General features: G+C 62.5%; 49 protein-coding genes (1 of these 49 cut by a window edge). 30 read left to right on the forward strand and 19 right to left on the reverse strand.

Annotation, left to right across the window (positions count from 1 at the left end; all coding sequences use genetic code 11):
- Nucleotides 1–221 precede the first annotated feature (221 nt).
- Nucleotides 222–1,058, forward strand: a complete 837-nt coding sequence (gene tcdA, locus OKC29_RS12395) for a tRNA cyclic N6-threonylcarbamoyladenosine(37) synthase TcdA (RefSeq protein WP_073352207.1) — start codon at nt 222–224, stop codon at nt 1,056–1,058.
- A 21-nt stretch (nt 1,059–1,079) separates the two neighbouring features.
- Here tcdA and OKC29_RS12400 read toward each other — a convergent pair whose 3' ends face one another.
- Nucleotides 1,080–1,514 (reverse strand): SufE family protein, encoded by a 435-nt coding sequence (locus OKC29_RS12400; protein ID WP_043126117.1) that lies wholly within the window; start codon nt 1,512–1,514, stop codon nt 1,080–1,082.
- Nucleotides 1,515–1,527: 13 nt separating this feature from the next.
- Nucleotides 1,528–2,748 carry an aminotransferase class V-fold PLP-dependent enzyme gene (locus OKC29_RS12405; protein WP_073352204.1) on the reverse strand — a complete coding sequence of 407 codons (1,221 nt, stop codon included), beginning with the start codon at nt 2,746–2,748 and terminating at the stop codon, nt 1,528–1,530.
- A gap of 152 nt (nt 2,749–2,900) precedes the next feature.
- Here OKC29_RS12405 and rep point away from each other — a divergent pair, with 152 nt between their 5' ends.
- The gene (gene rep, locus OKC29_RS12410; protein WP_016352380.1) at nt 2,901–4,913 is read left to right on the forward strand and encodes a DNA helicase Rep; all 2,013 of its coding nucleotides are present in this window, start codon (nt 2,901–2,903) and stop codon (nt 4,911–4,913) included.
- Between the two features lie 7 nt (nt 4,914–4,920).
- Here rep and OKC29_RS12415 read toward each other — a convergent pair whose 3' ends face one another.
- From OKC29_RS12415 to OKC29_RS12435, 5 genes are all read right to left on the reverse strand, one after another.
- Nucleotides 4,921–7,206, reverse strand: a complete 2,286-nt coding sequence (locus OKC29_RS12415; protein WP_041216899.1) for a putative bifunctional diguanylate cyclase/phosphodiesterase — start codon at nt 7,204–7,206, stop codon at nt 4,921–4,923.
- Between the two features lie 85 nt (nt 7,207–7,291).
- A complete protein-coding gene (locus OKC29_RS12420) occupies nt 7,292–7,747 on the reverse strand; it encodes a c-type cytochrome (RefSeq protein ID WP_162275798.1) in 456 nt (151 codons plus the stop codon).
- Nucleotides 7,748–7,946: 199 nt separating this feature from the next.
- Nucleotides 7,947–8,975: an L-threonine 3-dehydrogenase gene (gene tdh / locus OKC29_RS12425; RefSeq protein ID WP_016352377.1), complete on the reverse strand. Its 1,029-nt coding sequence runs from the start codon at nt 8,973–8,975 to the stop codon at nt 7,947–7,949.
- Between the two features lie 56 nt (nt 8,976–9,031).
- Complete coding sequence (locus OKC29_RS12430; RefSeq protein WP_042067218.1) at nt 9,032–10,222, reverse strand: glycine C-acetyltransferase; 1,191 nt, start codon at nt 10,220–10,222, stop codon at nt 9,032–9,034.
- 115 nt (nt 10,223–10,337) lie between these two features.
- Nucleotides 10,338–10,982, reverse strand: a complete 645-nt coding sequence (locus tag OKC29_RS12435; protein ID WP_073352202.1) for a TetR/AcrR family transcriptional regulator — start codon at nt 10,980–10,982, stop codon at nt 10,338–10,340.
- Between the two features lie 156 nt (nt 10,983–11,138).
- Here OKC29_RS12435 and rfaD point away from each other — a divergent pair, with 156 nt between their 5' ends.
- The 6 genes from rfaD (at nt 11,139) to OKC29_RS12465 (ending at nt 18,124) form a co-directional block, all read left to right on the forward strand.
- Nucleotides 11,139–12,095, forward strand: coding sequence for an ADP-glyceromanno-heptose 6-epimerase (gene rfaD, locus OKC29_RS12440; RefSeq protein ID WP_024945510.1), 957 nt, complete (start codon nt 11,139–11,141; stop codon nt 12,093–12,095).
- A gap of 109 nt (nt 12,096–12,204) precedes the next feature.
- Nucleotides 12,205–13,968, forward strand: coding sequence for a polysaccharide deacetylase family protein (locus OKC29_RS12445; RefSeq protein WP_162275797.1), 1,764 nt, complete (start codon nt 12,205–12,207; stop codon nt 13,966–13,968).
- A complete protein-coding gene (locus OKC29_RS12450) occupies nt 13,969–15,183 on the forward strand; it encodes an O-antigen ligase family protein (RefSeq protein WP_123785056.1) in 1,215 nt (404 codons plus the stop codon).
- Nucleotides 15,180–15,845 carry a glycosyltransferase family 25 protein gene (locus OKC29_RS12455; protein ID WP_073352198.1) on the forward strand — a complete coding sequence of 222 codons (666 nt, stop codon included), beginning with the start codon at nt 15,180–15,182 and terminating at the stop codon, nt 15,843–15,845. Before OKC29_RS12450 ends, OKC29_RS12455 begins: the two co-directional genes overlap by 4 nt.
- A gap of 82 nt (nt 15,846–15,927) precedes the next feature.
- Complete coding sequence (locus OKC29_RS12460) at nt 15,928–16,956, forward strand: glycosyltransferase family 9 protein (RefSeq protein ID WP_162275796.1); 1,029 nt, start codon at nt 15,928–15,930, stop codon at nt 16,954–16,956.
- A 55-nt stretch (nt 16,957–17,011) separates the two neighbouring features.
- On the forward strand, nt 17,012–18,124 hold the full coding sequence (locus OKC29_RS12465) for a glycosyltransferase family 9 protein (RefSeq protein WP_073352196.1): 1,113 nt from the start codon (nt 17,012–17,014) through the stop codon (nt 18,122–18,124).
- On the opposite strand, the gene OKC29_RS12470 is transcribed toward OKC29_RS12465, so the two are convergent.
- Together OKC29_RS12470 and OKC29_RS12475 are read right to left on the reverse strand one after the other, a co-directional pair.
- Nucleotides 18,060–19,127 carry a glycosyltransferase family 9 protein gene (locus OKC29_RS12470; protein ID WP_060390998.1) on the reverse strand — a complete coding sequence of 356 codons (1,068 nt, stop codon included), beginning with the start codon at nt 19,125–19,127 and terminating at the stop codon, nt 18,060–18,062. The genes OKC29_RS12465 and OKC29_RS12470 overlap by 65 nt on opposite strands.
- A 166-nt stretch (nt 19,128–19,293) precedes the next feature.
- Nucleotides 19,294–20,157 (reverse strand): YicC/YloC family endoribonuclease, encoded by an 864-nt coding sequence (locus tag OKC29_RS12475; RefSeq protein WP_011707879.1) that lies wholly within the window; start codon nt 20,155–20,157, stop codon nt 19,294–19,296.
- A 416-nt stretch (nt 20,158–20,573) separates the two neighbouring features.
- On the opposite strand from OKC29_RS12475, the gene rph reads away from it, so the two are divergent.
- The 9 genes from rph (at nt 20,574) to OKC29_RS12520 (ending at nt 30,067) form a co-directional block, all read left to right on the forward strand.
- Nucleotides 20,574–21,290, forward strand: a complete 717-nt coding sequence (gene rph, locus OKC29_RS12480) for a ribonuclease PH (RefSeq protein ID WP_039213069.1) — start codon at nt 20,574–20,576, stop codon at nt 21,288–21,290.
- Nucleotides 21,291–21,364: 74 nt separating this feature from the next.
- Nucleotides 21,365–22,018, forward strand: coding sequence for an orotate phosphoribosyltransferase (pyrE, locus tag OKC29_RS12485; protein WP_073352194.1), 654 nt, complete (start codon nt 21,365–21,367; stop codon nt 22,016–22,018).
- Between the two features lie 181 nt (nt 22,019–22,199).
- On the forward strand, nt 22,200–24,620 hold the full coding sequence (locus tag OKC29_RS12490) for a heavy metal translocating P-type ATPase (RefSeq protein ID WP_073352192.1): 2,421 nt from the start codon (nt 22,200–22,202) through the stop codon (nt 24,618–24,620).
- A 10-nt stretch (nt 24,621–24,630) separates the two neighbouring features.
- Nucleotides 24,631–25,020 (forward strand): Cu(I)-responsive transcriptional regulator, encoded by a 390-nt coding sequence (gene cueR / locus OKC29_RS12495; protein ID WP_010635698.1) that lies wholly within the window; start codon nt 24,631–24,633, stop codon nt 25,018–25,020.
- 126 nt (nt 25,021–25,146) lie between these two features.
- On the forward strand, nt 25,147–26,301 hold the full coding sequence (locus OKC29_RS12500) for a GGDEF domain-containing protein (protein ID WP_017409683.1): 1,155 nt from the start codon (nt 25,147–25,149) through the stop codon (nt 26,299–26,301).
- 30 nt (nt 26,302–26,331) lie between these two features.
- Nucleotides 26,332–26,595, forward strand: a complete 264-nt coding sequence (locus OKC29_RS12505) for a YihD family protein (RefSeq protein WP_005306857.1) — start codon at nt 26,332–26,334, stop codon at nt 26,593–26,595.
- 199 nt (nt 26,596–26,794) lie between these two features.
- Entirely contained in the window at nt 26,795–28,243 is a 1,449-nt protein-coding gene (ccoG, locus tag OKC29_RS12510) for a cytochrome c oxidase accessory protein CcoG (RefSeq protein WP_073352191.1), read from the forward strand.
- 88 nt (nt 28,244–28,331) lie between these two features.
- Nucleotides 28,332–29,321, forward strand: a complete 990-nt coding sequence (locus tag OKC29_RS12515) for a serine/threonine protein kinase (protein WP_073352190.1) — start codon at nt 28,332–28,334, stop codon at nt 29,319–29,321.
- A 137-nt stretch (nt 29,322–29,458) separates the two neighbouring features.
- Nucleotides 29,459–30,067: a thiol:disulfide interchange protein DsbA/DsbL gene (locus OKC29_RS12520; RefSeq protein ID WP_011707872.1), complete on the forward strand. Its 609-nt coding sequence runs from the start codon at nt 29,459–29,461 to the stop codon at nt 30,065–30,067.
- Nucleotides 30,068–30,142: 75 nt separating this feature from the next.
- Here OKC29_RS12520 and pncB read toward each other — a convergent pair whose 3' ends face one another.
- Together pncB and OKC29_RS12530 are read right to left on the reverse strand one after the other, a co-directional pair.
- Nucleotides 30,143–31,321 (reverse strand): nicotinate phosphoribosyltransferase, encoded by a 1,179-nt coding sequence (gene pncB / locus OKC29_RS12525; RefSeq protein WP_029302345.1) that lies wholly within the window; start codon nt 31,319–31,321, stop codon nt 30,143–30,145.
- 101 nt (nt 31,322–31,422) lie between these two features.
- Nucleotides 31,423–32,058, reverse strand: coding sequence for a nicotinamidase (locus OKC29_RS12530; RefSeq protein ID WP_073352188.1), 636 nt, complete (start codon nt 32,056–32,058; stop codon nt 31,423–31,425).
- A gap of 75 nt (nt 32,059–32,133) precedes the next feature.
- Here OKC29_RS12530 and OKC29_RS12535 point away from each other — a divergent pair, with 75 nt between their 5' ends.
- Both OKC29_RS12535 and OKC29_RS12540 read left to right on the forward strand, forming a co-directional pair.
- Nucleotides 32,134–32,784: an NUDIX hydrolase gene (locus OKC29_RS12535; protein WP_011707866.1), complete on the forward strand. Its 651-nt coding sequence runs from the start codon at nt 32,134–32,136 to the stop codon at nt 32,782–32,784.
- Nucleotides 32,785–32,817: 33 nt separating this feature from the next.
- Nucleotides 32,818–33,303, forward strand: coding sequence for a DUF523 domain-containing protein (locus tag OKC29_RS12540; RefSeq protein ID WP_073352186.1), 486 nt, complete (start codon nt 32,818–32,820; stop codon nt 33,301–33,303).
- Here OKC29_RS12540 and OKC29_RS12545 read toward each other — a convergent pair.
- The 3 genes from OKC29_RS12545 to OKC29_RS12555 all read right to left on the reverse strand — a co-directional run bounded on the left by OKC29_RS12545 (nt 33,249) and on the right by OKC29_RS12555 (nt 36,748).
- Nucleotides 33,249–34,205: an acyltransferase gene (locus tag OKC29_RS12545; protein ID WP_024945523.1), complete on the reverse strand. Its 957-nt coding sequence runs from the start codon at nt 34,203–34,205 to the stop codon at nt 33,249–33,251. The genes OKC29_RS12540 and OKC29_RS12545 overlap by 55 nt on opposite strands.
- Nucleotides 34,199–35,113 (reverse strand): acyltransferase, encoded by a 915-nt coding sequence (locus tag OKC29_RS12550; protein ID WP_029302342.1) that lies wholly within the window; start codon nt 35,111–35,113, stop codon nt 34,199–34,201. The genes OKC29_RS12545 and OKC29_RS12550 overlap by 7 nt, the downstream gene beginning before the upstream one ends.
- Nucleotides 35,114–35,233: 120 nt before the next feature.
- Nucleotides 35,234–36,748, reverse strand: a complete 1,515-nt coding sequence (locus tag OKC29_RS12555; RefSeq protein ID WP_073352180.1) for a YifB family Mg chelatase-like AAA ATPase — start codon at nt 36,746–36,748, stop codon at nt 35,234–35,236.
- A 383-nt stretch (nt 36,749–37,131) separates the two neighbouring features.
- Here OKC29_RS12555 and ilvG point away from each other — a divergent pair, with 383 nt between their 5' ends.
- From ilvG to OKC29_RS12590, 7 genes are all read left to right on the forward strand, one after another.
- Nucleotides 37,132–38,778, forward strand: coding sequence for an acetolactate synthase 2 catalytic subunit (ilvG, locus tag OKC29_RS12560; protein ID WP_073352178.1), 1,647 nt, complete (start codon nt 37,132–37,134; stop codon nt 38,776–38,778).
- Complete coding sequence (gene ilvM / locus OKC29_RS12565) at nt 38,775–39,026, forward strand: acetolactate synthase 2 small subunit (protein ID WP_005306810.1); 252 nt, start codon at nt 38,775–38,777, stop codon at nt 39,024–39,026. Before ilvG ends, ilvM begins: the two co-directional genes overlap by 4 nt.
- Nucleotides 39,027–39,038: 12 nt before the next feature.
- Complete coding sequence (locus OKC29_RS12570) at nt 39,039–39,983, forward strand: branched-chain amino acid transaminase (protein ID WP_024945526.1); 945 nt, start codon at nt 39,039–39,041, stop codon at nt 39,981–39,983.
- A 145-nt stretch (nt 39,984–40,128) separates the two neighbouring features.
- Nucleotides 40,129–41,970, forward strand: coding sequence for a dihydroxy-acid dehydratase (ilvD, locus tag OKC29_RS12575; RefSeq protein WP_024945527.1), 1,842 nt, complete (start codon nt 40,129–40,131; stop codon nt 41,968–41,970).
- A 3-nt stretch (nt 41,971–41,973) separates the two neighbouring features.
- On the forward strand, nt 41,974–43,494 hold the full coding sequence (gene ilvA / locus OKC29_RS12580; protein WP_011707857.1) for a threonine ammonia-lyase, biosynthetic: 1,521 nt from the start codon (nt 41,974–41,976) through the stop codon (nt 43,492–43,494).
- A gap of 247 nt (nt 43,495–43,741) precedes the next feature.
- A complete protein-coding gene (gene ompA, locus OKC29_RS12585) occupies nt 43,742–44,848 on the forward strand; it encodes a porin OmpA (RefSeq protein WP_024945528.1) in 1,107 nt (368 codons plus the stop codon).
- Nucleotides 44,849–45,000: 152 nt separating this feature from the next.
- Nucleotides 45,001–46,125 (forward strand): hypothetical protein, encoded by a 1,125-nt coding sequence (locus OKC29_RS12590; RefSeq protein WP_162275795.1) that lies wholly within the window; start codon nt 45,001–45,003, stop codon nt 46,123–46,125.
- A 79-nt stretch (nt 46,126–46,204) separates the two neighbouring features.
- On the opposite strand, the gene priA is transcribed toward OKC29_RS12590, so the two are convergent.
- Nucleotides 46,205–48,412: a primosomal protein N' gene (gene priA / locus OKC29_RS12595; protein ID WP_073352177.1), complete on the reverse strand. Its 2,208-nt coding sequence runs from the start codon at nt 48,410–48,412 to the stop codon at nt 46,205–46,207.
- A 147-nt stretch (nt 48,413–48,559) separates the two neighbouring features.
- Here priA and rpmE point away from each other — a divergent pair, with 147 nt between their 5' ends.
- From rpmE to OKC29_RS12610, 3 genes are all read left to right on the forward strand, one after another.
- On the forward strand, nt 48,560–48,775 hold the full coding sequence (rpmE, locus tag OKC29_RS12600) for a 50S ribosomal protein L31 (RefSeq protein ID WP_016352348.1): 216 nt from the start codon (nt 48,560–48,562) through the stop codon (nt 48,773–48,775).
- 167 nt (nt 48,776–48,942) lie between these two features.
- A complete protein-coding gene (locus OKC29_RS12605) occupies nt 48,943–50,376 on the forward strand; it encodes a DUF2867 domain-containing protein (protein WP_162275794.1) in 1,434 nt (477 codons plus the stop codon).
- Nucleotides 50,377–50,557: 181 nt separating this feature from the next.
- A complete protein-coding gene (locus OKC29_RS12610; protein ID WP_073352176.1) occupies nt 50,558–51,814 on the forward strand; it encodes a malic enzyme-like NAD(P)-binding protein in 1,257 nt (418 codons plus the stop codon).
- 76 nt (nt 51,815–51,890) lie between these two features.
- Here the strand turns inward: OKC29_RS12610 and OKC29_RS12615 are convergent, their stop codons facing one another.
- The 4 genes from OKC29_RS12615 to trmA form a co-directional block, all read right to left on the reverse strand.
- Nucleotides 51,891–52,073: a hypothetical protein gene (locus OKC29_RS12615; RefSeq protein ID WP_010635722.1), complete on the reverse strand. Its 183-nt coding sequence runs from the start codon at nt 52,071–52,073 to the stop codon at nt 51,891–51,893.
- A 54-nt stretch (nt 52,074–52,127) separates the two neighbouring features.
- Nucleotides 52,128–53,453 (reverse strand): two-component system sensor histidine kinase RstB, encoded by a 1,326-nt coding sequence (gene rstB, locus OKC29_RS12620; RefSeq protein ID WP_073352175.1) that lies wholly within the window; start codon nt 53,451–53,453, stop codon nt 52,128–52,130.
- Nucleotides 53,454–53,569: 116 nt separating this feature from the next.
- Nucleotides 53,570–54,280, reverse strand: a complete 711-nt coding sequence (gene rstA / locus OKC29_RS12625) for a two-component system response regulator RstA (protein WP_162275793.1) — start codon at nt 54,278–54,280, stop codon at nt 53,570–53,572.
- Nucleotides 54,281–54,429: 149 nt separating this feature from the next.
- The gene (trmA, locus tag OKC29_RS12630; protein WP_073352171.1) at nt 54,430–55,563 is read right to left on the reverse strand and encodes a tRNA (uridine(54)-C5)-methyltransferase TrmA; all 1,134 of its coding nucleotides are present in this window, start codon (nt 55,561–55,563) and stop codon (nt 54,430–54,432) included.
- A gap of 170 nt (nt 55,564–55,733) precedes the next feature.
- On the opposite strand from trmA, the gene OKC29_RS12635 reads away from it, so the two are divergent.
- A protein-coding gene (locus OKC29_RS12635) for a DUF5610 domain-containing protein (protein WP_045525903.1) crosses the window boundary here: on the forward strand, nt 55,734–56,824 show its 5' portion. 52 nt of this gene lie beyond the right edge of the window; the window shows 1,091 of its 1,143 coding nt (coding positions 1–1,091); its start codon is at nt 55,734–55,736; its stop codon lies off the right edge, out of view.

Consider the following 56,824-nt stretch of genomic DNA (forward strand, 5'->3'; position numbering starts at 1 on the left):
GCGGTAGTTCAGTCGGTTAGAATACCGGCCTGTCACGCCGGGGGTCGCGGGTTCGAGTCCCGTCCGCTCCGCCACTACTTAAGAAGCCCAGTCTAACGACTGGGCTTTTTTTCATTTCCGACACCGCACTCCTTTTCCCTCACCTCAACACCGCCATCATCCGATCATCGCCCCTGAGAGAGGTTGCCGCTATAATGGCCGCCCTCAAGCAAGGTGGTGGTATGAAAGCAGAGTATCTACAGCGATTCGGGGGCATTGCCCGTCTTTATGGTCAGAGTGCGCTGCGCTCCTTCAGCCAGGCGAAAGTCTGTGTGGTCGGGATCGGTGGCGTCGGTTCCTGGGCGGCCGAGGCGCTGGCCCGGGCCGGCATCAACCAGATCACCCTGATCGACATGGACGACATCTGCATCACCAACACCAATCGCCAGATCCACGCCATGGAGGGGACAGTCGGTCGTCTCAAGACGGAGGTGATGGCCGATCGCATCCGTGCCATCAATCCGGATTGCGAGGTGATCGAGGTGGATGACTTCGTCACCGCTGACAACCTGGCCGAGCATATCAAGCGGGAGTTTGACTATGTGGTGGATGCCATCGACTCGGTCAAGGCCAAGGTAGCGCTGATTGCCTTTTGCAAGCGTAACAAGATCCCGGTGATCGTGGCCGGCGGTGCTGGCGGGCAGATGGACCCGACCCAGATCACCGTGGCCGATCTGGCCAAGACCATTCAGGATCCGCTGGCCGCCAAGGTGCGCTCCGACCTGCGCCGGCTGCACAACTTCAGCAAGAATCCGGCGCGCAAATTCGGGGTGGAATGCGTTTTCTCAACCGAGCAGCTGAGTTATCCGGATGGCAATGGCGGCACCTGCCAGGCGAAGGCGGCCAGCGACGGCAATATGAAGATGGATTGTGCCTCTGGCTTCGGTGCCGTGACGCCGGTGACGGCCACCTTTGGGCTGGTCGCCGCGTCCCGGGTATTGAAGAAGATTGCCGAGCGGGGAGCCCGTGCCGAGAAAGAGGCCGGGAATGAAGGCGCAGGGTCGATTGGCGAAGCCTGATCGACCACTGAACAAGGCGGGTTAGACAGCCTGCTCCCGGATTGCCAAAACGATAGCCCTGAGCCCGTTTCCCCGCGACGGGCTCAAGTGTTTCTCAAGCCCCAGTTCGGTGAAATAGCCCTCCATGTCGAAGGACTGTATCGCCGCTGCAGATTGGTGGTTGAGCGCCGCCAACACGATGACGATAAGGCCCCGCACGATGCGGGCATCTGAATCACAGGCAAAGTGCCAGTTACCATCCGTACCCCGTTCCCCCTTCAGCCAGGCCTGGCTTTCACAACCCTTGAGGCGAAATTCCTCCTGCTGCCATTCTCCGGGCAGTGCAGGTAGCTGTTTGCCGAGCTGGATAATGAGCCGGTACTGGTTTTCCCAGCCGCTTGCTGCCGTAAACTGCTGACGGATGCTGTTTGCGTCGGGCTCAACGCCAATCCGGGTATAGGTTGTGAGGCTGTTCATTGGATTGTCTGCCTTAGAAGAAGTCACTGAGTTTGTGCAGGGCGGCCAGCAGGGCGTCGACATCGTCCCGATTGTTGTAGCAGGCCAGGGAGGCGCGCAGGGTACCGCCGATACCGAGCGATTCCATCAGCGGCATGGCGCAGTGATGGCCGACCCGCAGCGCAATCCCCTGCATGTCGAGCAGGGTGGCGGCATCTTGCGGGTGGATATCCTCCAGCAGGAAGGAGACGGCGCCGGCGCGCTGGCCGGGTTCGCCGACCAGACGCAGCCCCGGCACCTGTTGCAGTCCGGCAACCAGATAGTTGGTCAGCGCCGCTTCATGGCTGGCCAATGAATCCTTGTCCTGCTCCATCACAAAGTCGATGGCAGCGGCGAGGCCGATGGCGCCGGCAATATGAGGGGTGCCGGCTTCAAACTTGAAAGGCAGGGTGTTGAAGGTGGTGCCGGCGAAGCTGACTCTGTCGATCATCTCGCCCCCCGCTTGCCAGGGTGGCATCCGCTCCAGCAGTTCGGTGCGGCCCCACAGCACGCCGATCCCGGTCGGGCCATAGAGCTTGTGGCCGGAGAATGCGTAGAAGTCGCAGCCGATGGCCTGTACATCCACCTCGAGATGAGCCACCGCTTGGGCCCCGTCGATCAGGGTCAGGGCCCCGACCGCCTTGGCCGCCGCCACCATCTCTTTGACTGGATTGACGGTACCCAGAGCATTGGAGACGTGAGCCACGCTCACCAGTCGGGTGCGTGGCCCCAACATGGCGTGATAGGCCGCGAGATCGAGATCGCCCCGCTCATCGAGGGGGATGACCCGGATCACGGCGCCGGTACGCAGGGCAATCAGCTGCCAGGGGACTATGTTGGCGTGGTGCTCCAGGGTGCTGAGCACGATCTCGTCCCCCGCCTTTAGTTCGCTCATGCCCCAGCTCTGGGTCACCAGATTGATTGCCTCAGTAGTGCCACGGGTCCAGATTACCTCGCGACTGTGAGGCGCATTGATAAAGCGGGTAACCGTCTCGCGGGCGGCCTCAAAGGCTCGGGTGGCGCGGCCGCTCAGGGCATGGGCGGCACGGTGCACGTTGGCGTTGTCGGCCCGATAGTAGTGCGCGATGGCGTCCAGTACCACCTGGGGTTTCTGGGTAGTGGCGGCGTTATCCAGATAGACCAGAGGGTGGCCGTTAACCTCTTGTGCCAAGGCCGGAAACTGGCTGCGCAGCCGGGCGTGCTGTTGCTGGTTCATGCTCCCCTCATATCATCTGGAAAAGTCGGCCATGATCCGGAAAATGGCGGTCAAACACAAGGCGCAGTGGCGGGATATTGCCTGCGGTTTCGGCTGCCTGCGGGATCTCTGTTACAATGCCGCCCCTCATCATAAGCCAAGAGATCCGGCCCATGAAGCTCAACCCCAATCAGAACGAAGCGGTCAAGTTTGTCTCCGGCCCTTGCCTGGTGCTGGCGGGTGCCGGATCGGGCAAGACCCGCGTCATCACCAACAAGATTGCCTATCTGGTACAGCAGTGCGGCTACAACGCGCGCAACATCGCCGCCGTGACCTTCACCAACAAGGCGGCACGAGAGATGAAGGAGCGGGTCGGCCAGACCCTGGGTCGCAAGGAGGCGCGGGGGCTGATGGTCTCCACCTTCCACACCCTAGGGCTCGAGATCATCCGCCGCGAGCACAAGAGCCTGAACCTCAAGGCCAATTTTTCCCTGTTTGACGATACCGACCAGCTGGCGCTGTTGAAAGAGCTGACCGAGGCGGAGCTCGACAACGACAAGGACAAGCTCTCGGCCCTCATCAGCCAGATATCCAACTGGAAGAACGACCTCATCCTGCCGGCTCGCGCCATGCGCATCGCCCGCGGCCCGGAAGAAGTGTTGCTGGCCCAGCTCTATGAACGCTATCACCGCCAGATGGTGGCCTACAACGCGCTGGATTTTGACGATCTCATCGTGATGCCGACCCTGCTGCTCAAGAGCAACGAGGAGGTACGCACCCGCTGGCAGAACAAGATCCGTTATCTGCTGGTCGACGAATATCAGGACACCAACACCAGCCAGTACGAGCTGGTGAAGCAGATTGTCGGCGAGCGGGCCCGTTTTACCGTGGTGGGGGACGATGACCAGTCCATCTACTCCTGGCGTGGGGCCAAGCCGCAGAACCTGGTGTTGCTGAACGAGGATTTTCCCAGCCTCAAGCTCATCAAGCTGGAGCAGAACTACCGTTCCAAGAAGCGGATCCTCAAGTGCGCCAATATCCTGATCGCCAACAACCCCCACGTCTATGACAAGGCGCTCTTCTCCGAGCTCGATGAAGGGGTGAAGCTCAAGGTGCTGTTTGCCAAGAATGAGGAGCATGAGGCGGAGCGTATCGCTGCCGAGCTGATGGGCCACAAGTTCATGAACCGCACCCGGTTCAAAGACTACGCCATCCTCTATCGGGGCAACCATCAGTCGCGCATCTTCGAGAAGGCGCTGATGACCAACCGCATTCCCTACCGTATCTCCGGCGGCACCTCGTTTTTCTCCCGCACCGAGATCAAGGACATCATGGCCTACCTCAAGCTGCTGGTGAACCCGGACGAGGACACGGCCTTCCTGCGGGTGGTCAACCTGCCGCGCCGGGAGATAGGCCCCACCACCCTCGAAAAACTGGGCCAGTATGCCAACCAGCGTGGCAAGAGCCTGTTTGCCGCCAGCTTCGAGCTGGGGCTGGAGCAACACCTCTCCGGGCGTGGTCTATCCGCCCTGCAGGCCTTCACCAACTGGCTGGTGCGGCTCGGCGATCAGGCGCTGCGCGGCAATCCGGTGGAGGCGGTGCGGGACATGATCAAGGAGATCCACTACGAGGAGTGGCTCTACGAGACCTCTCCCAGCCCGAAGGCGGCAGAGATGCGGATGCAGAACGTCTCCACCCTTTACCGCTGGATCACCGAGATGCTGGAGGGGGATGAGCTGGAGGAAGCAATGACTCTGGCTCAGGTGGTTACCCGGCTCACCCTGCGTGACATGATGGAGCGCAACGAGGGAGAGGATGAGGCTGATCAGGTGCAGCTGATGACCCTGCACGCCTCCAAGGGGCTGGAGTTTCCCTATGTCTACATGGTGGGCATGGAGGAGGGCTTGCTGCCCCATCAGACCAGCATCGATGAAGACAACGTGGAGGAGGAGCGGCGCCTCGCCTATGTGGGCATCACCCGGGCCCAGACCGAGCTCACTTTTACCCTCTGCAAGGAGCGGCGCCAGTACGGCGAGTCGGTGCGGCCGGAGCCGAGCCGCTTCCTGCTGGAGCTCCCGCAGGACGATCTGGAGTGGGAAAACCAGAAGAAGGTGACGGCCGAGGAGCGTCAGCAGAAGGGGCAGGTCGGGGTCGCCAACCTGAGAGCGCTGTTCAAGAAGGATTGAGTGGCGGTTAGCCGCGCTCGTTCTTGGTCTGGGTGAGCAGGGGGGTGATATCGGCTCCGGGCATGGGAGGCGAGATATAGCGCCCCTGGCCCATCAAGCAGCCCAGGTCGATCAGTTTCTGCAGCTGTTGCTGGTTTTCGATGCCTTCCACCACCAGAGTGAAGTCCAGATCCTGGCAGATATCGCGCATGGCACGAATGAGGGCGAGATCCTTGGGTGATTGCAGCATGCGATGGGTGAAGCTGTCATCCACCTTGATGTAGTCCACCGGAAAGTGGAACAGGGCATTGAGGGAAGAAAACCCGGTCCCAAAGTCATCCAGACTGATCTGGATACCCTTGGCTCTCAATTCGTGCAACGAGGTGAGGGCATCGGAGTCCTGCCGTGACAGCTCCCGCTCGTTGAATTCGAAGATCAGATAGCCGGGGGCTATCCCCTCGGATTCGATGATTTCAACCAACTTCATGATCTGCTCATGGCTGACCAGATGCTTGCCGGACAAGTTGATGGCCACCTTGAACTTGCTCTGGCCTGACAGCGGCAGCCACTCCTTCAATTGTTGGCAGGTGTGGCTCAGGATCTGGTAGTCCAGCTCCTGAATCAGACCGCACTGCTCCGCCAGCGGGATAAAGTCGAACGCATCCTTGAGTACCCCCTCTTCGGTGATCCAGCGGGCCATCACCTCCAGCCCGGTCAGCCGGCTGTCCTTGAGCCGGATCACCGGCTGAAAATAGGGGACGATGCGCCCTTCGCGCAGCGCTCTTGCCAGCATCTCTTCCGGCGAGGCCCAGGTCTGGACCGAGCACTCTTCCGAATAGCTGACGATGCGGCTGCGGCCGTTGCGTTTGGCCTGATACATGGCCAAGTCGGCCTGATGGAGCAGCTGGCTGATGTCGGAGGTCTGTTCCGATACGCTGGCCACCCCCAGACTGACCGTGATGCCCAGCTCGTTGCCCATCAGCCGAAAAGGGTAGGAGAGGCGGCTGATGATGCGGTTGAGTACCGGGCTGATATCCTCCTCGGTCTTGCTGTTATCCAGATAGATGACGAATTCATCCCCGCCCAGCCTGGCTACCATGTCGTTTTGCCGAATGCAGGTCTGCAGGCGGCGGCTCATCTCCTTGAGCAGCTGGTCACCGGCGCTGTGGCCCAGGGTGTCGTTGACCTGCTTGAAGTGATCCACATCGATGAAGATCAGCGAGAACCCGGGCGACTTGTAGCGGTGAAAGTGGGTCATGGCGTGGTTCAAGTGGTTCATCAATAGTGCCCGGTTGGGCAGCTGGGTCAGCGGATCGTGCAGGGCGTCGAACTGCAGCCGGCGTTCCAGCTCCTGATGCTGCTTGAGCTGCTTTTGCAGCCGGAGGTTGGTCTGACGCAACTGCTGCAGGCGCTGGTTGATGGAATCTTCCGAGTTGATGTCGTGCAGCTGCTGGCGGATCCGCCTCAGCTCCAGCAGCAGGGTGAGCTGGCTGCGCAGGAAGTCGAGAAACAGTCGGTCATCGGTTTCCAGCGGATGCTGCAGGCTGATGAGAAAGTGGGCGAAGTACTGCTGCTGCAGGCGCAGCGGTTGGCTGTACCAGTAGAGCTGCTCCTTGTGCTGCTCCATGTTGTTGGTGCTGTGGCACAACCCGGTGATGAACTCGTCGCTGTGGGGAGGCTGCTCCGGATAGATCTTCTCGAGCCGGTGGCTGTCGATGCGCACCAGCAGCATGTCCTGAATGGCCAGCATCTGGCGCAGTACTGCCTCGAGCTGGGAGAACAGCGCCTGACTGGGCAGGGTGTTGGCCAGCCGGATGATGCGGTTGATGCTCTCGATCTTCTTCTGCCAGTCAGGGTCTTTGCGGATCAGCGGCGAGGCCAGCTCCGACAGCTGGGAGCCTGCCTGGGTCTCGTTCAATCGCTTGGCCAGGCACTCCAGCAACAGGCGCAGGGTTGGCAGCTCCTTGGGCTGGCAGCAGGCCAGCAGCCACTGGACCTGACCATGCTCGACCGGCAGCGAACACCAGCCATCGGCTTCATCGAGCTGGGTCAGTTGATCTGTGATGCGTGACTCTTCCAGCCCCAGCTGCAACTTGAAACTGTCGGATATCTGGTATTCGCATACCCACTGCAGGCCGGCTTCCGACAAGCCGAGCATGCCGAAATGCTGCAGCGGACAGAGCTGGTTCAACTGCTGGATCAGGGTGTCGTAATCTTTGGAAGTGGCGGCGGAAGGGGCGGGGAAATCCATAATAGCGGAGACCAACGCCAGCAAGGGAGTCGAGTAATGGGGTGCTATTGGTTGCGCTGACATGAGTAACTCCCGGTTTACCTACCCTACAAAGAGTAGCCGGAAGTCATCAGATTGAAAGGGCCGCAAATGCGGCCCTTTCAAACACTTAGAGCTTGTCGATCATGTAGTGAATGGCGTTTTCGATCTCTTCATCGCTACAGGTGGCGCAAGTTCCTCGTGGCGGCATCACACCGGTCTTGCCTGCGAAGCCGGCAATGGCGTGTTTCTTAAGCGTTTCAATGCCTTGGGCGATACGTGGTTCCCAGGCGACCTTGTCGCCCCGCTTGGGAGCTCCGGCGATGCCGGCATCGTGGCAGGCGAAGCAGGCGCCCTTGAACACCGCTTCGCCGTCGCGCGGACCAGATGCCGCTGCCGCCGCAGGGGCTGCGCCTGCGGTCGCAATCCCTTCCAGATCCTTGGCGGTATAGACTTGACCGACAGGCTTGATCCGCTCGGCAATTGCCTCCGGTGACATATCATCGGCAGCAAGCACCACGCCGGACAAACTGGCGGCCGTCATCCCGACCGCCAGCAAATAGCTCAGTTTTTTCAACACGCTCATGTACTCCCAGCAGGCTTTTATTATCCCTAGAAAACGACTGGATTATAACCGAATAGTTACAGCCATTTAAACGCTTGTGTGTGAAGTGTTAAGCACTCTGCGTGCAAAGTTTCCTCGTCAGATCACAAACTGGCGAGGCTGGCCCGAAAAAAAGAAACCCGGTTTTCACCGGGTTTCATCTCATGGCGGGCCGAAAGGCTTATTTGTCCCAGCTGAGGATCACCTTGCCGGACTGGCCTGAGCGCATGGCATCGAACCCTTGCTGGAAGTCGTCGATGTGGAAGCGGTGGGTAATAATGGGGGAGAGATCCAGCCCGGACTGGATCAGGCTGGCCATCTTGTACCAGGTCTCGAACATTTCACGACCGTAGATCCCTTTGATAAACAGTCCCTTGAAGATCACCTTGCCCCAGTCGATGGCCATGGTAGCGGGGGGGATGCCGAGCATGGCGATTTTGCCGCCGTGGTTCATCTTGTCGATCATGTCCTGGAAGGCGCTGGGTACGCCGGACATCTCCAGCCCCACGTCGAACCCTTCGGTCATGCCGAGTTCGCTCATCACGTCGCTGAGCTGCTCCTTGGCCACGTTGACGGCGCGGGTGGCGCCCATCTTGCGGGCCAGCTCCAGCCGGTATTCGTTGACGTCGGTGATCACCACGTGGCGGGCACCCACGTGGCGGCAGACGGCGGCGGCCATGATGCCGATGGGGCCGGCGCCAGTGATCAGCACGTCTTCACCGACCAGGTCGAAGGAGAGGGCGGTGTGCACCGCGTTGCCGAACGGATCGAAGATGGCGGCCAGTTCATCGGGGACGTTATCCGGCAGCTTGAAGGCGTTGAAGGCCGGGATCACCAGATACTCGGCGAAGGCGCCAGGGCGGTTGACGCCGACGCCTATGGTGTTGCGGCACAGGTGGGTGCGGCCGGCACGGCAGTTGCGGCAGTGGCCACAGGTGATGTGGCCTTCACCGGATACCCGGTCTCCGACCGCGAAGCCGCGCACTTCCTGGCCGATGGCGACCACTTCCCCGACGTATTCGTGGCCGACCACCATGGGCACCGGGATGGTCTTCTGTGACCACTCGTCCCAGTTGTAGATATGGATGTCGGTGCCACAGATGGCGGTCTTGCGGATCTTGATCAGCAGGTCGTTGTGGCCGAGTTCGGGGGCTGGTACGTCTGTCATCCAGATGCCGACTTCTTTGTGCAGTTTGGAGAGCGCTTTCATGGTTGTTCCTTCACGATGAATGCAGAAAGAAGGGGCGCCAGGCCCCTTGATTCAAATCAGATGATGTCGAGTTCGCGGCCGATGCGAATGAAAGCATCGATGGCCTTGTCCAGTTGCTCGCGGGTATGGGCAGCGGACATCTGGGTGCGGATACGGGCCTGGCCCTTGGGCACCACCGGGAAGGAGAAGCCCACCACGTAGATACCGGCAGCCAGCATGCGGCTTGCCATCTCGGCGGCCAGTTTGGCGTCACCCAGCATCACCGGAATGATGGCGTGATCAGCCCCGGCCAGGGTGAAGCCGGCGGCGCTCATCCGCTCGCGGAAGTATTGGCTGTTCTCCTTGAGGCTGGAGCGCAGCGCATGCCCGTCGGCCAGCATGTCGATCACCTTGATGGTGGCGGCGACGATGGAGGGGGCCAGCGAGTTGGAGAAGAGATAGGGGCGGGAGCGCTGGCGCAACCAGTCGATCACCTCCTTTTTGCCGGAGGTGTAGCCACCGGAGGCACCGCCGAGCGCCTTGCCCAGGGTGCCGGTGATGATGTCGACCCTGTCCATCACGCCACAGTATTCATGGGTGCCGCGGCCGTTCTCGCCGATGAAGCCGACGGCGTGGGAGTCGTCCACCATCACCAGGGCGTCGTATTTGTCGGCCAGATCGCAGATGGATTTGAGGTCGGCAATGACGCCATCCATGGAGAAGACGCCGTCGGTGGCGATCAGCTTGAAGCGGGCGCCGTCGGCGTCAGCCTGCTTGAGCTGGGCTTCCAGCTCGGCCATGTCGTTGTTGGCGTAGCGATAGCGCTTGGCCTTGCACAGCCGGACCCCGTCGATGATGGAGGCGTGGTTGAGAGCATCGGAGATGATGGCGTCTTCGGCACCGAACAGGGTTTCGAACAGACCGCCATTGGCATCGAAGCAGGAGGAGTAGAGGATGGTGTCTTCGGTGCCGAGGAAACCCGACAGTTTCTGCTCCAGCTCCTTGTGCTGATCCTGGGTGCCGCAGATGAAACGGACCGAGGCCATGCCGAAGCCGTGGCTGTCCAGCCCCTGATGAGCCGCTGCGATCAGGTCCGGGTGGTTGGCCAGCCCCAGATAGTTGTTGGCACAGAAGTTCAGCACCTGCTCGCCGCCCACCGCAATCCGGGCCTGCTGGGCCGAGGTGATGACGCGCTCCTGCTTGTACAACCCTTCAGCCTGCACCTGCTCAAGCTGCTCGGTCAGGTGACGATAGAATCCGTTAGACATCCTCGATCCTTATTGGCTATTTCAGCTGATTATCAACAATGGGCAGTATTTTACTGCAATCTGTTGCGGTGAATTCAAATGATTGTGCTGACATTCAACAATTGTGAAACAGATCTCACCCGGCTGGTTGGGCCAGTTGACGATAGTGCTGTTCCAGCTGGCGGATCTGGTCGGCCACCTGGGGCTGCACATAGGGGCGCAGCAGGAACAGCACCCGCAAGACGCCCTGATAGAGCAACGGCTTGGTGATGCGGGTGCTGGGGGCCTGGGCAATCTGGAACGGGATCCAGCAGGTGACCACCATCTTGATGGTCTGGCCCAGATCCGGCAGATCCTCGTCGCTGACATTTATGATGCCGCCCTCGCGCAGGCTTCTGAGCAGGGCTACCACGGCGGCGCGCAACTGCTCCTGGGCCTTGAGGTATTTTTGCTGCAGCGGCTCATCGCGGCTCAGGATGTCCGGCAGATTGGCGTAGAAGAAGCGGAACTGCCACATCAGATAGAAGATGGCATCCAAATAGCCCATCAGGTTTTCCAGCTTGATCTCGTCGCTGCGCGCTGGGGTGAAGCTCTCGCTCAGGTGGCGGGCGTACTGGTCGAAGATGGAGTGGATGATGTCTTCTTTATTGCGGAAGTGGTAATAGAGGTTGCCCGGGCTGATGCCCAGATGGGCGGCAATGTGGTTGGTGGTGATGTTGCGCTCACCCTGATCGTTGAACAGCTCGGTGGCGCTGTGAATGATCCTGTCTCTGGTTTTCATCGCTGTTCCCTCTGCCGGGCCCCTGGCCGGTGAAATCGTCAAGGTCGAATCCCCTTGCGGCCCGTGATAAACTTTTCGGCAATTTCAAATTGGCTCACTATACACAGCTTTAACAGGCAGTCACACGTGGCCATCAACGTACGCGAGGCAAACTCCATGATCGTAGTAACTGGCGGTGCTGGCTTTATCGGCAGCAATCTGGTCAAGCAGCTGAACGCTCAAGGACGGACCGATGTGGTGGTCATCGATGACCTGACCGACGGCACCAAGTTCGTCAATTTGGTCGATCTGACCATTGCCGATTACATGGATAAGGATGAGTTCCAGGCGCGGATCGTCTCCGGCGACGAATTTGAAGAGTGGGATGGCGGCATCGAGGTGATTTTCCACGAGGGTGCCTGCTCCGCCACCACCGAGTGGAACGGCAAGTTCATCATGGAGGTCAACTACGAGTACTCCAAGGATCTGTTCCACTACTGCATCGAGCGGGAAATTCCGTTCATCTACGCCTCTTCTGCCGCCACCTATGGCGGGCGCAACGACAACTTCATCGAAGATCCGAAGTTCGAGCAGCCGCTCAACGTCTACGGCTACTCCAAGCAGCTGTTCGACCAGTACGTGCGTCGCTGGATGCCGGAGATCAACTCCCAGGTAGTCGGTCTCAAGTACTTCAACGTCTATGGTCCGCGCGAGCAGCACAAGGGCTCCATGGCCTCGGTTGCCTTCCACCTCAATACCCAGGTGAAGAAGGGCGAGAATCCCAAGCTGTTCGAAGGCTGCGACGGTTTCCCCAACGGCGGCCAGATGCGCGATTTCATCTATGTGGATGACGTCTGCAAGGTGAACCTCTGGTTCTGGCAGAATCCGCAGCACTCCGGCATCTTCAACTGCGGTACCGGTCGGGCCGAGCCGTTCCAGAACGTGGCCGAAGCGGTGATCAAGCATCATCAGAAGGGTGCCATCGAGTATATTCCCTTCCCGGATCACCTCAAGGGTCGCTATCAGAGCTTTACCCAGGCGGATATGACCAAGCTGCGCGGCGTCGGTTATGACGCCGAGTTCAAAACCGTGGCCGAAGGGGTCGCGGATTATATGGCGTGGCTCAACCGCTAACGGGTGAGTTTTACACCGCCATGTGCAGACAAGCCGGAAGCAGGCCATACCTGCTTCCGGCGCTGTTGTTTGTCACGGTTTTTCTCAGTCTCTACCGGGTAACCACGCAATGAACATATTGATGGCACTCTCCCAGCTCGAAGTGACGGGCGCTGAGGTCTATGCCACCACGGTCGGTAACGAACTGACCCGGCGTGGCCACCAGGTTTTCTACGTATCGGACACCCTGACCAAGCCCACTCAGGGTGAGGTGTTCAAGCTGCGATTCAACAAGCGCAGCATTCTGCGCCGCTTCTGGCACGTGTTTTATCTCGTCTACCTCATCAAGAAACACCATATCCAGCTGGTGCATGCCCACTCCCGCGCCTCCGGCTGGAGCAGCTATGTGGCCTGCAAGCTGACCGGCACCCCCATGATCACCACGGTGCACGGCCGCCAGCCGGTGCATGCCTCGCGCAAGGCCTTCCATGCTCTCGGCTTTCGAGCGGTGGCGGTGTGCGAGGATATTGCCCACCAGATCATCGACAATCTGGGGGTGGATCCGGCCATCGTGCAGGTGCTGCGCAACGGTATCGAAACCGACAAGTTCCAGCCTGTGCCGACGCCGGATAATGACAAACCGGTGATCGCCATCATTGGCCGTTTGAGTGGCCCTAAAGGGGAGCTTTGCTATCGCCTGCTCGATGAAGTACTCGATCTGGATGCCTGCAAGGTGCGGATTGTCAGCGGTACCCGCGTGCCCGAGCGTTTTGCCCGTTTTCAGGATCGTGCCGAGTTTGTCGGTTATGTCGATGATGTGCCTGCTCTGCTGGCGGGGTGTGATCTGGTGATCGGTGCCGGTCGGGTGGCGATGGAGGCCCTGCTCTGCGGTCGTCCCGCCTTTGCCATCGGTGAAGCCAAGGCCATCGGGCTGGTGACCGAGCACAATCTGGATGAGGCGCTGGCCAGCAACTTCGGCGATATCGGCCCCCAGGATCTGGCGATCGATTTTGCCGCACTGAAGGCACAGATTGCCCCGGCGCTGGCCAGTGGCACTGTCTCTGATGCTGTCCGTCAGCGCATTCAGGTCGAGTATGGCTTGGCGGGGGTCGTCTCCGGCCTGGAGTCCATCTATCAGGATGCGGTGGTCGAGACCCTGCGCCGCGAGATGCCGGTCATCATGTACCACCGCTTCATCGAGCATGACAGCGAGAAGGGGGTGCATGGCACCTGGATGCCGATCGCCATGTTCGAGAAGCACCTGCGCCTGCTGAAGTGGCTGGGTTATGAGACTCTGACGTTCCGCGATCTGGCGGACAAGGGCTTCATTCACCGGCTGCAATACGGCAAGAAGTACCTGATGATCACCGCTGACGACGGCTATCAGGACAACCTGACCCGCATGCTGCCGCTGCTGGAAAAATATGGTTACAAAGCCGTGGTATACGTGGTCACGGGGGAAGGGTATAACCGCTGGGATGTGGAGCATGCGAGCAACCCCGACACCCGGGTGGACCTGATGAATGGCGAGCAGCTCAAGGCGCTGGCGGCCTCCGGCCATGTGGAGATCGGCGGGCATACCCTGACCCACCCCAGGTTGAGCAAGCTTGCACCCGAGCAGCAAGCTCATGAAATCCAAGAGAACAAACGACAGCTCGAAGCCCTGCTCGGCCACCCTCTGCTGTCGTTCGCCTACCCTTATGGGGATATGGATGAGAGTGCCAAGGCGCAGGCGATGGCGGCGGGCTACCGTTTTGCGGTTGCCACCAATAGCGGGCCCAGAGCCATGCACCAGGACCCTTTCCGGATCCGCCGCATTGCCATTTTCCCGCGTACCGATGTTTTTGGCCTGTGGCGCAAAATCCGGGGTAACTATGTCTTCAGGAAGTCTTGATTGATGCTCAGCAGAAGCCTTGCCTTGCTCGATAGAACAACCACAGCCCTGTTTGCGCTGACCATCCTGTTCTCCTTTTGCGGCCTGTTTCTGGCCCCTTTCGGCCAGAGCATTCAATCCAATCTGCTGGCCGTGACCGGCATATTCGGTTTGTTGAATTACTTTGTCGGCAAACAACGGGATGTGGGGCTCAAAGACCGTCGCATTCTCTGGGGGCTGCTGGTCTATGCCGCCATGATCTTCATCAACCGGTTGATCCACGGTGATCAATACGGAGTCATGCGCGGGCTGTTTTATGTCGTAGTCTTTGCGCTGATGATGCCGCGCAAACCCGTGCTGCTGATGCTGGGGTACCTGGCCATCGTGCTGGGCGGGATGGGATTGGGCATCCTCAGCATCTGGCAATACCAGCACGGCATTGCCAGGGTGGAAGGGTTTACCAACGCGATCCTTTTCTCGCAGGCTGCGCTGACGCTGGCCATCCTCAACTGGTTTGTCTTCCAGCAAAAACAGTTGCCTGGATGGTTGAGGGGGGGGAGCCTGCTTGGCTTGATTGCGGCCCTGTTTGCGCTGTATCTCTCCCAGAGCCGGGGGGTCTGGCTCGCCTTCGGGATCATTCTTGCCTACGTCATCTGCTACAAGGCCTACTTCAAACCGTGGAAATACATCGCGGTAGCTATCCTATGTATGGCTACGACGGGGGCAATATATCAAAATAATCAATTGGCACAGACTCGAATACTTTCCGCCGTATCTGAATACAAGTTGGTAGAAGCAGGTGCATATTACTCGTCTTGGGGCTTGCGCGTTGTGGCATGGCAGAGCGCCTGGCTAGGGTTTTTGGATGCACCCTTGGCCGGGGTGGGGACAAATGGATTTGACGCACTGAAACGAAGCCAGGCTGAGAGCGGGGCGCTATCTCCATCTATTCTTAGCCCAGAGCTGGCCCATGCCCATAATCAATATATGCAGAACCTGGTCGTTCGCGGCAGCATAGGATTTATCGCACTGGTTATCTTTCTTGGCCTGCCGCTCTATCTGGCGGCGAACAATATAAGCAGGATTTCAGCGGGTGTGCTGGTTCCCCTCGCGTTTGCCATTAACTCCCTAAGCGATGTGCCGTTTGAGCATCAAGGGGTGCTCTATCTGTACACACTCAGCCTGGTTTTCATCTGGTTTTCCCATGAGTTTAAAAAGGATACCTGCACGTCATGATTCCGGTTTTTGTCATCAGTTTGGCTCGCAGCGTTGAGCGACGGGCGATGGTTGTTCATCAGATGGCGCATCTGGGCATAGATTTCGAGTTTGTAGATGCAACCGACGGGAAGGCGCTGAGCAGTGCCGAGCTGGCCAAGGTGGATTTGGAGCTGGCCAAAGAAGTATGTGGCCATGAACTGAGTTTTGGCGAGATTGGCTGCGCCATGAGCCATATCCGAGTTTATGAGCGCATCGTCGCCGAGGGTATTGAGCGCTGCGTGGTGCTTGAGGATGACATCTACCTGCACATGCACAGCAAGGCGATCATCGAGACGATAGTGCACTCCTGCCAGTCCGAGATCGTCTTCCTGCATCATGGCAAAGCCAAGCGCTGGCCATTCCTGTCATCCCTGCCCGGTGGCTACCGGCTTGCCAGGTACCTGACACCCAGCCGCTCCTCCAAGCGAGGGGTACTCTCTACCGCTGGGTATGTGCTGACTCTGGCTGGTGCCAAGAAGCTATTGCAGTGCGCCTATCCGCTGCGAATGCCTTCCGATTATCTGACCGGTCGCTTGCAGCTCAACGGCCTGTCTGCCTCCGGGGTGGAGCCCTGCTGTCTGGATGTGGATCTGTTTACCACCACCATTGATGACAGAGCCTACGGTCACTATCTGAAATAGTATTGGGCGTGCCGACGGCGGCTGTTGGTTGGCAGCCCTGTCAGCCTTGCCGACGCTGCTGGCCATACAAGCTGGATAACCCATGAATCTCAAGAAGTTGCTTACCCACTCCATTGCCAGATGGCTGATCGGCAGAGCACCTGACGCCGTCCCATGCCCCGCCGGGGCGAAGGTGAAGCGGGTGCTGGTGGTCGGTTATGACGCCATCGGCGATTTCATTCTCACCCTGCCCGCCATTGCCCGGCTTAGAGAGATCTACCCCGCCGCGCGCCTCGAGCTGGTATGCAGCCAGCGCAACCAGCTGCTGGCAGCGTCGGTCGCCAGGATCGATGAGTGTCACGTGATCACCCTGAACGACACCCTGTGGCCGGCGAGCATGTGGTGCAAGCTGCGTGAACTCAGGCAACGGCAGTATGACCTGGTGATCAATCTGTTTGACGAGCCCGACGATATCGCCATGGCCAAGTTGCTGTTGCTGGCCAACGGGCGCTTGCAGTCGTTGCCCCTGCGCTTCAAGAGCGAAGGGCAGCAGAAGTTGCTGCCGCTGTTCAACAAGAAGGCCACCATAGTGTCGTCACGCCCCATCCAGGATCACTTCGTCTATCGCATGCTCAGCGTGGCAGGTGATGCGGCTGGGGTGCCGGCCACAGTACCATCGCCTTGCAATGAGCAGCTCGATACCGGCGTATATGGCCGCTATCTGCTGGTCAACCTGACGGGCAGCCAGGTCGGCAACTCGATGACGGAGGCACAGATTGACGGGATTCTGGCGCAGTTGCCTGCTTATGAGGGGATCTCCTACTTAGTCTTCTCCAAGCAGCCAGTGGCCTGTTCGCGGCAAGACATGAGAGTGCTGTTTCCAGACACCATTCTCGATGCCGCCAAGATCATCAAGGATGCGCGAGGGGTCATCTCGACCGATACCTCCATCATCCATATCTCCTCTTCCTTCGGGGTGCCCACCCTGGTGTTGATGAACAACGAGTGCTGGCGCGATGCCTTCATTCCGTTGGCGGGTCGCAATATCATCCTGCGCTCGACCACGGACAATCTGGCCGCTTTGTCACCGGCCGAGATCAGCCGCCAGGTCGATGCCCTGATGGCGCTCTAGTCGTGTCAGCCTGTTATCATCTTTTTTCCAACTCAACGGCCCTTCTGGTGGATTCATGTCATTAATCAACGATCTGCAACTCCAGCGTGACATTCTTCGCCGCAAGCTGGGGCAGCTGCTGTTCGATCGCAAGCGGCCGGCCCCGCGGCATGAGTGCAAGGGGAAGATAGTGTTGCTGCGCTGGGATGCCAAGCTGGGCGATGCGATCGTCTCGTCCTGGGTGGCCCGCGAAATCAAGCGCGCCAGCCCGGAGCGGGAAGTGTGGATCGTCACGACTGCGGCCATGGCTCCCCTGTTTCGCGATCATTTCGGTATGGACAAGGTGATAGAGGTGCCCAAGCGGCCGGGCTATGGCCAGCTCAAGCGCCTGGCACACTCGCTGGGGGAGGTGGAGTGTCTGGTGCACTTTGGCAAGATGCTGAAAATGAAGGACATCTACTTCATCAGTCAGGTGAGGGCGGATTGGGTTGCCGGCATGGACGATGCCCTGCAGGCGGTCAACCTCAAGCTGGGCAAGGCCTCCAGCGGCATGCACTTCTCCGACAAGTTCGCCCTGCTGTTGCAGCGGCTCGGCGTGACCAATCCGGACCAGCAATACATAGTCCCGACCATGAGCCCGCCCGATGCGCTGGCCAGCTGGTGGCCAGCCGAGCCGGTCCTCTGTTTCAACCCCTACGGCAGTGGCAGTTCCCGCCGCCTGCGGCCCGAGCTTATCCGCCAGATGGTTGAGCAGATGCTGGCGGCCGGCTCTTGCGCCATCTGCCTGCTCTATCCGCCGGGTATGGAGGAGGAGGTGACCGGAATTCGGGCAGGCTTGAGCCGACCGGAGCGCCTGCTGCTGTCACCAGATGCGCCCTCGCTGGCCGGGCTGTTTGCCCAGCTGCGCCAGTGTCAGGGGCTGATCTCGGTGGACACGGCGACGGTGCACATCGCCGCCGGGTTGCACAAGCCCATTCTTGGCCTCTACAACCCGGACATAGGGGGCGGCAACGAGAACTTCCTCGAGTGGCACCCAAACTCCCCGTCAGCCACCGTGCTGTTCTCGACCAATACCCGGGAGCAGGATATCAACTCTCTCGATCTGGCCGAATTCGAGCGTACTTTCAGGGCGTGGCAGCTTGCCAATCAGGCAGCGCTGTCAGCCTCTCCATCACCAGCTCGGGAGTGATGGCGCGCAGCAGGGCTTCATCGGTGAAGTCCTTTTCCGCGTTCTGCGGCAGCTGGAAGTCGGGTCCCTTGGCATCGAACACATCGATGGCCTGATAGCGGGGGTGGTTGACCGGGTTGGCGATGATCTTGTCGCCGCCCGGGGCCACTATGGTCAGCAGGGGCAGGTCGATGGCCTGCGCCATATGCCGTGGGCCGGTGTCATTGCCGACAAACAGCCGGCAGTGGGCGAGCAGCCCCACCAGCTCCCGTACCGAGCGGGTCTTGATGTGGTCGAAGACGCTGGCTTGCAGGGCGGCGGGTAGCAGCGGTTTCAGGCCGCGGTTGTACTCCTCTTCCCCCGGCCCGCAGTAGATCAGGATCTGGGCGTCGTGCTGCTCGATCAGCCACTGGGCGACCTTGGCGAAGCAGTCGATGGGCCAGCGCTTGTAGTGCCCGAGCGAGTTGACGCCCATGGCGATCAGCGGGCGGTTCAGGTCGACGCCGGCGGCCAGCAGGGCGTCCTTTCCTTGTTGCTTCTCTTCTTCACTCAGCCAGAGGTAGTAGTTGCGATCCTCGCTGGCCAGCTTGAGCGGCTTGAGCAGCGAGAAGCGATCGTCGACCAGGGTGCTGTTGCCCTGGAATTCGGTGTCCTTGCGAAAACGCACGATGCGGTTGTGGCCGAGCCGCCAGGGGAAGGAGTCAAAGCCGATGCGCAGGCGGGCACCGGAGAAGAGGCAGCTGAGCAGGCCGATCATCTGGCCCTGGCTGTTGACCACCACATCGTAGCGCTCGCGGCGAATGGCCAGCAGCAGATCCTTCATGTAGCGCCACCCATTGCGCCTGGCCTTCTCGATGATGATGAGCCGATCGATATTGGGATTGCCCTGCGCCATACCCGCGCAATAATCCATGACCAGATAGTGAACCTCGCCGCTTGGGTCATTCTGCTTGAGGTTGTTGCACAGCGCGGTGGAGATCAGCACATCCCCTATCTGTTTGGTTTGAACTACAAGGTATTTCATAAGACAGGCCTCAACAGAGGTCATGGTTGATCGTCAGCGTGACAGCATACCCCACAAGTGAGTCAGATGCTGTCGGTGCGGCGTGAAAATCCGATCTGGCGCAAGCCGCCAACCTGGCGCGTCGTCAAATGAAAGAAGCCCGTCGTTGACGGGCTTCTTGTATCGATTACTCGATGTTCTGAATTTGTTCGCGCATTTGCTCGATGAGCACCTTCAGCTCGACGGCGGACTGGGTCACCTCGGCGTTGATCGACTTGGAACCGAGGGTGTTCGACTCACGGTTGAACTCCTGCATCATGAAGTCGAGACGACGGCCGCAGGCGCCACCCTTCTTCATGATCTTGTTGGTTTCGCTGATGTGCATCTCCAGACGATCCAGCTCTTCGGCCACGTCGATCTTCTGGGCCAGCAGCACGATCTCCTGCTCGATGCGGGCCGGATCCAGCTCAACCTTGGCTTCGGCCAGCCGGTCGGTGAGCTTCTGGCGCTGCCACTCGATGATCTGCGGCAGGTGGACGCGCACCTTCTTCACTTCAACCTGAATGCCAGCCAGACGCTGTTCGATCAGGGCCTTGAGGTTGGCCCCTTCGCTGGCGCGGGAGGCAAGGAAATCTTCCATGGTCAGGTCAAACCCGCCCAGCAGCTCGGTGGCGACCGCATCCATGTCCTGCTCGGCGGCAGCCATCACGCCCGGCCAGCGCAGCACGTCGACCGGGTTGAGCTGGCCCTGGCCCGCCTCTTTCATCACCCAGTTGGCGCTGTCGATGATGAGCTTGGCCAGCTCTTCATTGATGTGCAGCTGGCTGGCAGCGGCTTGCGCGGCCTCAAAGCGCAGGTTGCACTCCACCTTGCCGCGCTGCAGCTTGGCGCGGAAGCGCTCACGCAGAACCGGCTCCAGGCTGCGCAGTTGTTCCGGCAGGCGAATGTAGGTCTCCAGATAGCGCTGGTTGACCGAACGAATTTCCCAAACGGCTGTGCCCCAGTCGCCCTTGAGTTCCTTGCGGGCGTAGGCGGTCATGCTGTGAATCATTGATTGTTCCGGGCTTGATGAAGTGTGGGGCCAGTATACTCAGCCAGCCCTGCTCCGTCAGCCGACAGCGTGGTTTTAGCGGCTGATATTTGGGCTGGGATGGCTTAGGGTCTGCTGGTGCTTTGTCACGACCGCGACGGGGTCAGTTTTTGTGCGGGACTAGGCGCGAGGCGTGAAGTGTGGTCGTTCACATGAGCCGCCGAGTAACGACGTTACGCGCAAAAAACTGGCCCGTCCCTACGGGTTGCGCTGCAAATGACGTCATGCGTTGTTGCAGGGCTTGTCAAGGGAGTGGTGGCCATTGCCTGCGCCCCGCGCCTAGCTTGACGTCATTTGTCGCAGCAACGCGGCTTGCGCCAAAGCGCCAGCAGACCCTATACTCCTGCGCCAATTCAGCCAGCCCAGAGGTCCGTCCCATGTCACGTCCCAGCGATCGCACTGCCGCGCAGCTTCGTCCGGTCACCATTACCCGCCACTTCACCAAGCATGCTGAAGGGTCCGTGCTGGTGGAATTCGGCAACACCCGCGTGCTCTGCACCGCCAGCGTCGACACCAGCGTGCCGCGCTTCCTGAAGGGGAAGAATCAGGGCTGGGTGACCGCCGAGTACGGCATGCTGCCGCGCTCCACCCACTCCCGGATGAACCGCGAAGCGGCCTCCGGCAAGCAGAGTGGCCGCACCCTGGAGATCTCCCGGCTGATCGCCCGCTCCCTGCGCGCCGCGGTAGACCTGACTGCGCTGGGCGAGCACTCCATCACAGTTGACTGTGACGTGCTGCAAGCCGACGGTGGCACCCGCACCGCCGCCATCACAGGTGCCTGCGTGGCGCTGGTGGATGCGCTGAACTGGATGGTCGAGAAGGGCATGCTCAAGCAGAGCCCGCTCAAGCAGATGATCGCTGCCGTCTCCGTCGGTATGTATGAAGGGGAAGCCATCTGCGATCTGGAGTACATCGAAGATTCCGCCGCCGAGACCGACATGAACGTGGTGATGACCGAAGATGGTCGCATCATCGAGGTGCAGGGCACCGCGGAGGCCGAACCCTTCACCCATGAAGAGTTGCTGGAGATGCTGGCGCTCGCCAAGGGCGGCATCGCCGACATCATTGCGCTGCAGAAGCAGTCACTTGCATGATTTTAAAAACGCGGCATTGACCGCGTTTTTTTATACCCCACGAAAGTAAACGACAAGCCAAGCAAGGAGCCAGAATGAAAGCCTACCAGCGTCAATTTATCGAGTTCGCCCTGGAGAAGCAGGTCCTCAAATTCGGTGAATTTACCCTGAAATCCGGTCGTAAAAGCCCCTACTTCTTCAACGCCGGTCTGTTCAACAGCGGCCGCGATCTGGCCCGTCTCGGCCGCTTCTATGCCGCCGCCCTGATGGATGCCGGTATCGCGTTCGATGTGCTGTTTGGCCCGGCCTACAAGGGGATCCCCATCGCCTCCGCCACTGCGGTGCAACTGGTGGAGCAGCACGACGTGGACGTGCCCTGGTGCTTCAACCGCAAGGAGGCCAAGGATCACGGCGAGGGCGGCAATCTGGTGGGCAGCCCGCTCAAGGGGCGCATCATGCTGGTAGATGACGTCATCACCGCCGGCACCGCCATCCGCGAATCCATGGATCTGATCCAGGCCAACGGCGCCTCGCTGGCTGGCGTGCTGATCGCGCTGGACCGTCAGGAGAAGGGCAAGGGCGAGCTCTCCGCCATTCAGGAGGTGGAGCGTGACTACGGCGCTCACATCATCGCCATCATCCAGATGAGCGATCTGATCCAGTATCTGGAAGAGAAGCAGGCCGAGCAGCCGGAGCTGGCGGCGCAACTGGCCGCCATGAAGGCGTACCGCGCCCAGTACGGTATCTGAGTCGCAGTTCACACCGCGCAATAGCTGAATGCGGCGCCCGTTGGCTCTCTGGCAGCAAACGGGTGCCGTTTTTTTTCATCCGCAAAAAGTGGATCATGTGGCTTGAGCTTACCCTTACAGTAAAGGTTAGGGTTTGTTGGTCGGCGCTCATTCTGGCCGACTGGTTCCGGGGAGGAACAACATGACCACTCATCTTCAATCACCGATTCATCTGCAGTTGCCGCTCAGCGGCATGAGCTGCGCCAACTGCGCCGGCCGCATCACGACCGCCCTTAACAAGCTGGAGGGGGTAGAGGCCACCGTCAACTTCGCACTGGAGCAAGCCGCCATCGACCTAGCCAGCCCCGACCGTTTGCCGGCGGTGCTGGAGAGCATCAAGGCGCAGGGTTACGACTACGGCAGCGAGACCATCCTGTTTCAAATCACCGGCATGACCTGTGCCGGTTGCTCGGCCCGCCTGAACAAGATGCTGGCAGCGCTGCCCGGCGTCATCTCTGCCGACGTCAACTTCTCCATCGAGCAGGCCCGTATCGTGCTGGTACCCGGGATGCAGACGCCCGCGGCCCTGCGCGAGCAGATCGAGGCGCTCGGCTTTGGCGCCCAGTTGGCGCAGGGCTCGGCCAGCGGCCGCCGCCAGCAGTTGCTGGAGCGGGAAGCGCAGGAGGCCGCCAGCGCCCGTCAGGCGCAAACCCGGGTCATCGTCTCGGCCCTGCTGACCCTGCCGCTGCTGGCGGGCATGCTGGCCATGGCCGGTCTGCTGCCCTGGCATCTGCCCGCCTGGCTGGAGCTGGTGCTCGCCACCCCGGTGCAGTTCTGGATCGGCGCCCGTTTCTATCGCGGTGCCTGGCTCGCCATCAAGAACCGCTCCGCCAACATGGATGTGCTGGTGGCGACCGGTACCAGTGCGGCCTACTTCTACAGCCTCTATCTGCTGCTCAACCTGGGGATGGCCGCCAGCGGCCAGCTCTATTTCGAGGCAAGCGCCATCATCATTACCCTGATCTCCCTCGGCAAGTTGCTGGAAGCCAGGGCCAGACGCAGTACCCAGTCCGCCATTCGCGAACTGATGGCGCTGCGGCCGGAAACCGCCACCGTCTGGCGTGGCGAGAGCTGGCAGAGCGTCGCCATCGACGAGGTGCTGCGCGGCGATCGGCTGCGGGTGCTGGTGGGTGAGCGGGTGCCGGTAGACGGCAGAATCGTGAGCGGCGCCAGCGAGCTGGACGAGTCGATCCTCACCGGCGAGAGCCTGCCGGTGCCCCGCGGTGAGGGCGACAAGGTGCTGGGCGGTGCCATCAACCGCTCCGGCGTGCTGGAGATCGAAGCCACTACGGTGGGGGAGGACTCCAGCCTCAGCAAGATCATCGCACTGGTGGAAAACGCCCAGATGGGCAAGGCGCCGCTGCAACAGCTGGTGGACAAGGTCTCCGCCGTGTTCGTGCCGGTGGTGATGGCCATCGCCCTGTTCACCCTGCTGGTGTGGTACGCCATCAGCAACGACTTCGGTCAGGCGCTGCTGGCGGCGGTGGCCGTGCTGGTGATCGCCTGTCCCTGTGCACTGGGGCTGGCCACACCGGCGGCCATCGTCACCGGTACCGGGGTGGCGGCGCGCCACGGCATTCTGATCAAGGATGTCGATACCCTGCAGAAGGCCCACGCCATCAAGGCGTTGATCTTCGACAAGACCGGCACCCTGACCCAGGGCCGGCCGGTGCTGGCCAGCTGGAGCGGCAATGACGAGCAACTGCGCCTCGCCGCCGCCCTGCAGCAGGCGAGCGAACACCCGCTGGCGCTGGCCATGCGCGAGGCAGTCGGCAAAGAGGCTACGCTGCCCCAGCCGGAAGCCGTCGAGGTGCGGGTCGGGGCCGGTATTGTCGGTCAGGTCGCTGGCCACACGGTCGCCATCGGCAATGGCTCTTTGCTGGCCCTGCTCGGTATTGCACCGCCACAACAGGATGAACAAGCCGCCGACGGCGCGACCCGGGTCTGGGTGGCCATCGACGGCGTGGTGGCCGGCATAGCCGCACTGGCCGATACCCTGCGCCCCGAGAGCCCGGATGCCATCGCCACCCTGCGCCAGCGGGGCATCGCCAGCTGGCTGGTGAGCGGTGATGCGCCGGCGCCGGTGGCCCATATCGCCGCCAAGCTGGGGCTGGACGGGGCCTTCGACTCCGTGCTGCCGGCCGGCAAGGTGGAGAAAGTGGAGGCGCTGCGGGCACAAACCAGCGGGCTGGTGGCCATGGTGGGGGACGGGGTGAACGACGCCCCGGCGTTGGCGGCGGCGGATGTGGGTATCGCCATGGGCTCCGGCTCCGACGTGGCGATGGAGACCGCCTCCATCACCCTGATGCGGTCTGACCCGCGGCTGGTGGCCGATGCCATCGACATCTCGGCGGCCACCTGGCGCACCATCCAGCAGAACCTGTTCTGGGCCTTCGTATTCAACATCATCGGCATTCCGCTGGCGGCGCTGGGTTACCTCAGCCCCGAGCTGGCGGGGGCGGCCATGGCCCTGAGCAGCATCACAGTATTGAGCAATTCCCTGCTATTGAAACGCTGGCAGCCGCGGGCTCTCGCCCAGGTCAGCACAGAATCGAACCGTTAAGGAGTCATCCATGAACATCAGCAAGGTAGCCAAGGCGACGGGACTGACCGCCAAGACCATTCGCTACTACGAGAGCATCGGCCTCATCTCGGCGCCGGTCCGCAGCGACAACGGCTACCGCAGTTACACCGAGGGGGCGCTGCGCGAGCTGCGCTTCGTCAAGCGGGCGCGGGAGACCGGCTTCAATCTGGAGGAGTGCCAGGAGCTGCTGGCGCTCTATCGGGACGAGCACAGAACCAGCGCCCAGGTGAAAAAGCTGGCGCAGGAGAAGATCGTCGATCTGCGCGCCCGCATCGCCGGCTTGCAGGCCATGCTCAGCTCCCTCGAGGGGCTGGTCGGCTGCTGCCACGGGGATGAAAACCCCGAGTGCCCGATCCTCGACGAGCTGGAGCGCGGCTGAGCCGTCTCTGCCGGCAGGCCTGGGCCTGGCATCATCGACTGACTAACCGCTTAATAACGGACGTTTTATTGTTGGCTCCGAAGGGGTAGTGGTAGACTGTGCGGCTCTTGTACAGGGAGTACGCAGTTGACCCAGAGTGTGACACGTCAGGTGAAGCAGGCCATCATGGCCCAGCTCTATACCCACGCCTCATTCAGCCTGCCTTGCCTGGGTCTGCTGGCGCTTGGCTGGAGCCTGCTGTTCCACGACTACCTGCCTGCCGCCGAAGCGCTCGGCTGGCTGGCCGGGGTGTTGCTGCTGCTGATCTGCCGAGGCTGGCACCTGCGCTGGCGCCAGCCCAGGCTGGCGCAGATCCCGCTGCCGGTGCTGGAGCGCGAGCTCTTCATCGGGGTGACCATCACCTCCATCATCTGGGCGCTGGGTGTGCTGCTCTACATGGACAAGCTGCCCGACACCTATCGCGCCGCCATGATGATGCTCTCCAGCCTCATTCTCACCGGCAGCGCCATCATGCTGTTCGGCAGCCGCCGTTCGCTTTACGGCGCCGTCTTGCCGCTCGGGCTGGCCATGCTGTTCGAGCTGGGGGCGGGCAACGAGCAGGAGCGGATCGTCTCCTGCATGCTGGCGGGCTACCTGTTCGTCTTCCTGCCGACCCTGCTGCGCCGCCTGCGGCGGGATCAGGTAGCCTCGCTTTACCACCGTTTCTCCAACGCCGATCTGGTGGCCGAGCTGAAGGCGGTCTCCGAGCACCTCAAGCTCACCTCCCGCTTGGACGGGTTGACCGGCATCGCCAACCGGGCCCACCTCGACTACTGCCTCGAGCGCGCCTGGCGTCGCTGTCACCGGGCCCGGGCGCCGCTGTCGCTGGTGCTGGTGGATGTGGACTACTTCAAGCAATTCAACGACCTGTACGGCCATCAGCTGGGGGACGAGTGCCTGCAGCAGGTGGCGGGTCTGCTGGCCGAAGTGCAGCGGCGCGAGGACGATCTCGCCGCCCGCTACGGCGGCGAGGAGTTCGCCCTGCTGTTGCCCTGTACCAGCATGCAGGGGGCGCTGCAGATCGCCGAGAACGTGCGGGTGGCGCTGAAGGATTTGAGCATTCCCCATCAGAAATCCCTGGTCTCCGGTCGGGTCAGTTGCAGCTTCGGGGTGGCGACCCTGGTGCCGGATCAGAGCCTCTCTATCAGCGAGCTGATTCAAAAAGCGGATGCGGCCCTCTACCAGGCCAAGCATAATGGGCGGGATCGTATCGAAGTAGCCTTGATGGGTAAGGTTGCCTGAGTTTCACAAGACAGATTAAAGAGGTCGTCTATGCAATGTCATCGTATCGAAGAGCTGCTGGAGTTGTTGCAGCCTGCCTGGATCAAGGAACAGGATCTCAGCCTGGTGCAGTTTGTTGCCAAACTGGCCGAGGAAGCGGGATTTGAAGGTCCTCTGTCCGAGCTGACCGACGACATGCTGATCTACCACCTCAAGATGCGGGAATCCGACAAGCAGGCGATGATCCCCGGCCTGGCCAAGGATCACGTGCCCGACTTCAAGGAAGCCCTGCTCAAGGCCCGCGGCATCAAGTAAAGATTGCTCCAGCTGGAGCCTCTATTGGTGTTCAAAAGAATCTCTCAAAAAGGCGTTTCGTCAACTGGCGATACGTCTTTTTTGTTGCTTGAAATTGCGACGCCACTCGAACATTAGATACATTTTACCCACACAATTAGCAGGCTGTTTAAGATATAATCCGCTCCATAACAATTAATGAGTGGAGCGAAGTGTTGCAATGGCCGACCAGGACAAGATCGATATCAAGGATGTCACCGGCGATGTAACGGGGACATACAACCCCAATACCTTCAAAGCGAGCGATGACAGGTTCAATCCCGGCAACCGCATCTACGTGAGGGCCCAAACCGGCTACTGGCAGCGGGTGCGCAAGGCCATGGGCTGGTTCTTCGTGGTGCTCTTCGTCGCCATTCCCTGGTTGCGCTATGACGGTCGCCAGGCCGTGCTGTTCGACATCGGTCACCAGCAGTTCCACATCTTCGGTGCCACCATCTGGCCGCAGGACCTGACCCTGCTGGCCTGGATCTTCATGATTGCCGCCTTCGGGCTCTTCTTCGTGACCACCTTCCTCGGCCGGGTCTGGTGCGGCTATCTCTGCCCGCAGACGGTGTGGACCTTCATGTTCATCTGGTTCGAAGAGAAGCTGGAAGGGGCGGCCAACAAGCGCCGCAAGCTGGATGCCTCGCCCTGGAACGCCGAGAAGCTGGCCCGCAAGGGGGCCAAACATCTGGCCTGGATCCTGCTGTCGCTGGGTACCGGCCTCACCTTCGTCGCCTACTTCCAGGATGTGTTCAAGCTGGTGCCGGACTTCTTCACCCTGCAGGCCAGCGGCTGGGTCATCTTCTGGGTGGTGCTGTTCGCCGCCTGTACCTACGGCAACGCCGGCTGGATGCGCGCCATCATGTGCATTCACATGTGCCCGTATGCTCGCTTCCAGTCCGCCATGTTCGACAAGGACACCTTCATCGTCGGCTATGACGCCAAGCGCGGTGAAACCCGTGGCGCCCGTGCCCGCAAGGCCGATCCCAAGGCGCTGGGGCTGGGGGACTGCATCGACTGCGACCTCTGTGTGCAGGTCTGCCCGACCGGCATCGACATCCGCGACGGCCTGCAGTACGAGTGCATCAACTGCGGCGCCTGCGTCGATGCCTGCGATCAGACCATGGAGCGGATGGGCTATCCGAAGGGGCTCATCAGCTACACCACCGAGCACAAGCTGGCCAACGACTCCACCCACGTGGCGCGGCCCAAGCTGATTGGCTATGGCCTGGTGATGGCGGTGATGCTGGGGGTGTTCGTCTACAACGCCATGTCCATCATGCCGATGGGGCTCGATATCCTGCGGGATCGCAACCAGCTGTTCCGCGAGAACAGCGAGGGGCTCATCGAGAACACCTACACCCTGAAGATCCTCAACAAGACCCTGCATCCCCAGACCTATCAGCTGGATGTGGAGGGGCTGCCGGAGCACGAATGGTTCGGCCCGCGCGAGGTGACCTTGAAGGCGGGCGAGATCTTCACCCTGCCGGTGAGCGTAGCGGTCGACCCCTTCAACCTGAAGAAGCCGACCCTGGACATCCGCTTCGTGCTCAAACGCGAAGGGGCGGCCGCGGACGACAGCAAGGGGATCCTGCGCCAGCCAAGCAAGTTCATCAGCCGGCTGTGACCGCCACCATGGCCGGTTTTAGCCGGTCATCGGGCGCGGCAATGATAAGCAGTAGTGATAGAATGGGGCGCAACGGCGCCCCTTTCTCATGGTGGATGACATGCGTTTCAACTATTCCGACCTCAATCCCGATCTCATCATGGATGCGCTGGACCTCAGCGGCCTGCGTATCGACTCCGGTCTCATCGAACTCAACAGCTACGAAAACCGGGTCTACCAGTTTCAGGATGAAGATCGTCGCCGCTACGTGGTGAAGTTCTACCGTCCTGGTCGCTGGAGCCGGGCCCAGATCCTCGAAGAGCACGACTTTGCCGCCCGCCTCAATGAGGCGGAGATCCCGGTTGCCGCCCCCATCGCCTTTGCCGGTGAGACCCTGCTGGAGCATCAGGGCTACCCCTTCGCCATCTGGCAGAGCGTGGGGGGCCGCCAGTTCGAGGTGGACAACCTCGACCAGCTGGAGTGGGTGGGGCGCTACCTCGGCCGCATCCATCAGATAGGGGCCAGCCGTCCCTTCCACCACAGAGTCCGGCTCGATGTGGAGAGCATGCTGCACGAGCCGCGTCAGCTGCTGGCGTCCGGCGAGTGGCTGCCGAGCGGGCTGGCCAAGTCCTTCTTCGGGGTACTGGACGAGCTGATCAAGCATGTCAGTGACGCCATGACCCTGGACGTGGCCCAGATCTCCCTGCATGGCGACTGCCATCCGGGCAACATCCTCTGGCGCGACGGCCCCCTGTTCGTCGATCTGGATGACTGTCGCAGCGGCCCCGCCATCCAGGATCTCTGGATGATGCTGAGCGGCGAGCGGCACGAGCAGCTGATCCAGCTCGATACCCTGTTGGCGGGCTATGAAGAATTCATGGAGTTCGACCCGCGCGAGCTGGCGCTGATCGAGCCGCTGCGGGCCATGCGCATCGTCCACTACATGGCCTGGCTGGCCCGGCGCTGGGAAGACCCCGCCTTCCCGCGCCACTTCCCCTGGTTCAACACCGATCACTACTGGCGCCAGCAGATAGCGACCCTGCACGACCAGCTGGAAGCGCTCAAGGCACCGCCCCTGACGCTGACGCCTGGCTGGTGATGAGGGAAAGAGAGCGGGCGGCAGACGGGACTCGCGCACCCAGCTTGACCATTGACTGCGCAGTGGTGACGCAATAGGCTTGGCACTGCTTCGGTTCGCCGGGCGTGCCTCACAGTGATCCCTTAACAGGAAACGTCATGAAAAAAGTACTATTTTTCCTTGCTGCCATGCTGATGATCCCCATGGTTCACGCCGCCCCCGAATTCAAGGAAGGCGTCAACTACGATGTGGTCAAACAGACCGGTAGCGCCCAACCGGAAGTGCTGGAGTTCTTCTCCTACTACTGCCCCCACTGCGCCAAGTTCGAGCCGATTGCCGAGGATCTGAAGAAGAACCTGCCGGAAGGCGTGCCGATGAAGAAAAACCCGGTGGCCTTCCTGGGCCGCGAGATGGGTCCGGAGATGCAGCGTGCTTACGCCGTTGCCAGCCTGCTGAATGTTGAAGGCAAGCTGACCCCGGCCATCTTCGACAAGATCCACACCCAGCGTCAGTACCCGCAGAGCCGTGCCGACGTGAAGCAGATCTTCGTGGACAACGGCGTGCCGGCCGAGGAGTTCGACGGTGCCGTCGACAGCTTCGCCGTCTCCGGCATGGTCTCCCAGTTTGACCGCAACACCGAGAGCTACAACATCCGCGGTGTGCCGGCCTTCCTGGTCAACGGCAAGTACATGGTGAAGATCGAATCCATTACTTCCCAGGAGCAGTTCAACCAGCTGGTGAAATTCCTGCTGGCCAAGAAAGACTGATCCCGCCAGACCCGATGAAAAAAGCCCGCCGGTGTAAACCGGCGGGCTTTTTGTTTGCCATCAGATTGGCCGAAGTCAGACCCCGACGTGGAACGCCTGCTTGAGGTTGCGGATGAAGTCCGCATCCCGGCACAGGGTCTTGCCGGGGCTGTCGGAGATCTTGGCGACTGGGCCGCCGTTGCACTCCATCAGCTTGAAGACGATGTTCATCGGGCTGACGCCGGGTAGATCGCAGGTGAGCTTGGTGCCGATGCCGAAGCTGGTGTTGATGCGGCCGCGGAAGTGACGGAACAACTCGACCGCCTTGTCGAGGTTGAGGCCATCGGAGAACACCAGCGTCTTCTCGGTGGGGTCGATGCCGAGCCGCTGATAGTGGCTGATGGCCTTCTCACCCCACACCACGGGATCGCCGGAGTCGTGGCGCAGCCCCTGATAGCGGCTGGCCAGCTCGAAGTCGAAGTCGCGCAGGAAGGCATCCATGGTGATGCAGTCGGTGAGCGCGATGCCGAGGTGATTGGTGAACTCATCCAGCCAGCTGGTGAGGGCGGCCCGCTGGCTGTGCTCGAGCGGGAAGCCGAGCTGCTGGTGGGCCTGGAACCACTCGTGGGCCTGAGTGCCCACCGCCGGCAGGCCATATTTCTGGGCCAGCAGGTAGTTGCTGGTGCCGCGAAACGCCGGCAGCCGCTCCTTGAGGCGACCCACCACCGCATCCTGCACCGCGAGGGAGAAACGGCGCCGGGTGCCGAAGTCGATGAGGTTGAACTCGTTCATCTCCTCCCGGCTCAGCTCCCGCTCCAGCTTGTCGATCTTCTGATCGAGCCGCTCCAGCGCCTGACTGACGCCAAACTGGGGGTAACGGAAGCGGTTGCGCATCTCGCTGATGATGGCGAGCACCGGGATCTCCCACAGGATCACGTCCTGCCAGGGGCCCTCGACCCGCACGTTGATGCGACCGTCCTGCTCGAACACCTTGAGCAGGGAGGCATCCAGCGGCTTGCGGCGCAGGTGGTCGAGGTAATCGGCGGTAAAGAAGGGGCGCTCGGCCAGGAAGTTGAGCTCGGGCCTGGTCAGCCGCAAGGAGCCGGCAAGGTGCAGCTGCTCCTCAATCTGGCCCATCATGGGCAGCAGATCCTCTTCATTGCGGCTGTGGAACTCGGCCACCACCTCGGCATCCGGATAGCGATGGAACACCGCCTGCTGCATGTGCAGCTTGTAAGCATCTGTATCGAGCAGGCTGTTGAGTATGGGTGGCATATCAGACTCCCCGCAGGCGGGTGAACGCAAGAGCGCTCCCCTGCCGCTTTTGTAGATTGCAGACGCCGGTATCGGGCAGGCTGATGAGAATGAGGGGCATATCAGGCGTCCAGCAGGCGTTGTACATCGATCAGGCTTTGGGCGAGTTCGGCGCCGGCCTCGATCATCTGGGTGTGGGCGCTGGCAACCGTCTCGGGGGTGATGCCACGACAGGCATCGAGATGGACGATCACCCGGAAGCCGGCGCGGCGCAGCTGCAGCACGCTGGTCTTGACGCAGTAATCGGTGGCAAGGCCACCGGCCAGTACGGTAGTGACGCCGCGGGCGTGCAGAAACTCGATGAGTCCGGTGCTGCGGCGCTCGGCCAGATCGTGGAAGCAGGTGCCGTAGGGGTGCAGATCCGGCTCGACCCCCTTCCAGACGAAGAAGTCGTAATCGACCGGGGCCGGCAGGCCGTCGAGCAGTTCGAAGCCGCGGGTACCCGGCACGCAGTGCACCGGCCAGGTGAGGTCGGCGTTGGGCAAATCCAGCGGCAGCAACATGCCGGCGGGATCGCTGACGGCCCAGGCGGCGTTGGCGGGATGCGAATCCTTGCTGCCGATCCGCAGGCTGGCGAGGGTGGCCTGAGCGTTGAGCGCAGCCACAATATCATCCCCGCCCGCGACGGGCAGTTCGTTCGGGCAGAGGGGGGTAAAGCCCTTCTGCGCATCAATATCCAGGCTGGCGACGGTTCCCATTGAGTGGCTCCTGCACATACTATTCGTGTGATATTATCTACCAAACATTAATCGAAGGCGAGCAGGGCGATCGGCATGTTGAGAATGAGTCTGGATATGGTGGTGCTGCGGTTGAACGAGGAGCGGCTCGAGCTGCTGCTTGAGACCCGCGATCGCCCACCCTTTGCCCACTGCTGGCAACTGCCGGCGCTGCGCATCGACGAGACCCGGGATCGGGATCTGGACGCGGCTCGCCATCGCCTGCTGACCGAGTGGGGGCTGGGCCACTGCTACAGCGAGCAGGTCTGCACCCTCGGCAATCTGGAGCGGGATCCCCGTGGCTGGTCCACCACCCTGGTCTATCTCTGCCTGGTGGACTCCGAGGTCGAAGCCGTGCACGGCTGCTGGCACCCGCTCTGTGACCTGCCGGGGCTCAGCCTCGCCTTCGACCACACCCAGCTGATCGCCCGGGGGCTGGAGCGGCTGCGGATCAAGAGCCGTTACAGCACCTTGCCGCTGCAACTGCTGGGAGCCGAGTTCACCCTCTCCGAGGTGCAGCGGGCCTTCGAGATCATCCTGCAGACGCCGATGAACACGGCGGCCTTTCGCAAGCGGATCCACCGCGCCGGCATCCTGCTGGATACCGGCCGCAAGCGTACCGGCAAGCAGCGCCCCGCCATCCTCTACCGGATGGAGAGCCCCTGCTGCGTGATGTTCGATCAGGTAATGAACGGAGCGGAGGCATGAGTGGCCCAGGTTTTAGCCAGCGGGGAGCAAAGCATGAGTGAGACCAGCGTGCACAAGGTGCTGGTCAGCGCCTGCTTGCTGGGCCAGCCGGTGCGCTACGACGGTCAGAGCAAGGGCATTGTCAGCGACTGGCTGCGCGAGCTGGGGGCTGAAGGACGAGTGCTGGCGTTTTGCCCCGAGGTGGCGGGTGGCCTGCCGACTCCGCGCCCCCCTGCCGAACGGCAGGGCGAGCGGGTGGTGACAGAGGGTGGAATGGATGTGACGGCAGAGTTCGATCACGGCGCCCGGCTGGCGCTGCAACTCTGCCAGGCTCAGGGCATTCGCTTCGCCCTGCTGAAGGAGGGGAGCCCCTCCTGCGGCAGCGGCCGCATCTACAACGGCCGCTTCGAGGGGCAATCCGTGGCGGGCGAGGGCATGACCACGGCCTTGTTGCGCCGCCACGGCATCCGGGTGTTCAGCGAGGATCAGCTGCCCGAGCTGGCCTCGGCGCTCGCCTTGGCTGCCTGCGGCTCGGCCTGAGCCGCCGCATCGGCTGCCTGCCACTGCGCCAGCACGGCGTCCTTCTCCTGCCAGCGCTGGTTCAGCCACTGCTGGAAGCCGCGTTTGAACTGCTTGTCGTTGAAGTAATCCCCCACCAGCTGCTCATCCACCGGCAGCTCCTCGATCCGTACCCGGATGCGCTTCATCCGTCCCATCAGGAAATCCTTGAAGGGAGTTTCTGGGTTGTCCGGGTAGCTGATGGTGACGTTGATCAGGCTGTCGAACTGCTCTCCCATGGCCGCCAGGGTGAAGGCCAGCCCAGCCGCCTTGGGCGACATCAGGTGCTGGTAACGGGAGCGGGAGGCGTCGCGCTTCGCCTCGGTGAAGCGGGTCCCCTCCACGAAGTTGATAACGGTGGTGGGGATGTGACGAAACTTCTCGCAGGCGTTGCGGGTGGTCTCGATGTCTTTGCCGCGCAGATGCGGATTCCTCAGCAAAAACTCCCGTGAGTAGCGACGCATAAAGGGCATGTCGAGCCCCCAGCAGGCCAGCCCCAGCAGCGGGATGTAGATCAGCTCGTGCTTCATGAAGAACTTGGGCACCGGCAGCCGGTCGCGAAACAGATGACCCAGCACCACGATATCGGTCCAGCTCATGTGGTTGCTGATGATCAGATACCAGCCATCCTTGCGCAGCCGGGTGTCGTCCTCCACCTGCCAGTCGATGCGGGTGGTGAGGCGGATGACCAGGGCGTTGCAGGCCAGCCACAGGCGCATGAAACGGTTGTTGAGGCGACTGCAGGCACGGCCAAAGGCCGGGATCGGCAGCAGCAGCTTGGCCAGTGACACCAGCAGGATCAGGCTGGCGCACAGGGCGGTAAACAGTATGGTCAGGCCGGCGCTGATGAGCAGCACCAGCGGACCCGGGAGCAGGGTTAGCATGGCGTCGTTGAGGGCGTCTTGTCCGCCAGCAGCTGATCCAGGGTCTGGTCCTTCTCGTGCCAGATCCCGTTCAGCCACTGTTGAAACTCTTGTTGGAACTCGGGGTCATTGAAGTAATCCCCCACCAGATTGCGTTCGATCGGCAAAAAGCGGACTCGAACCTTGATCTCCTTGACCCGACCGCACATGAAGTCCCAGTAACTGGGGATGCCGTCCGGATAGGCGATGGTCACATCCACCAGCTTGTGCAGCTGATCACCCATGGCCGCCAGGGTGAAGGCGATGCCGCCCGCCCGCGGGTGCAGCAGGTGGCGATAGGGTGCTGCCTGTTTGTCGTGTTTGCGGGCGGTGAAGCGGGTGCCCTCCACGAAGTTCATCACACTGACCGGAATATGGCGGAACTTGGCACAGGCCTGGCGCGTGGTCTCTATGTCTTTTCCCTTCAGATGCGGTTTCTTTTCCAGCAACTTGCGCGAATATCGCCGCATGAAGGGGAAATCCAGCGCCCACCAGGCCAGACCGAGAAAAGGTACCCAAATCAGTTCTTTCTTGAGGAAAAACTTCAGGAAGGGGATTTTTTGATTAAAAATCCGCTGCAGTACCAGTATGTCGACCCAGGATTGATGGTTGGCAATCACCATATACCACTCATTCCGGCGCCCTTTGTCCACTCCGACCACATCGAAAGGGGTTCTGATGATGGTTTTCTGGATCAGGTTGTTGAAACCGATCCAGCAGCCGGCACTGCCATCCAGCAGCGCGTTGCAGAGGGTGCGCCAGCCCTTGAGGGGCAGCAACAGCTTGAGCAGGCCCAGCGTGAGGATGGGGATAAACCAGAACAGGGTGTTGAGAAAATAGAGCAGGGTCGAGAGGCTGCCGCGCAGTCGCTCAATCAGCTTGTTGGGCATGGGTCGGGTCCGTCTTGCTGTCGATAAGGGGCCATCAAGTGGTCAGATCTGTGGCCATAATATCAGCCGATGGCCCACGAGACCATGCAAGGGGCCATCGCGGTCGCTTCCTGCCCCGTATCAGCCGCTGCGCAGCCGTGACAGCAGCCGGTCCATGGCCCGGTAGCCGAGCGCCTCGATCAGGTGCTCCTTCTCGATGGCCTGCCGTCCTGCCAGATCGGCGATGGTGCGCGATACCCGCAGGATACGGTGCCAGGCCCGGATGCTGAGCCCCAGCTTCTGGATGGCATTCTCCAGAAACTCGGCATCCTGTGGCGATAAGCGGCAAATTTCTTCAATTTCACGGCTATCAAGCAGGTTGTTGAGCTTGCCGTTGCGGCTCAGCATGCGCTCCCGTGCCGCCAGCACCCGCTCGCGGATCTGCTGGCTCGACTCCCCCCGCTCCGCCTTGCCGGTCAGGCTGCCCTTGGGCAGCAGCGGTACTTCCACCGTCAGGTCGAAGCGGTCGAGAAAGGGGCCGGAGAGCTTGCCGAGGTAGCGCAGGATCTGATCCGGGCTGGAGCGGGTCTGGCCATCGCCATAGTGGCCGCAAGGGCTGGGGTTCATGGCGCCGACCAGCTGGAAGCGGGCGGGGAAATCGACCTGGCGGGCGGCCCGGCTGATGGTGATGTGGCCGGTCTCCAGCGGCTCGCGCAGGGAGTCGAGCACCTTGCGCTCGAACTCGGGCAGTTCATCCAGAAACAGCACCCCGTTGTGGGCCAGGGATATTTCGCCGGGCCTTGGGTGACTGCCACCCCCCACCAGCGCCACCGCCGAGGCGCTGTGGTGGGGTGTGCGATAGGGCCTGTGATGCCAGTGACCGGCGCGCGGGGTGAGGCCGCCGATGGAGTGGATGGCGGCGGTCTGCTGCGCTTCCTGTTCGCTCAGCGGCGGCAAGATGCCGGGCAAGCGGCTGGCCAGCATGCTCTTGCCGGTGCCGGGCGGGCCGATGAACAGCAGGTTGTGGCTGCCGGCGGCGGCGATCTCCAGCGCCCGCTTGGCCTGGGACTGGCCGATCACGTCCTGCAGGTCCGGCACATCGGGCAGGGCATCCGTGGTCTGGGGATCCGGCAGCGGCAGCTCGTACTGGCCCGCCAGCCAGGCGGTGACGGCCAGCAGCTGATGGGCGGTGCGCACCTCGGCGTCCTGGATCAGCGAGGCTTCGGGACCGTTCTCTCGCGGTACCAGCAGGGTGCGACCCGCATCCCGGCAGGCGAGCACGGCGGGTAGTACCCCGAGCACGGGACGGATCTCGCCGGTCAGGGCCAATTCGCCTAAAAATTCGTGATCGAGCAGGTATTTTGCCGGTATCTGCTTGGAAGCGGCGAGAATGCCGATGGCGATGGCCAGATCGAAACGGCCCCCCTCCTTGGGCAGATCGGCGGGGGCCAGATTGACCGTGATGTGTTTGCTCGGGAACTCGAAATTGCCGTTGAGCAGGGCGCTGCGCACCCGATCTCGCGACTCCTTCACCGAGGTTTCCGGCAGGCCCACCATGTTGAAGGCGGGCAAACCGTTGGAGAGGTGCACCTCCACCGTCACTTGCGGGGCCGCGACACCTAAGCTGGCACGGCTATAAACCACAGCTAATGACATAAATCCCGTCCTTGGTTTGATGTATGTGCTGGTTAACCGTTTTTTATTAGTTTTTTGTTCCAATTGACGCGTTCGGACTCAGTCAAAATCAGAGTCTTGTCAGGCAAAAAACGCTTGCCCAATAAAAATCACCGTGCTAGTTCTAATAGCGATTCGCGGTAAAAACCGCCCAATTTCACAGGATTTCCGGTTGTAACTATGAACATGGCCTCCCGTTTCGTCAGCATTATTGTGGTCCTAGTGGTGATTATTATCTCACCGCTCGGGGCTCGTTTAGCTGCACGGAACAAGGGATAGACCCACCACCGGACAGAACGAAACAAGCGACCCCCGAGCCTCACAGCCCGGGGGTTTTTTTTCGACCAAAGGACAGGATTTTCCACATGAACGGCGCGCAGTTTTTGGTACAGGTTCTCAAAAAACAGGGTGTGACCCAGGTGTTTGGTTACCCGGGCGGGGCCATCATGCCGGTCTACGATGCCCTGTATGACGGTGGCCTGGCCCATCAGCTCTGCCGCCACGAGCAGGGTGCCGCCATGGCCGCGGTCGGTTATGCCCGCGCTTCCGGTCAGGTGGGGGTCTGCATCGCCACCTCCGGCCCCGGCGCTACCAACCTGGTGACTGGCCTCGCGGAGGCGCTGCTCGATTCGGTGCCGCTGGTGGCCATCAGCGGTCAGGTGCCCTGCGCCGCCGTCGGGACCGATGCGTTTCAGGAAGTGGACGTGCTCGGCATGTCCCTCTCCTGCACCAAGCACTCCTTCATGGTGACCGATGTGGCCGATCTGCCGCAGGTCATTGCCGAAGCCTTCGCCATCGCCAGTGAAGGGCGCCCGGGCCCGGTGCTGATCGACCTGCCCAAGGATGTGCAACTGGCCAAGGTGCCAACCCAGAGCCCGCTGTTTGCGGTAGCAGAGCCCGAGCATCTGAGCCAGGCCGAACTGACGGCCGCCCGTACCCTGCTGGCTGTCGCCGAGCGCCCGGTGCTCTACGTCGGCGGCGGGGTGGGCATGGCCAATGCCGAGTCACAGCTGCGCGACTTTGCCGCCGCCACAGGCATGCCAGCGGTCACCACCCTCAAGGGGATTGGCGCACTCGACCCCGACAGCCCCGTTTATCTCGGCATGCTCGGCATGCACGGCACCAAGGCTGCCAACTACGCGGTGCAGCAGTGCGACTTGCTGCTGGTGGTGGGCGCCCGTTTTGATGATCGGGTGACTGGCAAGCTGGAGGAGTTCGCCCCCGAAGCCAAGGTGATCCACCTGGATGTGGACGCCGCCGAGTTCGGCAAGCGCCGCGCCGCCGAGGTGGGCATCACCCAGGATCTCAAACAGGTGCTGCCGCGCCTCGCTATGTCCCTCTCCATCGAGCCATGGCGTGAGCACTGCGCGAACATGGCCCGCGAGTATGCCTTTCGCTACGACCATCCTGGCCAGCCCATCTATGCCCCGGCGCTGCTCAAGCAGCTCTCCGCCAGATTGCCGGAGAGCAGCGTGGTGGCCTGCGATGTGGGTCAGCACCAGATGTGGGTGGCCCAGCACATGCGCTTCACCAGCCCGCGCAACCACCTCTCCAGCGCTGGTCTCGGTACCATGGGCTTCGGCCTGCCGGCCGCCATCGGCGCCAAGATGTCGCGCCCCGAAGATGAAGTGGTGCTGGTGAGCGGTGACGGCTCTTTCATGATGAACGTGCAGGAGCTTGGCACCATCCGCCGGGCCCAGCTCAAGGTGAAGATGGTGCTGCTGGACAACCAGCGCCTCGGCATGGTGCGCCAGTGGCAGGAGCTGTTCTTCGACGGCCGCTACAGCGAGACCATCCTCTCCGACAACCCCGATTTCATCGCCCTGGCTGCCGCCTTCGGCATCCCCGGCGAAACCATCACATGCAAGGATCAGATAGCTGGCGCCCTCGATCGCCTGCTGGCCAGCGAGAGTGCCTACCTGCTGCATGTGGCCATTTCAGAGGAAGAAAACGTCTGGCCCCTGGTTCCGCCAGGAGTCGCCAACCACCAGATGATGGAGCAACGCCCATGAGTCAGTTCAATACCTTGCAAATCCATGCCCAGCCCAGACCCGAAGTGATGGAGCGGGTGCTGCGGGTGGTTCGTCACCGCGGTTTCAACCTCTGCGCCCTCAACATGGAGCAGGATTGCCAACAACTGCGGATCACGGTTACTGTCGAGTCGGTGCGTCCCATCCAGCAGTTGTGGAGCCAGCTGGTGAAGCTGGTGGACGTTTCCCGGGTCGATGCACTGGAACAGCAACCCCGGATCAGAGCTTAAGGAGCCAAGCCAATGTCACAGCCTTCCCAATCCGCCACTCACCCCCAATACATCTGGTTCAACGGCAAACTGGTGCCCTGGCAGGATGCCCAGGTGCACGTGATGAGTCACGCCCTGCACTATGGCTCCTCGGTGTTCGAAGGGGTGCGCGCCTATGATACCCCCAAGGGCACCTGCATCTTCCGCCTGCAGGAGCACACCCGCCGCCTGTTCGACTCCGCCAAGATCTACTGGATGGACGTTCCCTACAGCGAGGCCGACGTGAATGAAGCCTGCCGCACCGTGGTGCGCGAGAACGGCCTGAAGAGCGGCTACCTGCGCCCGCTGGCCTTTGTCGGCAACGTGGGGCTGGGGCTGCATCCGCCGCTGGATGCCAAGGCCGACCTGATGGTGGCCGCCTTGCCGTGGGGCGCTTATCTGGGGGAAGAGGGGCTGAAAAACGGGGTGGATGTCTGCGTCACCTCCTGGAACCGGCTCGCTCCCAACACCATTCCTACCGGCGCCAAGGCCGGCGGCAACTATCTCTCCTCCCAGCTGATCAGCCGCGAGGCCAAGCGCAACGGCTTCGCCGAGGGGTTGGCGCTGGATGTAAATGGCTACCTGAGCGAAGGGGCGGGGGAGAACCTGTTCCTGGTGAAGAACGGCGTGCTGTTTACCCCGCCCGCTACCGCCGCCATCCTGCCCGGCATCACCCGCGACACCATCATGACGCTGGCCCGTGACTTGGGTTACGAGGTGCGCGAGCAGGCGCTGCCCCGTGAGGCGCTCTATGTCGCAGACGAAATCTTCATGACCGGCACGGCGGCGGAAGTGACGCCGGTGCGCTCCGTCGATCGGATGAAGGTGGGCGCAGGCTGCCGCGGCCCGGTGACCGAGCAGCTGCAAAACGCCTTTTTCGGCCTGTTCAATGGCCAGACCGAAGACAAGTGGGGCTGGCTGACGCCCGTCAACGACTGATGAGAGAGGGGAGGCGCCATGCCTCCCCGAGTCGCTTCCGGTCAGGGCACTGCGCTGTGCCCTTACCAGGATCGATTCCCGATCCGAGAGTCACTTTTTCATTTCCAAAGATAATGAGCCCGCTGGGCATTCAGGGAGTAGAGACATGCCGAAGTTGAGATCCGCCACCACCACCCACGGACGTAACATGGCCGGGGCCCGCGCCCTGTGGCGCGCCACCGGAATGACCGATCAGGATTTCGGCAAGCCCATCATCGCCGTGGTCAACTCCTTCACCCAGTTCGTGCCGGGTCACGTCCACCTCAAGGATCTGGGCCAGCTGGTGGCGCGCGAGATCGAAGCCGCCGGCGGGGTGGCCAAGGAGTTCAACACCATCGCCGTGGATGACGGCATCGCCATGGGCCACGGCGGCATGCTCTACTCTCTGCCGTCCCGCGAGCTTATCGCCGACTCGGTGGAGTACATGGTCAACGCCCACTGCGCCGACGCCATGGTCTGCATCTCCAACTGCGACAAGATCACCCCGGGGATGCTGATGGCCGCCCTGCGCATCAATATCCCGGTGATCTTCGTCTCCGGCGGCCCGATGGAAGCGGGCAAGACCAAGCTCTCCGATCAGATCATCAAGCTGGATCTGGTGGACGCCATGATCCAGGGCGCCGACCCCAAGGTTTCCGACGCCCAGAGCGAACAGGTGGAGCGCAGCGCCTGCCCTACCTGCGGCTCCTGCTCCGGCATGTTCACCGCCAACTCCATGAACTGCCTGACCGAGGCGCTGGGTCTCTCCCAGCCGGGCAACGGCTCGCTGCTGGCGACCCACAGCGACCGCGAGCAGCTGTTCAAGCTGGCGGGCCAGCGCATCGTGACCCTGGCCAAGCGCTGGTATGAACAGGACGATGCCTCGGCGCTGCCGCGCAACATCGCCACCAAGGCGGCGTTCGAGAATGCCATGGCGCTCGACATCGCCATGGGCGGCTCCACCAATACCGTGCTGCACCTGCTGGCGGCGGCCCAGGAGGCGGGCGTCGACTTCACCATGGCCGACATCGACCGCATGTCGCGCAAGGTACCACAACTGTGCAAGGTGGCGCCCTCGACCCAGAAGTACCATATGGAAGATGTGCACCGCGCCGGCGGTGTGGTCGCCATTCTGGGTCAGCTGGAAAAAGCGGGCCTGGTGCACGGGGATACCCGCAACGTGCTGGGGACCTCGTTGGTGGAGCTGCTGGCCGAATATGACGTCAGCCGCCAGCCCAGTCAGGAGGTGGTGGACTTCTATCGCGCCGGGCCAGCCGGGATCCGCACCACCAAGGCGTTCAGCCAGGATTGCCGCTGGCCGGAGCTGGATCTGGACAGAGCCGAAGGCTGCATCCGCTCGCTGGACAACGCCTACAGCCTGGAAGGGGGCCTGGCCGTGCTCGCCGGCAACCTGGCGCTGAACGGTGCCATCGTCAAGACCGCCGGGGTGGATGAGGAGAACCTCACCTTCCGCGGCCCGGCCCGGGTATTCGAGAGCCAGGACACGGCGGTCGCCGGCATTCTGGATGGCACCGTCAAGGCCGGTGAAGTGGTGGTGATCCGCTACGAGGGCCCGAAAGGGGGCCCCGGCATGCAGGAGATGCTCTACCCCACCACCTATCTGAAATCCATGGGACTCGGCAAGGCATGCGCCCTGATCACCGATGGCCGCTTCTCCGGCGGCACCTCGGGCCTCTCCATCGGCCACGTTTCGCCGGAGGCGGCCTCCGGCGGCACTATCGGTCTGGTGGAGGATGGCGACATCATCAACATCGACATCCCGGCTCGCAGCATGGTGCTGGAGGTGGCCGACAGCGTGCTGGCTGCCCGCCGCGTCGCCGTCGAAGCCCGTGGCTGGAAGCCGCTCGATCGCCAGCGTCAGGTCTCCTTTGCCCTGCGCGCCTACGCCATGTTCGCCACCAGCGCCGATAAAGGTGCGGTGCGCGATCGTTCGATGCTGGGGGAATAAATCATGGTCTCTGCAGCGGATTATCTACGCAAGGTGCTGCTCTCCCCCGTCTACGAGGCGGCGCGGGTCACCCCCCTGCAAACCCTGAAGAAACTCTCCGAGCGGCTCGGCAATCACGTCAGCCTGAAGCGGGAGGACCTGCAACCGGTCCACTCCTTCAAGCTGCGCGGCGCCTACCACAAGATCGCCACTCTGACCGAGGAGCAGAAGGCGCGCGGCGTCATCGCCGCCTCCGCCGGCAACCACGCCCAGGGGGTCGCCCTGTCGGCCGCCAAGCTCGGTATCAAGGCGATCATCGTGATGCCCAAGACCACGCCGGACATCAAGATCGATGCGGTGCGCCGGCAGGGCGGCAACGTCATGCTGTTTGGCAACAGCTTCGACGAGGCCTATGGCGAGAGCCGCCGCCTCGCCGAGTTGGAGGGCTACACCCTGATCCCGCCGTTTGACGACGTCGAGGTGATCGCCGGCCAGGGCACCATCGGCAAGGAGCTGCTGGAGCAGGATACCCACCTCACCCACGTGTTCGTGCCGGTGGGCGGTGGTGGGTTGGCCGCCGGGGTGGCGGTCTACATCAAGCAGCTGCTGCCGGATGTGAAGGTGATCGGGGTGGAGGCGGAGGGTTCCGCCTGCCTCAAGGCTGCGCTGGCGGCCGGCGAGCCGGTCAATCTGGAACGGGTCTCGCTGTTTGCCGACGGCGTGGCGGTCAAGCGTATCGGCGAGGAGACCTTCCGCCTGTGCAACCAGTATCTGGATGAAGTGGTAACCGTCTCCAACGACCAGATCTGCGCCGCGCTGAAAGACATCTTCGACGACTGCCGTGCCATTGCCGAGCCGTCGGGCGCCCTGTCGCTGGCGGGCCTCAAGGCCTACAGCGAGCGGGAGCAGGTCAAGGGGGGGCGGATGGCGGCCATTTTGTCCGGTGCCAACGTCAACTTCCACAGCCTGCGTTACGTGTCGGAGCGCTGCGAGATCGGCGAGAAGCGCGAGGGCATGTTGGCGGTGACCATTCCCGAGCGCAAGGGGGCCTTCCTCGACTTCTGCCGTCAGCTGGGGCCCCGCATGGTGACCGAGTTCAACTACCGCTACGCCGATGCCGAACAGGCGTCGCTGTTCGTCTCGGTGCGCCTCACCGGCGGTGACGAGGAGCTGGGTCAGATCATCGATCAGCTCGGCGGCAATGGCTATCCGGTGGTCAACATGACCGAGAGCGAGCTGGCCAAGAACCACGTGCGCTACATGATTGGCGGCCGCCCGGCCCGGCCCCTCGGTGAACGTCTCTACAGCTTCAAGTTTCCGGAGCAGCCGGGCGCCTTGATGCGCTTTCTGGAGACCCTGGGCTGTCGCTGGAACATCAGCCTGTTCCACTACCGCAACCACGGTGCCGACTACGGCCGGGTGCTCTGTGCCTTCGAGCTGCCTGATGAAGACGTGGCGGCCTTCCACGACTACCTGCACGAGATTGGCTACGGCTGGAAAGAGGTGAGCGACGATCCCGCCTACCGGCTGTTTCTGGCCAGCTAGGTGGGTTGCAAGCAACAAGAGGGAGGCCATTGGCCTCCCTTTTTCATGGCGCTGGCCGGCACATCCGCGGATACCTCCTGCATGGGGCGTTTTCCTGCCGGGAATGCCGGGCGCTTCACACTCTTGAGTCCCAAGTCATTTGAGGCTGGCAACAGATGGGATAACCTGATGGACGGGGCCGGGTTTGCCCCATCAGGGAAGAGAGGCGCAAGAGCGCCCATCACGACTCATTGCAGAGGCTTTCACCATGAACAAATCGATACTTGCCGTGCTGGTCAGCGGCCTGCTCGTCAGCGGGGCCGTGCAGGCTGCCGCTCAGGACAACACCTGGTACGTCGGCGGCAAGGCCGGCTGGTCCAAGTTCTTCGACGTGGATCAGAAGCAGGTCGTCTCCGACACCCTGGGGGCGCTGCAAAACACCAGCACCAGCAAGGATACGCTCGGGCTGGGCGCGTTTGCCGGCTATCAGCTCAACCCCAACCTGGGCTTCGAATTCGGTTATGACTGGTTCGGCAAGTACACCTCGTCCGGCGAATTGAGCGGGGTGAGGGTGGAAGGGGAAGCCAAGAGCCAGATGATCCAGACCACCATGAAGATAGGGTTCCCGGTCAACGATGCGCTGGATCTCTATGGCCGGATCGGCGGCGGCTACGCCTGGACCAACAGCGAACTGTCGGCCCAGACGGCCACCGACTTCATCAAGGATACCGGCAACAAGCATGGCGCCGTGTTCGTCGGCGCGCTGGGGGCCGAATACGCCATCGACCGTGACTGGGCCGCCCGCCTCGAATACCAGTACACCACCCCGCTCGGGGATACCTCTCTCGATCGTTCCGGCATCGAGATGGACAACGGCATGCTGGCGTTTGCCATGCTCTATCGCTTCGGTCAGCAGGGCGGCGAAGTGGCGGCGCCCGCACCGGCCCCGGCTGCGGCGCCTGCTCCCGCCGTGGTGGTGGTGCCCAAGACCTTCAGTCTGAGCTCGGACGTGCTGTTTGAATTCAACAAGGCGACCCTGAAGCCGGCTGCCAGCCAGGCGCTCGACAACCTGTTCAGCCAGATAGTGGCGGCCAATCCGAAAGATGGGGTGGCGACCGTGATCGGCCACACCGATCGCATCGGCTCCGACGCCTACAACCAGGCGCTCTCCGAGCAGCGCGCCCGCAGCGTCGCCGACTACCTGATCGCCAAGGGACTGTTTGCCGACAAGGTGCGGGTCGAGGGACGCGGCAAGTCCTCTCCGATCACCGGCAACAACTGCAGCAGCGGCTCCAAACCGGCGCTGATCGCCTGTCTGGCACCGGATCGCCGGGTGGAAGTGCGGCTGGAAGGGGTCTCCCAACCGGCGCAATGACCACGGTGGCAGCATGAACGACAAGGGAGGCCCAGGCCTCCCTTTTCATTGCCGCCAGCGGGGGCGGTTATGTGCGGATGCCGATGCCGCAGCCCTCTGATATAGCCAATCGGTGTTAAGCCCCCCCCGACAGTTGGTCGATAACTGACCAGATGTATGGCGCCGAGGGCGAAGATATGCGCATCGATCACTACGACCTCCAGGGGGAGGTGCAATACCAGCAGCAACAGGCGCAGTCCCGCAAGGTGCGCCGGCTCGGTCCCGTGCCGGCAGCCAGCCAGGTGCAGTCCCAGGCCACGGCGCCGGCGGACTCGACGCCAGCGGCCGGTGGCAGCAACCAGCTCACCTTCACCCGCAGCAGCCTGCTGACGCTGCAGATGGCCAGCCGCACTGCTGCCGGCCCGGTGCCAGCGGCTTCCACACCGGCCCCCGCCAAGCCTGCCGAGACCGGCAAGGGCGAACAGGATGGCATTCCCAACGACGGGCTCGACAATCGCCAGCGGCTGATCAAGCTGATGATCGAGGCGATGCTGGGCCACGAGATAGAGTTGCCGGATCCGATCAAACCGGCCGACCAGAGCGCGGAGGGAGTACCCGCCCCGACGGGTGAGGGGAGCCAGCCTGCCGCCGAGCCGGATCAGCTGGTGGAGGTGACCGACAGCCTGCTGCAAAAAGAGCTGCTCAACGTGGTGGCGGCGGCGAACTTGCAGACCCAGGATGGCCAGACCCTGCAGCTGGATCTGGGCTTTGTGCTGGACTGGCGCCAGCTCGACATCAGCCAGCGTCGTACCACCCTCAATGCCCTCAAGGATCCGCTGGTGCTCAGCCTGGACGGCAAGATAGCTGGCCTGACCGACGCCCGGGTCAATTTCGACATCGATCAGGATGGCAAGGTGGACAGCCTGCCCGGCCTGAGTGAAGGGAGCGGCTTCGTGGCGCTGGATCGCAACGGCAACGGCACCATAGATGACGGCGGCGAGCTGTTTGGGGCCCGCTCCGGCAACGGTTTTGGCGAGCTGGCGACCCTGGATGAGGATGGCAACGGGGTGCTGGACGAGCGGGACAGCCAGTTCTCGGCGCTGCAGTTCTGGCAGCCGGAGCAATCCCCCATCACTCTGGTGGAGCTGGGGATCGGCGCCATCCTGCTGCATCCTCTCGATACCCCCTTCAACCATCTGGGGGAAAGCGGCAATCAGGGGGTGTTGCGCCAGTCCGGTCTCTATGTGACCGAGCAGGGCAAGGGAGGCTGGGTGCAGCAGGTCGACCTGCGGGTCTGACCCCTGCACTCGCATGGCAAACCCGGTCGCTGACGCCGCGCGCCAGCGGCCGCTTCACCATCAGCGACCAGAGCCTGACTCAGTTCAGCTCGGTGGGGTCTATGTCGAGGCTCCAGCGTACCCGCTTGGTCTCGGGCCACCCCTCCAGCTCCTTCACCGCCCAATCCAGCAGCTGGGCCAGTGGCGCCCGGTTCGGCCCCTGCACCAGCAACTGCATGCGAAACTTGCCCGCCTTGCGCTCCATGAAGCCGCTGATGGGCCCGAGCACCTGAACATGGGGATAGCGGGCGCTGCGCAGGGTATCGGCGAGACGGCTGAGGAACAGTTGCACCTCGTCGCGGCCGTTGGCCTCGGCCCGAAACAGCCCCTGATAGCTGAACGGTGGCAGCCCCAGCAGGCGGCGCTCTTTCAACGCCGTGTCGGCGAAGTGGCCATAGCCGTTCTGGGTCAGATCCTGCAGCAGGGCGTGCTCCGGATGGTGGCTCTGCAGCACCACCAACCCCGGCTTGCTGGCACGGCCGGCACGGCCCGCCACCTGGGTGTAGAGCTGGGCCAGCTTCTCGGCGGCACGAAAATCGGCACTGAATAGCGCGCCATCCACATCCAGCAGCCCGACCAGCGTCACATCCGGGAAGTGGTGGCCCTTGGCCAGCATCTGGGTACCGATCAGGATCTTGTACTTGCCCGCCTTGATGTCGCCGAGGTGAGTTTCCAGCTCCCCCTTGCGGCGGGTGTTGTCCCGATCGATGCGCACCACCGGATATTGCGGGAACAGGGTGCCGAGCAGCTGCTCCAGCTGTTCGGTGCCGACGCCGGAGCCGATGAGCTCGTTGCTGCCACACTCGGGGCAGTGGTGGGGCAGCGGGCGCACGCTGTCGCAGTGGTGGCAGTGCAGCCGCCGCCCGGCCTGGTGCCAGGTGTACCAGGCGTCGCAGCGCTCGCAGGCGGCGCTCCAGCCGCACTGGTGGCAGATAAGAGCCGGAGCATAGCCACGACGGTTGAGAAACAGCATCACCTGATTGCCGGCCGCCAGGTGCTCTGCCATCAGCTGTTCCAGCTGGGGGGAGAGGCCGGCCTGCAGCCGCACGTTCTTGATGTCCAGGATCACCTGACGGGCTGTCTGGGCATTGCCGGCGCGACGAGTGAGAGTGAGGTGGTGATACTTGCCGCTGCGGGCGTTGTGCAATGTCTCCAGCGACGGGGTGGCCGAGCCGAGCAGGATGGGGATGCCGGCGCGATGGGCCCGCATCACCGCCAGATCCCGCGCGTGGTAGCGAAAACCGTCCTGCTGCTTGAAGGAGCCGTCGTGCTCCTCGTCGATGATGATGATGCCGAGGTTGTGAAACGGGGTGAACACCGCGGAGCGGGTGCCGATCAGGATGGCGGCGCCACCGTCGCGGCAGGCGAGCCAGGCATCGAGCCGCTCCCGGTCGTTCATGGCGGAGTTCATCGCCACCACCGGCACGTTGAAGCGGCGCCGGAAGCGGTTGATGGTCTGTGGAGTGAGGCCGATCTCGGGCACCATCACCAGCGCCTGCTTGCCCGCCTTGAGCAGGGGCTCGAGGATGCTCAGGTAAACCTCGGTCTTGCCGGAGCCGGTGATGCCATCCAGCAGGAAGGCGCCAAACTGGTCGCTCTGGCTGGTGACGGCGGAGACCGCCAGCGCCTGCTCGCCGTTGAGGCGCAGCCCCTCGCCCGGTTCAAAACGAGCGACCCAGTCGCCGTCATGGCTCGGCTCCAGCGAACGCTTCTCCAGCAGCCCCTTCTTCTCCAGCGCGGTGAGTGCGGCGCTCGAAATCTCCTCCTGCTTGAGGGCGGAGGGGGTCTGCGGCCCCTTGCGCAGCAGGGCGAGCGCCTGCTGCTGCTTGGCTGCCCGCTTGAGCTCGTTGAGATCGACCGCCATGCCGGCTTCGGTGGCGAACCAGAACTCCAGCTCGCGATAGGCGGCGGGCTCCCCCTTGCGCACCAGCACCGGCAGGGCGTGGGGCAGCACTTCCCCCAGCGGGTGCTGGTAGTAGCTGGCGCTCCAGTTCATCAGCGCCAGAATGTCGGGCCCCAGCACGGGGGCGCCATCAAGCACGCGTTTGATCGGCTTGAGCTTGTTGCGCGGCACCTGGCTGTCGGCCGGGTGATCCACCACCAGCCCGACCAGGGTTTGCGGGCCGAACGGGATCTCGACCCGGCAGCCGGGAGCAGGCAAAGGTAGGGGGGAGAGATAGTCGAAGTGACGGCGTAACGGCACCGGCACAGCCACACGAACCAGATCCAGCGTTTGGGAAGAATTCACCAGAGATTGCCTATTTTTTCTGCGAAGCCACTTGCCTGAACTCAGGCATTTCCTATATTATTCGCAGCCTTTGAAACTGTGTTCAACAATCGTGTGGTGTCCGACAGAAGATCGGATAGCGACACGGCCTGATAATTGAGGTTGTCCATGAAAGCTGGTATCCATCCTGACTACGTAGCCATCACCGCCAAGTGCTCTTGCGGTAACGTCATCAACACCTTCTCTACCCTGGGTAAAGATCTGAACCTGGACGTGTGCTCCGAGTGCCACCCGTTCTATACCGGCAAGCAGAAAGAAGTTTCTAGCGGCGGCCGCGTAGACAAGTTCAACAAGCGTTTCGGTGCGATGACCACCAAGAAGTAATTCTACTTCTGAAGAATTCTGAAAAAGGCGCCCAATGGGCGCCTTTTTTATTGGTCGGCGTTCTGTAACGGCCCGCTTTGCCCTATGGTGGGACTCTCCTTTCTCCCTTCGCGGGAACAGGGGCGAAGATGCGGGGCGGTAACATGGGCAAGACAGGGAGTGTGCAGATGCGTGATTGTCTGGTGATGGGGGCGGCGGGCTACATAGGTTCTTACCTGGTGCCCCATCTGCAAGAACTGGGTTATCGGGTGATTGCCGGGGCGCGGCGCCCCTGCCGTCTGCCGCCCGGGGTGGAGTTTCGCCTTGCCGACAGCCTCAAGCCGATCACATTGCTGCCCGCCCTGGCCGGCATCGATACCGTCTTCTATCTGGTGCACGCCATGGGGGCGGGGGCCGACTTCCATCGGCTGGAGCAGCAGGGCGTGAAGAACTTCGCGGCCGCCGCTCGCGCCGCCGGGGTGCGTCGCATCATCTATCTGGGCGCCATCCAGCCGGAGCAGTGCAACAGCCGCCACCTCAACTCCCGCCGTTATTGCGGCGAGCTGTTTCGGGGCGCCGGCGTGCCGACGGTGGAGCTGCGCGCCGGCATCATAGTGGGGCCCGGCTCAGCGGCCTTCGAGGTGATGCGGGATCTGGTGTTCAACCTGCCGATGATGGTGACGCCCAAGTGGGTGCGCTCGCGTACGCCGCCCATTGCGCTCTCCAACCTGCTGCACTATCTGGGCGGACTGGTGGAGGCCGACGGGGTGGACGGCCAGATCTTCAACGCCGCCGGTCCCGAGCTGCTCAGCTATCAGCAGCAGTTGCAGAAGTTCGCCGCCCACATCGGCAAGCGCTGCCCCATCATCCCGCTGCCGTTTCTCAGCCCGCGCCTCTCCGCCTGGTGGCTGCAGTTTGTCACCTCGGTGCCGCAGCCGGTGGCCAAGGCGCTGGTGGGCGGCCTCAAGCACGACATCCCGGCCGACGACGGCCCGCTGCGGGCCCTGCTGCCGCAAACCCTGCTCAGCTTTGACGAGGCGCTGGCCGAGAGCCTCTCTCTGGAGCAGCGGCTGGGCGCAGAGCAGCAGGGGGAAGAGACCCCGCTCGGCCTGCGCTGGCGCCATCCCGAGTACGGTTTCTATGACCGCACCGCCAGCGGCGATGCCATCTGTCTCGCATCGCCCGAGGTGGTGTGGCAGGTGCTGCAGCAGTTGGGGGGCGAGCAGCGCTACTTCTACATGAACCAGCTGTGGGTGGTGCGCGAATGGATGGATCACCTGATCGGCGGCCCGGCGCTGACTCGCGGTCGCACCAATCCGGATCGCTTCGTGAAGGGGGACATGCTGGACTCCTGGCAGATCCTCGGGGTGGACGAGGGGCGCAGGCTGGATCTGCTGTTCAACATGCGGGCCCCCGGCGTGGGCCGGCTGGAGTTCAACATACTGCCGGAAGAGTCGGGGCTGACCCGGCTCAAGGTGACGGCCCACTGGCATCCGCAGGGGGCCTGGGGGCTGGCCTACTGGCTCGCCATGCTGCCGTTCCACCTCTTCATCTTCCAGGGCATGACGGAGGCGATCGCCAGACAGGCGGAGGCGAAAGCCGGCATTCCGGTGATGGGGTGAAACCATATCTATAACTAAATGGGTATTCTAGGTTGGCATGACATGCTAATTACTGGCTTGTCAGTGGCTGGATGACGATACTTTCCTCTGTGAAAGCCCGATGGTTTTCTTTATGATCCCCAGCCCTCGCCCGTGGGCGAGCCAATGCACCACTCAATTCACTACCGTATCGGGGTCCCCCATGTCCGATCAGCGTCACGATCTTCGTCAACAAGCACTCGATTACCACGCCCAGCCCGTGCCGGGCAAAATCGCCATCGCCCTCACCAAGCCGGCCGAGACCGCCCGTGATCTGGCGCTGGCCTACAGCCCGGGCGTTGCCGAGCCGGTGCGCGAGATCGCCGCCAACCCGGCCGATGCCTACCGTTATACCGGCAAGGGCAACCTGGTGGCCGTCATCTCCAACGGCACCGCTATTCTGGGGCTGGGCAATCTGGGGCCGCTGGCCTCCAAGCCGGTGATGGAGGGCAAGGCCCTGCTGTTCAAGCGCTTTGCCGGCATCGACGCCATCGACATCGAAGTGAAGCACGAGACCAGCGCGCAGTTCATCGACACCGTTGCCGCCATCGCTGACACCTTCGGCGGCATCAACCTGGAAGACATCAAGGCCCCCGAGTGCTTCGAGATCGAGCAGGCGCTGATCGAGCGCTGCGACATCCCGGTGTTCCACGATGATCAGCATGGTACCGCCATCGTCACCGCCGCCGGCCTGCTCAACGCGCTGGAAGTGCAGGGCAAGCAGATTGGCGACAGCCGCATCGTCTGCATGGGCGCCGGGGCTGCCGCCACCGCCTGCATGGAGCTGCTGATCAAGTGTGGTGCCAAGCCCCACAACATCTTCATGCTGGATCGTCAGGGCGTCATCCACAGCGGTCGCACCGATCTCAACCAGTACAAGCAGCGCTTCGCCAACGACACCCCCCTGCGCACCCTGATGGAGGTGATCGACGGGGCGGACGTGTTCGTCGGTGTCTCCGGCCCGGACGTGCTGCCCGCCGAAGCGGTGGCGCTGATGGCGCCCAACCCGGTGATCTTCGCCTGCTCCAACCCGGATCCCGAGATCAAGCCGGCGCTGGCTCACGCAGTGCGCGGTGACCTCATCATGGGCACAGGTCGCTCCGACTATCCGAACCAGATCAACAACGTGCTCTGCTTCCCCTTCATCTTCCGTGGCGCCCTCGACGCCCGTGCCAGCCGCATCAACGATGCCATGAAGATCGCCGCGGTCGAGGCGATCCGTGGTCTGGCCAAAGAGCCGGTACCGGCCGAGGTGCTGACCGCCGCCGGCGTCAGCGAGCTGGCCTTCGGCAAGGACTACGTCATTCCCAAGCCGATGGATGCCCGTCTGCTGCCGCGCGTCGCCCGCGCCGTGGCACTGGCGGCGGTGGAGTCCGGGGTGGCCCGCGTCGCCCTGCCGGCGGACTACATGCTGGGCTGAGCCAAGGCAAGCGCGCAGAAAACAGAAGGGGCCCCATGTCGGGGCCCCTTTTCATTACGGGAAGCTTGTTGGTCGATTACTTGGTCTTGGGAGCAACCTTGACGGCCGGCGCCTTGGCGTGGGCAGCCTTGTGGTGTTTTTTCACGACCTTGGTCTGGGTAGCCTGGGGAGCGGCAGCCTTGGTCGGGGTGGCAGCCATGGTGAAGCCGGAGGTCAGGGCGAAGACAGCAGCCAGGCTCAGGGGGATCAGCTTGTTCATATTCCAGTTCCTCATTCGGGTTGATGACATGGAGCGTTTCTCCATGACTCCATCCTAGGGCTGTTCGACCTGCGGTTCAGTGAGTGACTGGTGACGGTTTGTATCCAAATGTACAGGCAGCATCAGGCAGAAACGGGCACCGCTGCTGCTTGGCAGCAGCTGTACCTCGCCGCCGTGGTGGCGGGCGATGCTGCGCACGATGGCCAGCCCCAGCCCGGCGCCGCCGGTGCGTCGGTCGCGGCTCTGATCCAGCCGCACGAAGGGCTCGAAGATCTGCGGCGCCAGCGCCGGATCGATGCCGGCGCCGTCGTCGGCTACCTCCAGCAGATAGTGATCCTGCTGACGCGCCATGCTGAGGGTGACCCGGCCGGCGGCGTGGCGCAGGGCGTTGCCGATGAGGTTCTCCAGCGCCCGATCCAGCAGGCGAGTATCGCCGCGCCAGGGCAGGGCCATGGCCGGGCGCACGAAGTCGAGCCGCTTGTCCGGCCGCAGCGCCTGCCAGTCGGCGAGGCGGCTGCCGGCCCAACTGCCGAGCTCCAGCTCGCTGCACTGCAGCGGCAGCTCGGGGCGATCGAGTCTGGCGTAGGTGAGCATCTCCTCGATGAGGGCGTCCAGCGCGCCGAGATCCCGCTCCAGCCCCTGCTGCTCGTCGGCCGAGGGCGCCGGATCCAGCATGGCGAGCCGGTAGCGCAGCCGCACCAGCGGGGTGCGCAGCTCGTGGGCGATGGCGTCGGTCAGCTGCTTGCGGCTGGCCAGCATGGCCTGCAGCTGCTCGGTCATCTGGTCGAAGGTGCGGCCGACCCGGCCCAGGCTGCTGCCGGGCGGCAAACGGGTGCGGCAGGAGAGATCGCCGTCACCGACCCGGCGGGCGGTCTGTTCGAGCTGCTGCAGGCCGCGCCAGTGCGGGCGCAGCCAGAGCAGGATCGGCAGCCCCAGCGAGAGACCGATGACCAGCAGCAGCCCCACATCGACCCAGTGCAGTTCGTGCAAGTAGGAGAGGTAGGGGACGGGGCCGACGATCAGCACCTGATCGGTGCCCGGAATGCGCTGCAGGAAGGTGTCATCCTCCTCGACGATGACGATGTTGCCGGCCTCCAGAAAGGCCTGATCCTCGTTGGCCAGCGGCTGGTTGGCGAGGGCGCCGATCTGCAGCGGCAGGGTGAGCTGGCGGCTCTGCTCCGCCATGCGGGCGGGCCAGTGTTCCGGCGGCAAGCGGGCCAGCTCGCCGGTGAGCAGGCCGAGGGAGCCCTGCATCATCCGCTCCAGATAGCGATCTCCCGCCCGCTCGGCGGTGACCTGATAGACCATGCCGACCAGCAGGATGGCCAGGGTGAAACAGCCTATCAGCAGCAGATAGAACTGGATGAACAGGCGGCGCATGGGGCTCTCCTCTTGCCTGGATTGCGTCTGGGCATTGCCTTGTTGCCCCCTCATCCCCAACCCTTCTCCCGCAAGGGGAGAAGGGAGCAGAGAGCATCAAGGTCATTCGGCGGGGCTTATTCCCAGGCGTGGGGCACCAGCAGATAACCTTTCTGGCGCACTGTCTTGATGCGGGTCGGGTTGCTGGTATCGTCCCCCAGCTTGCGACGCAGGCGGGAGATGGCCACGTCCATGCTGCGATCCTGGCCGTCGTAGTCGCGACCGCGCAGGCTGCGAAACAGCGCCTCCCGCCCCAGGATCTGGCCGGCGTGGCAGGCCAGCTCCCACAGGAGATCGAAATCGGCGGTGGAGAGCGGAATGCTGTCGCCGTCGAGGCGCACGTCCCGGCCCGGGCCGTCGATCTGCAGCCGGCCGAACTGCAGGCGCTGGGGCGGTGTGCTGGCGACCACGGGCTGCGGGGCCTGTTGTCCCTGCTGGCGGAACTGGACCCGCAGCCGGGCCAGCAGCACGGGGGGCGGCGTGGTTTTGAGGATGTAGTCGTTGGCGCCCAGCTCCAGGCTCAGGATCTGGTTCATGTCGCTGTCCAGCGAGGTGAGCATGACGATGGGGCCGGCAAAGCGCGGGCGCAGATCCCGGCACAGGGAGAGACCATCCTGACCCGGCAGCATGATGTCGAGCAGCACCAGGTCCGGCTGCTCGGCCAGGACCCTGGCCAGCGCCAGCTCGCCCCTCGGCTCCAGCAGCACTTCCATGTCGTGGCGGGCCAGCCAGCTGCTGATGAGCTGGCCTATCTCGGGATCATCTTCAACAAAAAGAATGCGTTGCATGGTGGCATGACACCCAGACTGTGGCGCGGATGCGCGTGCCGCCAGCATAGCGGCTCCGGCCGCCCCATGCACAGGGTTAAATAATCAAACAGGGCCCGCGGGCCCTGTCTTGTTTTGCTGGTCGAGCGGGGAGCTGTACCCCGGCGGCATCAGCCTGTCTTGCGCTTGAGATAGACGCCAGCTTCCATATGGTGAGTCCAGGGGAACTGATCGAACAGGGCGAAGCGGGCGATCTCGTGGGTTTCGCCGAGCACCGCCATGTTGGCCTGCAGGGTCTCGGGGTTGCAGGAGATGTAGAGGATGTTGTCGTAATCCTGCACCAGTTTGACGGTGGCGTCGTCGAGGCCGGCCCGGGGCGGGTCGACGAAGATGGTGTTGCACTGGTAGGCGCCCAGATCCACGCCCTTGAGGCGGTTGAACTCCCGCTCGCCGCGCATCGCCATGGTGAACTCCTCGGCCGACATGCGCAGGATGATCAGGTTGTCGACGCCGTTGGCGGCGATGTTGAACTGGGCGGAGTCCACGCTCGGCTTGGCGATCTCGGTGGCCAGCACCTTGCGGAAGTTCTGCGCCAGGGCGATGGAGAAGTTGCCGTTGCCGCAGTAGAGCTCCAGCAGGTCGCCCTCGCTCCCCTTGGTCACGTCCAGCGCCCAGCCCAGCATCTGTTCGTTGATGGCGGCGTTGGGCTGGGTGAAGCTGTTCTCCACCTGCTTGTAGACCAGCTCGCGGCCCTGCACATTCAACCGTTCGATGACGAACTCCTCCCCCAGGCAGATCTTCTGCTTGTGGGCACGGCCAATCAGCTGCAGCTCGAATCCCTTGGCCCGCAGGTCGGCCTGCAGCGCTTCGGCAGCCTGCTGCCACTCGCTCTCCAGCTTGCGATGGTAGAGCAGGCTGACGCAGATCTGGCCGGACTGGGTGGAGAGGTAGTCGATCTGGAACAGCTTGCGGCGCAGCACGGGGTGCGGGCGCAGCCCTTCCAGCAGCACCGGCATCAGCTGGTTGATGAGACGGCTGGCGGTGGGGAACTGGTCAACCCGGATGATCTCCTTGGTGGCTGGCGCATACATGCAGTGGTACAGGTCGTCACCGTCGTGCCAGATGCGAAACTCGGCGCGCATCCGGTAGTGTTCGGCGGGGGAGGCGTGCACTTCCAGCGCAGGCAGGGTGAAGTCGGCAAACAACCCGCAGAGGCGCTCGCGCTTCTCGTCGAGCTGGGCCTGGTAGTCGGCCGGGGTTCGAAGGGGCGCCGGGTCGGCGGAAACCTGCTGGGATTGGGTCATGATTTACCTCACATGCACACCGGTCTGGCCGGGTCGAAATCGGGGGAAGCCTGCAGCCACCCAAAGGGGCCCGATTTTAAAAGGCCGCCGCAGATTGTCCAGTATTTTGTGGTCAAGAAGTGTGCAGTCAGGCCGATAGCTGATCTACAGGCATGGTGGGAGGACACATTATGCAGATCGACGGAGTGGGCGCGGCCCAACCCAAGGGAGTGGGTGTTGCTCCCAAATCGCCCCAGCAGGCGGACTCGAAACCGGTAAACAACGAGGACGAAGTCTCGTTGCACAAGGCGCCGAAATGGGCGCAGGTGCTGGTGCAGCAGGCGCTGCAGTTCGCGCTGGAGATCAATGGCCAGGGCTACAAGGCGCCCAAGGCGCAGGATCAGCCGGAGGCGGTGACCCCGGATACCCTGTTCGACTTTCAGTCGGTGGCCGACAACGTACTGCAGTTCGTCACCGGTCGGCTGGGGGCTGCCCGGGCCGACGGCAAGTCGGACGACAGCCTGACCGGCATGATGGAACAGGCCCGCAAGGGGGTGGACAAGGGCTTTGGCGACGCCAGGAAGCAGCTCGGCGACTGGGCGGACAACTCCGACATCAAGACCGGCATGGATCAGAGCTACAAGCTGATCCAGGAGGGGCTCGATCAGTTCGAGAAGGAGTTCTTCGGCAAGGTCTCCACCACCGACATGGGCCAGGCCGAAATGGCCAGCCGTCAGCAGGGCTCGCTGGAGATCCAGACCAAGGATGGCGACAAGGTGGTGCTGCGCTTCAACGACAGCTGGCAGACCAAGTCCCAGAAGGATGACAGCGGCAGCCAGTTCAGCCTCAAGTCGAGCCAGAGCTTCAGCTTCTCGCTGGAGGGCAACCTGAGCAGCGAGGAGATGGACTCCATCGGCAAGCTGGTCAAGGGGATCGACGATCTGGCCGGCAACTTCTTCTCCGGCAATTTCGACGACCTGCTGAAGAAGGCGGGCGAGCTGAAGCTGGATGACAGCCAGCTGGCCTCCTATTCGCTCAAGCTCAAGCAGAGCCTCAAGCTGAGCCAGACCTATCAGGGGGCGCACTCCCTGCAGGAGATGCTCAAGCCGCTGGCCGACTACCTGCCCAAGCTGGATCAGGTGCAGCAGCAGGCGGATGCCCTGCTGCCTGCATCCCAGCAGCAGGCGCTGACGCCGGCGGTGCTGGCGGCCCGTGGCCAGAGCGATCCGGCCCAGGTGGGCAGCTTCACCAGCTTCAACCAGCGGATGCTGGATGCGCTGCG

Source organism: Aeromonas sp. QDB34 (assembly GCF_027705405.1).
GTDB classification, from domain to species: Bacteria; Pseudomonadota; Gammaproteobacteria; order Enterobacterales; family Aeromonadaceae; genus Aeromonas; species Aeromonas hydrophila.

What these genes read in the sequence shown, in the direction of transcription:
- tcdA (WP_073352207.1), top strand. Translation starts at nt 222, where the DNA reads ATGAAAGCAGAGTATCTACAGCGATTCGGGGGCATTGCCCGTCTTTAT.
- OKC29_RS12400 (WP_043126117.1), bottom strand. Translation starts at nt 1,514, where the DNA reads ATGAACAGCCTCACAACCTATACCCGGATTGGCGTTGAGCCCGACGCA.
- OKC29_RS12405 (WP_073352204.1), bottom strand. Translation starts at nt 2,748, where the DNA reads ATGAACCAGCAACAGCACGCCCGGCTGCGCAGCCAGTTTCCGGCCTTG.
- rep (WP_016352380.1), top strand. Translation starts at nt 2,901, where the DNA reads ATGAAGCTCAACCCCAATCAGAACGAAGCGGTCAAGTTTGTCTCCGGC.
- OKC29_RS12415 (WP_041216899.1), bottom strand. Translation starts at nt 7,206, where the DNA reads ATGTCAGCGCAACCAATAGCACCCCATTACTCGACTCCCTTGCTGGCG.
- OKC29_RS12420 (WP_162275798.1), bottom strand. Translation starts at nt 7,747, where the DNA reads ATGAGCGTGTTGAAAAAACTGAGCTATTTGCTGGCGGTCGGGATGACG.
- tdh (WP_016352377.1), bottom strand. Translation starts at nt 8,975, where the DNA reads ATGAAAGCGCTCTCCAAACTGCACAAAGAAGTCGGCATCTGGATGACA.
- OKC29_RS12430 (WP_042067218.1), bottom strand. Translation starts at nt 10,222, where the DNA reads ATGTCTAACGGATTCTATCGTCACCTGACCGAGCAGCTTGAGCAGGTG.
- OKC29_RS12435 (WP_073352202.1), bottom strand. Translation starts at nt 10,982, where the DNA reads ATGAAAACCAGAGACAGGATCATTCACAGCGCCACCGAGCTGTTCAAC.
- rfaD (WP_024945510.1), top strand. Translation starts at nt 11,139, where the DNA reads ATGATCGTAGTAACTGGCGGTGCTGGCTTTATCGGCAGCAATCTGGTC.
- OKC29_RS12445 (WP_162275797.1), top strand. Translation starts at nt 12,205, where the DNA reads ATGAACATATTGATGGCACTCTCCCAGCTCGAAGTGACGGGCGCTGAG.
- OKC29_RS12455 (WP_073352198.1), top strand. Translation starts at nt 15,180, where the DNA reads ATGATTCCGGTTTTTGTCATCAGTTTGGCTCGCAGCGTTGAGCGACGG.
- OKC29_RS12460 (WP_162275796.1), top strand. Translation starts at nt 15,928, where the DNA reads ATGAATCTCAAGAAGTTGCTTACCCACTCCATTGCCAGATGGCTGATC.
- OKC29_RS12465 (WP_073352196.1), top strand. Translation starts at nt 17,012, where the DNA reads ATGTCATTAATCAACGATCTGCAACTCCAGCGTGACATTCTTCGCCGC.
- OKC29_RS12470 (WP_060390998.1), bottom strand. Translation starts at nt 19,127, where the DNA reads ATGAAATACCTTGTAGTTCAAACCAAACAGATAGGGGATGTGCTGATC.
- OKC29_RS12475 (WP_011707879.1), bottom strand. Translation starts at nt 20,157, where the DNA reads ATGATTCACAGCATGACCGCCTACGCCCGCAAGGAACTCAAGGGCGAC.
- rph (WP_039213069.1), top strand. Translation starts at nt 20,574, where the DNA reads ATGTCACGTCCCAGCGATCGCACTGCCGCGCAGCTTCGTCCGGTCACC.
- pyrE (WP_073352194.1), top strand. Translation starts at nt 21,365, where the DNA reads ATGAAAGCCTACCAGCGTCAATTTATCGAGTTCGCCCTGGAGAAGCAG.
- OKC29_RS12490 (WP_073352192.1), top strand. Translation starts at nt 22,200, where the DNA reads ATGACCACTCATCTTCAATCACCGATTCATCTGCAGTTGCCGCTCAGC.
- cueR (WP_010635698.1), top strand. Translation starts at nt 24,631, where the DNA reads ATGAACATCAGCAAGGTAGCCAAGGCGACGGGACTGACCGCCAAGACC.
- OKC29_RS12505 (WP_005306857.1), top strand. Translation starts at nt 26,332, where the DNA reads ATGCAATGTCATCGTATCGAAGAGCTGCTGGAGTTGTTGCAGCCTGCC.
- ccoG (WP_073352191.1), top strand. Translation starts at nt 26,795, where the DNA reads ATGGCCGACCAGGACAAGATCGATATCAAGGATGTCACCGGCGATGTA.
- OKC29_RS12515 (WP_073352190.1), top strand. Translation starts at nt 28,332, where the DNA reads ATGGTGGATGACATGCGTTTCAACTATTCCGACCTCAATCCCGATCTC.
- OKC29_RS12520 (WP_011707872.1), top strand. Translation starts at nt 29,459, where the DNA reads ATGAAAAAAGTACTATTTTTCCTTGCTGCCATGCTGATGATCCCCATG.
- pncB (WP_029302345.1), bottom strand. Translation starts at nt 31,321, where the DNA reads ATGCCACCCATACTCAACAGCCTGCTCGATACAGATGCTTACAAGCTG.
- OKC29_RS12530 (WP_073352188.1), bottom strand. Translation starts at nt 32,058, where the DNA reads ATGGGAACCGTCGCCAGCCTGGATATTGATGCGCAGAAGGGCTTTACC.
- OKC29_RS12535 (WP_011707866.1), top strand. Translation starts at nt 32,134, where the DNA reads ATGTTGAGAATGAGTCTGGATATGGTGGTGCTGCGGTTGAACGAGGAG.
- OKC29_RS12540 (WP_073352186.1), top strand. Translation starts at nt 32,818, where the DNA reads ATGAGTGAGACCAGCGTGCACAAGGTGCTGGTCAGCGCCTGCTTGCTG.
- OKC29_RS12545 (WP_024945523.1), bottom strand. Translation starts at nt 34,205, where the DNA reads ATGCTAACCCTGCTCCCGGGTCCGCTGGTGCTGCTCATCAGCGCCGGC.
- OKC29_RS12550 (WP_029302342.1), bottom strand. Translation starts at nt 35,113, where the DNA reads ATGCCCAACAAGCTGATTGAGCGACTGCGCGGCAGCCTCTCGACCCTG.
- OKC29_RS12555 (WP_073352180.1), bottom strand. Translation starts at nt 36,748, where the DNA reads ATGTCATTAGCTGTGGTTTATAGCCGTGCCAGCTTAGGTGTCGCGGCC.
- ilvG (WP_073352178.1), top strand. Translation starts at nt 37,132, where the DNA reads ATGAACGGCGCGCAGTTTTTGGTACAGGTTCTCAAAAAACAGGGTGTG.
- ilvM (WP_005306810.1), top strand. Translation starts at nt 38,775, where the DNA reads ATGAGTCAGTTCAATACCTTGCAAATCCATGCCCAGCCCAGACCCGAA.
- OKC29_RS12570 (WP_024945526.1), top strand. Translation starts at nt 39,039, where the DNA reads ATGTCACAGCCTTCCCAATCCGCCACTCACCCCCAATACATCTGGTTC.
- ilvD (WP_024945527.1), top strand. Translation starts at nt 40,129, where the DNA reads ATGCCGAAGTTGAGATCCGCCACCACCACCCACGGACGTAACATGGCC.
- ilvA (WP_011707857.1), top strand. Translation starts at nt 41,974, where the DNA reads ATGGTCTCTGCAGCGGATTATCTACGCAAGGTGCTGCTCTCCCCCGTC.
- ompA (WP_024945528.1), top strand. Translation starts at nt 43,742, where the DNA reads ATGAACAAATCGATACTTGCCGTGCTGGTCAGCGGCCTGCTCGTCAGC.
- OKC29_RS12590 (WP_162275795.1), top strand. Translation starts at nt 45,001, where the DNA reads ATGTATGGCGCCGAGGGCGAAGATATGCGCATCGATCACTACGACCTC.
- rpmE (WP_016352348.1), top strand. Translation starts at nt 48,560, where the DNA reads ATGAAAGCTGGTATCCATCCTGACTACGTAGCCATCACCGCCAAGTGC.
- OKC29_RS12605 (WP_162275794.1), top strand. Translation starts at nt 48,943, where the DNA reads ATGCGTGATTGTCTGGTGATGGGGGCGGCGGGCTACATAGGTTCTTAC.
- OKC29_RS12610 (WP_073352176.1), top strand. Translation starts at nt 50,558, where the DNA reads ATGTCCGATCAGCGTCACGATCTTCGTCAACAAGCACTCGATTACCAC.
- OKC29_RS12615 (WP_010635722.1), bottom strand. Translation starts at nt 52,073, where the DNA reads ATGAACAAGCTGATCCCCCTGAGCCTGGCTGCTGTCTTCGCCCTGACC.
- rstB (WP_073352175.1), bottom strand. Translation starts at nt 53,453, where the DNA reads ATGCGCCGCCTGTTCATCCAGTTCTATCTGCTGCTGATAGGCTGTTTC.
- rstA (WP_162275793.1), bottom strand. Translation starts at nt 54,280, where the DNA reads ATGCAACGCATTCTTTTTGTTGAAGATGATCCCGAGATAGGCCAGCTC.
- trmA (WP_073352171.1), bottom strand. Translation starts at nt 55,563, where the DNA reads ATGACCCAATCCCAGCAGGTTTCCGCCGACCCGGCGCCCCTTCGAACC.